This window comes from Sphaerisporangium sp. NPDC005289 (genome assembly GCF_040607455.1).
Classification (GTDB): Bacteria; Actinomycetota; Actinomycetes; order Streptosporangiales; family Streptosporangiaceae; genus Sphaerisporangium; species Sphaerisporangium rhizosphaerae.
Genome location: NZ_JBEXGS010000011.1, coordinates 162,172 through 219,071, shown reverse-complemented (window position 1 = coordinate 219,071; position 56,900 = coordinate 162,172). Strand labels below are relative to the sequence as shown.

At 71.7% G+C, this 56,900-nt stretch carries 53 protein-coding genes and 2 riboswitches (1 of these 55 running past the window's edge); of the genes, 17 read left to right on the top strand and 36 right to left on the bottom strand.

All coding sequences use genetic code 11. From position 1 onward, the window contains the following. Both ABZT47_RS21075 and betA read right to left on the bottom strand, forming a co-directional pair. Positions 1-74 carry the 5' end (the start) of a glycine betaine/L-proline ABC transporter ATP-binding protein gene (locus ABZT47_RS21075; RefSeq protein ID WP_354844420.1) on the bottom strand. Its footprint begins 979 nt before the window's first position, so only the first 74 of its 1,053 coding nucleotides appear in the window; its start codon is at positions 72-74; the stop codon falls past the left edge of the window. A gap of 264 nt (positions 75-338) precedes the next feature. Further along, entirely contained in the window at positions 339-2,006 is a 1,668-nt protein-coding gene (gene betA / locus ABZT47_RS21070; protein WP_354844417.1) for a choline dehydrogenase, read from the bottom strand. A 162-nt stretch (positions 2,007-2,168) separates the two neighbouring features. On the opposite strand from betA, the gene ABZT47_RS21065 reads away from it, so the two are divergent. Beyond that, on the top strand, positions 2,169-2,939 hold the full coding sequence (locus ABZT47_RS21065) for an IclR family transcriptional regulator (protein WP_354844414.1): 771 nt from the start codon (positions 2,169-2,171) through the stop codon (positions 2,937-2,939). 71 nt (positions 2,940-3,010) lie between these two features. On the opposite strand, the gene ABZT47_RS21060 is transcribed toward ABZT47_RS21065, so the two are convergent. Next, positions 3,011-4,138 (bottom strand): aromatic ring-hydroxylating dioxygenase subunit alpha, encoded by a 1,128-nt coding sequence (locus ABZT47_RS21060; protein ID WP_354844411.1) that lies wholly within the window; start codon positions 4,136-4,138, stop codon positions 3,011-3,013. Positions 4,139-4,524: 386 nt separating this feature from the next. On the opposite strand from ABZT47_RS21060, the gene ABZT47_RS21055 reads away from it, so the two are divergent. The 3 genes from ABZT47_RS21055 to ABZT47_RS21045 all read left to right on the top strand — a co-directional run bounded on the left by ABZT47_RS21055 (position 4,525) and on the right by ABZT47_RS21045 (position 6,471). Further along, a complete protein-coding gene (locus ABZT47_RS21055; RefSeq protein WP_354844408.1) occupies positions 4,525-5,064 on the top strand; it encodes a VanZ family protein in 540 nt (179 codons plus the stop codon). Positions 5,065-5,217: 153 nt separating this feature from the next. Further along, positions 5,218-5,967, top strand: coding sequence for a GntR family transcriptional regulator (locus tag ABZT47_RS21050; RefSeq protein WP_354844637.1), 750 nt, complete (start codon positions 5,218-5,220; stop codon positions 5,965-5,967). A gap of 126 nt (positions 5,968-6,093) precedes the next feature. Then, positions 6,094-6,471 carry a hypothetical protein gene (locus tag ABZT47_RS21045; RefSeq protein WP_354844405.1) on the top strand — a complete coding sequence of 126 codons (378 nt, stop codon included), beginning with the start codon at positions 6,094-6,096 and terminating at the stop codon, positions 6,469-6,471. A 67-nt stretch (positions 6,472-6,538) separates the two neighbouring features. Here the strand turns inward: ABZT47_RS21045 and ABZT47_RS21040 are convergent, their stop codons facing one another. After that, positions 6,539-7,918 carry a hypothetical protein gene (locus ABZT47_RS21040; protein WP_354844402.1) on the bottom strand — a complete coding sequence of 460 codons (1,380 nt, stop codon included), beginning with the start codon at positions 7,916-7,918 and terminating at the stop codon, positions 6,539-6,541. Between the two features lie 183 nt (positions 7,919-8,101). Between ABZT47_RS21040 and ABZT47_RS21035 the strand changes: the two genes are divergently transcribed. Next, a complete protein-coding gene (locus tag ABZT47_RS21035) occupies positions 8,102-8,677 on the top strand; it encodes a gamma carbonic anhydrase family protein (RefSeq protein ID WP_354844399.1) in 576 nt (191 codons plus the stop codon). A gap of 69 nt (positions 8,678-8,746) precedes the next feature. Beyond that, positions 8,747-10,099, top strand: a complete 1,353-nt coding sequence (locus ABZT47_RS21030) for a hypothetical protein (RefSeq protein ID WP_354844396.1) — start codon at positions 8,747-8,749, stop codon at positions 10,097-10,099. Positions 10,100-10,734: 635 nt separating this feature from the next. On the opposite strand, the gene ABZT47_RS21025 is transcribed toward ABZT47_RS21030, so the two are convergent. From ABZT47_RS21025 to ABZT47_RS21000, 6 genes are all read right to left on the bottom strand, one after another. Next, positions 10,735-11,016 (bottom strand): metal-sensitive transcriptional regulator, encoded by a 282-nt coding sequence (locus tag ABZT47_RS21025; protein ID WP_354844393.1) that lies wholly within the window; start codon positions 11,014-11,016, stop codon positions 10,735-10,737. A 41-nt stretch (positions 11,017-11,057) separates the two neighbouring features. Beyond that, complete coding sequence (locus ABZT47_RS21020; protein ID WP_354844390.1) at positions 11,058-12,140, bottom strand: glycosyltransferase; 1,083 nt, start codon at positions 12,138-12,140, stop codon at positions 11,058-11,060. Next, positions 12,137-12,958, bottom strand: coding sequence for a hypothetical protein (locus ABZT47_RS21015; protein WP_354844387.1), 822 nt, complete (start codon positions 12,956-12,958; stop codon positions 12,137-12,139). Before ABZT47_RS21015 ends, ABZT47_RS21020 begins: the two co-directional genes overlap by 4 nt. A 140-nt stretch (positions 12,959-13,098) precedes the next feature. Next, on the bottom strand, positions 13,099-15,246 hold the full coding sequence (locus ABZT47_RS21010) for a heterodisulfide reductase-related iron-sulfur binding cluster (RefSeq protein WP_354844384.1): 2,148 nt from the start codon (positions 15,244-15,246) through the stop codon (positions 13,099-13,101). A 178-nt stretch (positions 15,247-15,424) separates the two neighbouring features. Then, positions 15,425-16,201, bottom strand: a complete 777-nt coding sequence (locus ABZT47_RS21005; protein ID WP_354844381.1) for a TetR family transcriptional regulator — start codon at positions 16,199-16,201, stop codon at positions 15,425-15,427. A gap of 57 nt (positions 16,202-16,258) precedes the next feature. Beyond that, entirely contained in the window at positions 16,259-17,074 is an 816-nt protein-coding gene (locus ABZT47_RS21000) for a sugar phosphate isomerase/epimerase (RefSeq protein ID WP_354844378.1), read from the bottom strand. Positions 17,075-17,180: 106 nt separating this feature from the next. On the opposite strand from ABZT47_RS21000, the gene ABZT47_RS20995 reads away from it, so the two are divergent. The 5 genes from ABZT47_RS20995 to disA all read left to right on the top strand — a co-directional run bounded on the left by ABZT47_RS20995 (position 17,181) and on the right by disA (position 21,337). Further along, positions 17,181-17,879, top strand: coding sequence for a class I SAM-dependent methyltransferase (locus tag ABZT47_RS20995; RefSeq protein WP_354844375.1), 699 nt, complete (start codon positions 17,181-17,183; stop codon positions 17,877-17,879). A gap of 99 nt (positions 17,880-17,978) precedes the next feature. Beyond that, positions 17,979-18,362 carry a MerR family transcriptional regulator gene (locus tag ABZT47_RS20990; protein WP_354844372.1) on the top strand — a complete coding sequence of 128 codons (384 nt, stop codon included), beginning with the start codon at positions 17,979-17,981 and terminating at the stop codon, positions 18,360-18,362. Further along, positions 18,359-18,673: a thioredoxin gene (gene trxA / locus ABZT47_RS20985; RefSeq protein ID WP_354844369.1), complete on the top strand. Its 315-nt coding sequence runs from the start codon at positions 18,359-18,361 to the stop codon at positions 18,671-18,673. The genes ABZT47_RS20990 and trxA overlap by 4 nt, the downstream gene beginning before the upstream one ends. Before the next feature lie 88 nt (positions 18,674-18,761). Next, a complete protein-coding gene (radA, locus tag ABZT47_RS20980; RefSeq protein ID WP_354844366.1) occupies positions 18,762-20,192 on the top strand; it encodes a DNA repair protein RadA in 1,431 nt (476 codons plus the stop codon). 68 nt (positions 20,193-20,260) lie between these two features. Beyond that, on the top strand, positions 20,261-21,337 hold the full coding sequence (gene disA / locus ABZT47_RS20975; RefSeq protein ID WP_354844363.1) for a DNA integrity scanning diadenylate cyclase DisA: 1,077 nt from the start codon (positions 20,261-20,263) through the stop codon (positions 21,335-21,337). Between the two features lie 41 nt (positions 21,338-21,378). Here the strand turns inward: disA and ABZT47_RS20970 are convergent, their stop codons facing one another. Further along, positions 21,379-22,119, bottom strand: a complete 741-nt coding sequence (locus ABZT47_RS20970; protein WP_354844360.1) for a hypothetical protein — start codon at positions 22,117-22,119, stop codon at positions 21,379-21,381. A gap of 314 nt (positions 22,120-22,433) precedes the next feature. Here ABZT47_RS20970 and ABZT47_RS20965 point away from each other — a divergent pair, with 314 nt between their 5' ends. Continuing rightward, positions 22,434-23,300 carry an A/G-specific adenine glycosylase gene (locus ABZT47_RS20965; RefSeq protein ID WP_354844357.1) on the top strand — a complete coding sequence of 289 codons (867 nt, stop codon included), beginning with the start codon at positions 22,434-22,436 and terminating at the stop codon, positions 23,298-23,300. A 50-nt stretch (positions 23,301-23,350) separates the two neighbouring features. On the opposite strand, the gene ABZT47_RS20960 is transcribed toward ABZT47_RS20965, so the two are convergent. From ABZT47_RS20960 to ABZT47_RS20930, 7 genes are all read right to left on the bottom strand, one after another. Further along, complete coding sequence (locus ABZT47_RS20960) at positions 23,351-24,295, bottom strand: TIM barrel protein (RefSeq protein WP_354844354.1); 945 nt, start codon at positions 24,293-24,295, stop codon at positions 23,351-23,353. A gap of 478 nt (positions 24,296-24,773) precedes the next feature. Next, on the bottom strand, positions 24,774-27,320 hold the full coding sequence (locus ABZT47_RS20955) for an ATP-dependent Clp protease ATP-binding subunit (protein WP_354844351.1): 2,547 nt from the start codon (positions 27,318-27,320) through the stop codon (positions 24,774-24,776). A 312-nt stretch (positions 27,321-27,632) separates the two neighbouring features. Beyond that, the gene (locus ABZT47_RS20950) at positions 27,633-27,965 is read right to left on the bottom strand and encodes an Lsr2 family protein (RefSeq protein ID WP_354844348.1); all 333 of its coding nucleotides are present in this window, start codon (positions 27,963-27,965) and stop codon (positions 27,633-27,635) included. A gap of 138 nt (positions 27,966-28,103) precedes the next feature. Next, positions 28,104-28,262 carry a hypothetical protein gene (locus ABZT47_RS20945; RefSeq protein ID WP_354844345.1) on the bottom strand — a complete coding sequence of 53 codons (159 nt, stop codon included), beginning with the start codon at positions 28,260-28,262 and terminating at the stop codon, positions 28,104-28,106. Positions 28,263-28,551: 289 nt separating this feature from the next. After that, a complete protein-coding gene (locus ABZT47_RS20940) occupies positions 28,552-29,277 on the bottom strand; it encodes an RDD family protein (protein WP_354844342.1) in 726 nt (241 codons plus the stop codon). Positions 29,278-29,446: 169 nt separating this feature from the next. Beyond that, entirely contained in the window at positions 29,447-30,805 is a 1,359-nt protein-coding gene (locus tag ABZT47_RS20935; protein WP_354844339.1) for an RDD family protein, read from the bottom strand. Positions 30,806-30,920: 115 nt separating this feature from the next. Further along, entirely contained in the window at positions 30,921-31,466 is a 546-nt protein-coding gene (locus ABZT47_RS20930) for an amino-acid N-acetyltransferase (RefSeq protein ID WP_354844336.1), read from the bottom strand. A gap of 381 nt (positions 31,467-31,847) precedes the next feature. Then, positions 31,848-32,043, top strand: a riboswitch (cyclic di-AMP (ydaO/yuaA leader). A 131-nt stretch (positions 32,044-32,174) separates the two neighbouring features. On the opposite strand from ABZT47_RS20930, the gene ABZT47_RS20925 reads away from it, so the two are divergent. Beyond that, positions 32,175-33,125 carry an NlpC/P60 family protein gene (locus tag ABZT47_RS20925; protein WP_354844333.1) on the top strand — a complete coding sequence of 317 codons (951 nt, stop codon included), beginning with the start codon at positions 32,175-32,177 and terminating at the stop codon, positions 33,123-33,125. Between the two features lie 92 nt (positions 33,126-33,217). Here ABZT47_RS20925 and ABZT47_RS20920 read toward each other — a convergent pair whose 3' ends face one another. From ABZT47_RS20920 to ABZT47_RS20900, 5 genes are all read right to left on the bottom strand, one after another. Beyond that, complete coding sequence (locus tag ABZT47_RS20920; protein WP_307837838.1) at positions 33,218-33,382, bottom strand: LuxR C-terminal-related transcriptional regulator; 165 nt, start codon at positions 33,380-33,382, stop codon at positions 33,218-33,220. A gap of 590 nt (positions 33,383-33,972) precedes the next feature. Further along, positions 33,973-34,755, bottom strand: a complete 783-nt coding sequence (locus tag ABZT47_RS20915; RefSeq protein ID WP_354844329.1) for a type III pantothenate kinase — start codon at positions 34,753-34,755, stop codon at positions 33,973-33,975. Continuing rightward, positions 34,755-37,307: an L-aspartate oxidase gene (locus ABZT47_RS20910; protein WP_354844326.1), complete on the bottom strand. Its 2,553-nt coding sequence runs from the start codon at positions 37,305-37,307 to the stop codon at positions 34,755-34,757. The genes ABZT47_RS20915 and ABZT47_RS20910 overlap by 1 nt, the downstream gene beginning before the upstream one ends. 64 nt (positions 37,308-37,371) lie before the next feature. Further along, the gene (panC, locus tag ABZT47_RS20905) at positions 37,372-38,262 is read right to left on the bottom strand and encodes a pantoate--beta-alanine ligase (protein ID WP_354844323.1); all 891 of its coding nucleotides are present in this window, start codon (positions 38,260-38,262) and stop codon (positions 37,372-37,374) included. Next, complete coding sequence (locus tag ABZT47_RS20900; RefSeq protein WP_354844320.1) at positions 38,253-39,143, bottom strand: DUF2520 domain-containing protein; 891 nt, start codon at positions 39,141-39,143, stop codon at positions 38,253-38,255. The genes panC and ABZT47_RS20900 overlap by 10 nt, the downstream gene beginning before the upstream one ends. Before the next feature lie 150 nt (positions 39,144-39,293). Between ABZT47_RS20900 and ABZT47_RS20895 the strand changes: the two genes are divergently transcribed. Further along, positions 39,294-40,259, top strand: coding sequence for an SAM-dependent methyltransferase (locus ABZT47_RS20895; RefSeq protein ID WP_354844317.1), 966 nt, complete (start codon positions 39,294-39,296; stop codon positions 40,257-40,259). Positions 40,260-40,446: 187 nt separating this feature from the next. Here the strand turns inward: ABZT47_RS20895 and ABZT47_RS20890 are convergent, their stop codons facing one another. Together ABZT47_RS20890 and ABZT47_RS20885 are read right to left on the bottom strand one after the other, a co-directional pair. After that, positions 40,447-41,649, bottom strand: coding sequence for a cytochrome P450 (locus tag ABZT47_RS20890; RefSeq protein ID WP_354844314.1), 1,203 nt, complete (start codon positions 41,647-41,649; stop codon positions 40,447-40,449). 130 nt (positions 41,650-41,779) lie between these two features. Continuing rightward, positions 41,780-42,571 (bottom strand): TerC family protein, encoded by a 792-nt coding sequence (locus ABZT47_RS20885; protein WP_354844311.1) that lies wholly within the window; start codon positions 42,569-42,571, stop codon positions 41,780-41,782. A gap of 164 nt (positions 42,572-42,735) precedes the next feature. Further along, positions 42,736-42,851, top strand: a riboswitch (SAM riboswitch). A gap of 232 nt (positions 42,852-43,083) precedes the next feature. On the opposite strand from ABZT47_RS20885, the gene ABZT47_RS20880 reads away from it, so the two are divergent. Further along, positions 43,084-44,364, top strand: coding sequence for an aminotransferase class V-fold PLP-dependent enzyme (locus tag ABZT47_RS20880; protein WP_354844634.1), 1,281 nt, complete (start codon positions 43,084-43,086; stop codon positions 44,362-44,364). Between the two features lie 129 nt (positions 44,365-44,493). Then, the gene (locus ABZT47_RS20875; protein WP_354844631.1) at positions 44,494-45,582 is read left to right on the top strand and encodes an NADH-quinone oxidoreductase subunit D; all 1,089 of its coding nucleotides are present in this window, start codon (positions 44,494-44,496) and stop codon (positions 45,580-45,582) included. 245 nt (positions 45,583-45,827) lie between these two features. Here the strand turns inward: ABZT47_RS20875 and ABZT47_RS20870 are convergent, their stop codons facing one another. From ABZT47_RS20870 to dacB, 11 genes are all read right to left on the bottom strand, one after another. Further along, entirely contained in the window at positions 45,828-46,283 is a 456-nt protein-coding gene (locus ABZT47_RS20870) for a DUF3180 domain-containing protein (protein ID WP_354844308.1), read from the bottom strand. Between the two features lie 205 nt (positions 46,284-46,488). Then, a complete protein-coding gene (gene folK / locus ABZT47_RS20865) occupies positions 46,489-46,995 on the bottom strand; it encodes a 2-amino-4-hydroxy-6-hydroxymethyldihydropteridine diphosphokinase (protein ID WP_354844305.1) in 507 nt (168 codons plus the stop codon). Next, positions 46,995-47,351: a dihydroneopterin aldolase gene (folB, locus tag ABZT47_RS20860; RefSeq protein WP_354844302.1), complete on the bottom strand. Its 357-nt coding sequence runs from the start codon at positions 47,349-47,351 to the stop codon at positions 46,995-46,997. Before folB ends, folK begins: the two co-directional genes overlap by 1 nt. Before the next feature lie 216 nt (positions 47,352-47,567). After that, complete coding sequence (locus ABZT47_RS20855) at positions 47,568-48,011, bottom strand: nuclear transport factor 2 family protein (RefSeq protein ID WP_354844300.1); 444 nt, start codon at positions 48,009-48,011, stop codon at positions 47,568-47,570. Continuing rightward, complete coding sequence (gene folP, locus ABZT47_RS20850; RefSeq protein ID WP_354844297.1) at positions 48,008-48,865, bottom strand: dihydropteroate synthase; 858 nt, start codon at positions 48,863-48,865, stop codon at positions 48,008-48,010. The genes ABZT47_RS20855 and folP overlap by 4 nt, the downstream gene beginning before the upstream one ends. 225 nt (positions 48,866-49,090) lie before the next feature. After that, positions 49,091-49,678 (bottom strand): GTP cyclohydrolase I FolE, encoded by a 588-nt coding sequence (gene folE, locus ABZT47_RS20845; RefSeq protein WP_354844294.1) that lies wholly within the window; start codon positions 49,676-49,678, stop codon positions 49,091-49,093. A 3-nt stretch (positions 49,679-49,681) separates the two neighbouring features. After that, positions 49,682-51,700 carry an ATP-dependent zinc metalloprotease FtsH gene (gene ftsH, locus ABZT47_RS20840; RefSeq protein WP_354844291.1) on the bottom strand — a complete coding sequence of 673 codons (2,019 nt, stop codon included), beginning with the start codon at positions 51,698-51,700 and terminating at the stop codon, positions 49,682-49,684. 282 nt (positions 51,701-51,982) lie between these two features. Next, on the bottom strand, positions 51,983-52,540 hold the full coding sequence (gene hpt / locus ABZT47_RS20835) for a hypoxanthine phosphoribosyltransferase (protein WP_354844288.1): 558 nt from the start codon (positions 52,538-52,540) through the stop codon (positions 51,983-51,985). Between the two features lie 13 nt (positions 52,541-52,553). Beyond that, positions 52,554-53,531, bottom strand: coding sequence for a tRNA lysidine(34) synthetase TilS (gene tilS, locus ABZT47_RS20830; RefSeq protein ID WP_354844285.1), 978 nt, complete (start codon positions 53,529-53,531; stop codon positions 52,554-52,556). A gap of 62 nt (positions 53,532-53,593) precedes the next feature. Further along, positions 53,594-54,685 (bottom strand): zinc-dependent metalloprotease, encoded by a 1,092-nt coding sequence (locus tag ABZT47_RS20825; RefSeq protein WP_354844282.1) that lies wholly within the window; start codon positions 54,683-54,685, stop codon positions 53,594-53,596. A 28-nt stretch (positions 54,686-54,713) separates the two neighbouring features. Continuing rightward, a complete protein-coding gene (gene dacB / locus ABZT47_RS20820) occupies positions 54,714-56,117 on the bottom strand; it encodes a D-alanyl-D-alanine carboxypeptidase/D-alanyl-D-alanine-endopeptidase (protein WP_354844279.1) in 1,404 nt (467 codons plus the stop codon). A gap of 99 nt (positions 56,118-56,216) precedes the next feature. On the opposite strand from dacB, the gene ABZT47_RS20815 reads away from it, so the two are divergent. Beyond that, positions 56,217-56,741 carry an inorganic diphosphatase gene (locus ABZT47_RS20815; protein ID WP_354844277.1) on the top strand — a complete coding sequence of 175 codons (525 nt, stop codon included), beginning with the start codon at positions 56,217-56,219 and terminating at the stop codon, positions 56,739-56,741. Positions 56,742-56,900: the final 159 nt, after the last annotated feature.

Below are 56,900 nucleotides of genomic sequence, written 5' to 3'. Positions count from 1 at the left end.
TTCCACAGGCCGCGCACGTCGAGGGTCACCGCCTCCGGGGGCGGGGAGGGCTCGGCCTGCGACGTCGCGGTCATGGTCACCTCGCGGTTCGAGGGGCGAGGGCCGGCTTCCGGGGACGGACGACGGAACAGGGCTCCGGCACGGACCTCTCCGTTCGCGTATCTGGTTGCGTATCGCGCATCAGAATGCTCAACGAGGAACAGATCGTCCCTCCCGCACGCCCCCCCGGTCAAGGCTTGCCGCGTTTCGCTTGGCGACCGGAAAACGCACCTCCACCCGGCCGCGCGCGTGAGTTCCGGCCCGGCCCTGGTCACCCGGCCCTGGTCATCGGGCCCTGGTCATCCGGACGGAGCGGGCGCGGGGCCGGGCGGCGCGCCGGCGCGGCCGGGGTGCCGGTAGAACTCCACCCGCTCCGGCGGCAGGGGCGTGTTGCCGAGCACGAGGTCGGCGGCCTTCTCGGCGACCATCATGACCGGCGCGTAGATGTTGCCGTTGGTCACGTACGGCATCACCGAGGCGTCCACGACCCGCAGTCCTTCAAGGCCGTGCACCCGCATGCTCAGCGGGTCCACCACGGCGCCCTCCCCGACGCCCATGCGGGCGGTGCAGGAGGGGTGCAGAGCGGTCTCGGCGTCGCGCGCGACCCAGTCGAGGATCTCCTGGTCGGTGCGCACGGACGGCCCCGGCGACAGCTCGCCCGCGTTGAACTCCTCCATGGCCGGCTGGTTGAGGATGTCCCTGGCCACCCGGACGGCCTCGACCCACTCACGGCGGTCCTGGCCGGTGGACAGGTAGTTGAAGCGCAGCGCCGGCCGCACCCGAGGGTCGGGGCTCTTGATCTTCACCGAGCCGCGCGCGTCGGAGTACATGGGCCCGATGTGCACCTGGTAGCCGTGGCCGCCGGCCGGGGCCGAGCCGTCGTAGCGCACCGCGACCGGCAGGAAGTGGAACATCAGGTTGGGGTAGGCCACCTCGTCGTTGCCCCGGACGAAGCCGCCCGCCTCGAAGTGGTTGGTGGCGCCCGGTCCGCTGCGCAGGAACAGCCACCGCGCGCCGATCCACGGCCGGTTGCGCCACTTCATCGCCGGCTGCATCGACACCGGCCGCCGGCAGCCGTACTGGACGTAGACCTCCAGGTGGTCCTGGAGGTTCTCCCCCACGCCGGGCAGGTCGTGGACGGGCCGCACGCCCGCGGCCCGCAGTTCGCCGGCGTCGCCCACGCCGGAGAGCTGGAGCAACTGGGGGGTGTTGATGGCGCCGCCGCACAGGATCACCTCGCCGGCCCGCACGGTGCGCCCGTCGCATTCCACGCCGACCGCGCGCCCGCCCTCGAACAGCACGCGGGTGACCAGCGCCCGGGTCCTGACCGTCAGGTTGGGGCGCCGTTTCACCGGGTGCAGGTACGCCCGCGCGGCCGACAGGCGGCGCCCGCGGCGGATGTTCCGGTCGAACGGCGCGAAGCCCTCCTGGCGGTAGCCGTTCACGTCGTCGGTGAGCGGGTACCCGGCCTGCCGCACGGCCTCGAAGAAGGCGGTGAACAGCGGGCCGTCCGCCGGGCCGCGCTCCAGCGCCAACGGCCCGTCATGGCCGCGGAAGGCCGTGCCGGGGTCGGCGGTGCAGTTCTCCATGCGCTTGAAGTAGGGCAGGCAGTGGGCGTGGTCCCAGGTCTCCATGCCGGGGTCGGCCGCCCAGCGCTCGTAGTCCAGGGGGTTGCCGCGCTGGAAGATCATGCCGTTGATGCTGCTCGACCCGCCCAGCACCTTGCCGCGCGCGTGGTAGACGCGGCGGCCGTTCAGGTGGGGCTCGGGCTCGGACTCGTACTTCCAGTCGTAGAACCGGCTGCCGATGGGGAACATCAGCGCGGCGGGCATGTGGATGAAGACGTCCCAGGGGAAGTCGGAGCGTCCGGCTTCCAGGACCAGCACCCGGACGGACGGGTCGGCGGACAGCCGGTTCGCGAGAACGCATCCGGCCGAGCCACCACCGACGATGACGAAGTCGTACATGTAAGCCCTCGTCTCGCTCTCAGCGCCAATATCCCGGCATATGCGGAGAAATGGCGCGCGTTGCGTTGTAGCGATTGACGCACAAGGTTGCGGCCTGCGCAACCATCGTCGGGCGGCGGCGTAAATGGACGGCGGTACGCCGACCCCCTACAGTCCGGGGCTATGGGCAACGAATCCTCGGCCGGCGTGCAGTCGGTCGACCGGGCCATCAGCGTGCTGGAGATCCTCTCCCAGCGCGGCGAGGCCGGCGTCAGCGAGATCGCCGCCGAGATCGGTGTCCACAAGTCCACCGCCTTCCGGCTGCTCGGCGCCCTGGAGGCCAGGAACCTCGTCGAACAGGCCGAGGATCGCGGCAAGTACCGCCTGAGCTTCGGCGTCATCCGCCTGGCCGGCGGCGTCGCCTCCCGGCTCGACCTCACCCAGCAGGGACGCCCGGTCTGCCGCCGCCTGGCCGAGGAGATCGGCGAGACCGTCAACATCGCCGTCGTGCGCTCCCACTACGCGGTCAACCTCGACCAGGTGCGCGGCCCGTCGGCGGTCACCGCCTACAACTGGGTCGGGCAGCTCACCCCCCTGCACGCCACCTCCAGCGGCAAGATGCTGCTCGCGCACCTCGACCAGCGCCACCGCGACCGGCTGCTGGCGGCCGCGGGCCTGGCCCGCTACACCCCCGCCACCATCACCTCGGCCGACGAGCTCCTGCCCCAGCTCGCCGAGGCCAGGACGCGCGGGTACGCCGTCACCGTGGAGGAGTACGAGATCGGGCTGAACGCCATGGCCGCCGCCGTCCGCTCCTATGACGGGGAGGTCGTGGCGGCGGTCAGCGCGTCCGGGCCCGCCTACCGGTTCAGCGAGGAGCGCATGCACGAGGTGGCCCCGGTGCTGGTCGGCGGCGCGGCCGACATCAGCCACCGGCTCGGCTTCTCCGGCTGACCCGGGCCGGCCCCGCTCGGCTCGTCCGGCGACGCGGCCAGATCGGCATCTTCAGGCGCCCCGGGCCGGGCCTACCCGGCGGGCCGGCCCGGCGGCTCGAGGCGCCCGGCGACCCACTGGTGGAACTCGGCGATGTGGTGCTCGCTCGGCACCAGGACGCCGCCGAGCGCGTAGGCCCGCGAGCCCATCGCCGGCTGGCAGCGCTCGCACGCGTCGAAGTCCTGCACGTTGACCTTGTGGAACAGCTCGACCGACGGCCCGATGTCCCGGCCGCCGGCCACGACCTCCGGCAGGAACAGCCAGTCGCACTCCACCACCGTGCGGTCGGCGGCCAGCGGGAACATGCGGTGCACGATGGCGTGGTCGGGGACGAGGTTGACGAACACCTGCGGCCTGATGGTGATCGCGTAGTAGCGGCGGTCCTGCTCCCGGCTCACCGTCGGGATGCGGTCGACCCCCGGCGAGCCGTCCACCGTGAACCCCTCGACGCCGCCGCCGAACGCCGCGCCGTGGCCCACGAAGTACTGGGCGGCGTACCCGTCGGCGAACTCCGGCAGCACCGCGGTCAGCTCGGGGTGGATGGTCGCGCAGTGGTAGCACTCCATGAAGTTCTCGACGATGAGCTTCCAGTTGGCCCGGACGTCGTAGACGATCCTGCGGCCGACCTTCAGCTTCTCCACCCCATAGTTCTCGATCGAGGCCAGGTCGCCGAGCCGGGTCACCACCGCGCCGAGGACGTCCTGCTCGAAGGAGGGCGGCTCGTCGGCCAGGCACACCCACACGTATCCGAGCCATTCGCGCACATGCGCCGTGACCAGGCCGTACTCGACGCGGTCGATGTCGGGCATCGTGCTGAGGTTCGGGGCGGCGATCAGCGTGCCGTCCAGGTCGTAGGCCCAGGCGTGGTAGGGGCACTGGAAGGCCCGGCGGACCCGGCCGGACTCCTCGGTGCACAGCCGGGCGCCGCGGTGCCGGCAGACGTTCAGGAACGCGCGCGCCGATCCGTCCTCGGCGCGGCTGACGATGACGCTCTCGCGCCCCACCTGCACTGTGCGGAAGGCCCCGGGCCCGTCCAGGTCGTCGGCGCGGGCCGCGCAGAACCACATCGTCTCGAAGATCCGGCGCTGCTCCAGGGCGAAGACGTCCTGGTCGGTGTAGAAGCGGCCGGGCAGGGTGGCCAGCAGGCTGGGGGTGGTCACGCGCCGCTCCCCGTCCGCCGGGCCGCTGCCGGTGCGCCGATGTCGAGCCGGTGGGCCTCGCCCCGCGACGGTGCCGCGAGGGGGCAGGCGGGAATCACCGCGGTCACCCCTGAAGTTGATGATGACGGAACGGAACTCACTATGCGCAACAGACTGCGTCCCAGGTGGGCCGCTGTCAATACGCCCCGGCGACGCCTCCGCCTTGCCGCGTCTCACCTTGGGTGACCCCCGGCGGGTCACCCTGTGTGACGCCCGGCGGGCCTCGCACGGCTGGAGTGCGGGCGCGCGCTCCTTGCTCCGGAGCCACCTTCCTGTTACTCAGGCCCACCCGCCGCGCCCGTCGATCAGGCGCCCGCCGCGGCGCGCGATCCGGGAAAATGGCTCTCATGCGGCTCGAATGGCAGCTCTGGAGATATGTCGTAGTAGCCACACTTGTATTGCTGCCTGCCGCCGTCGCCGCGGCTCACCTGCTCGCCCGCCGGCGGGCGCGTCAGGGGCATCCCCACCCCGCGCGGACGGCCCGCGCCGATGTGTTCATCGTCGCCGGGACCCTCCCCTGGGTGTGGATGATCCTCACCCCAGGCACCGCTCCGGGCGTCAGCCTGGTGCCGCTGCGCGATCTCGCCGAGCTGGCGCGCGGGCCGTTCGGAGCGATGTTCGCGCAGGTCGGCGGCAATCTGCTGGTGTTCGCCGCGCTCGGCGCCCTGCTGCCGATCCGCTCGGCGCGCTTCGCCCCCCTCTGGCGGATCGGCCTGCTCGCCGCCGCGCTGTCGCTCACCGTCGAGGCGCTGCAGTACGGCCTGCGCCTCGGCCGAGTCTCCTCCGCCGACGACGTCCTGCTCAACACCGCGGGCGCCGTGCTGGCCGCGCTGGCGACGCGGCCGTGGCGGGCCGGCCGGACGGCGGCCGGGACCGGTCCACGGTAAACGAGGCACGAAAGACCCCGAAGATCACCACACGGGCACGATCCGCTCAAAAGAAGCACGGGACCAACCTGAGTATCTGTGCGATCGTGGACAAGGCGGGGCAAGTTCTCTGGAGACGCGGACCGCGTTGGTGACTGAGGGTGATAGAGCGTGATGCAATCCCCGGTACCTCACGACCCCCCGATCTATCGCCGCATCGCCGATCGCCTGCGCCAGGCGATCCAGGCGGGCGAGTTGCGCGATGGGGATCGCCTACCGGGCGAGAACGCCCTCATGGCCGAGTACGGCATCGCCCGCGCGACGGCACGGCAGGCGCTGTCGGTGCTCATCAACGAGGGCATGGCCGTGCCGCGCCGGGGCTCGGGGGTGTACGTGCGGCAGTTCCGGCCGATCCGCAGGCACGGCTCGCGCCGGCTGTCCCGCGAGCAGTGGGGGACGGGCCGGGCCATCTGGGACGGCGACGCCGGCGGCCGGCCGTACGCGGTGGACGATCTGACGGTCGCCCGTGAGACGGCGGACGAGGACGCCGCGCGGGCGCTCGGCTGCGACGAGGTCTGGGTGCGGCGACGGCGCTACTCCGTCGACGGCCGGCCGGTGCAGCTCGCGGCCTCCTGCTTTCCGGCCGAACTGGTCGCCGGGTCGGCGATCACGGAGCCGGACACCGGCCCGGGCGGGGTCTACGCGCGGCTGCGCGACCTCGGGCACGCGCCGGTGCACTTCACCGAGGAGGTGCGCGCCCGGATGCCCGCGCCGGAGGAGGCGGCCCGCCTCTCCCTGTCCGCCGGGACGCCGGTGATCGTCGTCTGCCGGACCGCGTACGCCGCCGGAGGCGCAGCGGTGGAGCTCAACACCATGATCATGGACGCCGCGTCGTACGTACTTCAGTACGACTTCGACGCCTGAGTCAAGGTGAAATGTCAAGCGTTAGGTTGACCTGTCCCACCCGAACATTGATTTCTCTAGAGATGTCCCGCAACGTGAAGGGGAAAGGTACCGACCTGGCCCCTCGCCGCGGGAAGGGTGGACGGGATGTCGTTCGACCGGCACCTCGCCGAAATCGCCCGGGAGTTCCCCGACTGGACGATCTGGAGGAGCGACGCGGGAAGGTGGTGGGCCACCCGGCACCACCTGCTCACCGAACATGAACGCGACGCGGGTGGCGCGATGACCATCGACGCCGACGACCCCGCCGGCCTGCGCGAGCGCCTGCTCGAACAGCGCCGGCTCATCCCCGGCCTCGACCAGCGGTCCGGCCTCACCGGCGAGGCGGGACCGACGCGGGCCTCCACCGGCCAGGGAGGGACCGGCGAGCCGGGCGCCTCCCCGGCGTGGGGATCAGGACCGCCCGGGGCCCCCGGCGAAGGGGACCCGGGCACGGCCGCCGGCGCCGCCGACCAGGAGAGCTGATCGGCGGGCGCCGGCATGAGGGAAGCGGAAACCTCCGACCCGATCGGGGGCGGAGGTTTCCGCCACCTCAGCGCTGGTGACCGCCGCCGGAGTGGACGTCGGAGTCCTCGAAGAAGCCGCGGATGCGGCCCTTCGAGGTCTCGTGGTCGTTGCCGCGCCGGGCGTCGTGCGCGTCATCGTCCCCCGCCACGACCTGAACGCTCTGCTGAGCGTCCCGGACGCCGCCGTCGGCGTCGAAGACCGGGCGCCCGAACACGGCGTCCTCCGGCTGATCGTCGCCATGGTGCCCGACGAGGCCGCCACGCGAGCCGCCGCGCGGAGCGAAGGCGTCCTGCGGGCCCGAGTGCGACGCGAAGACGTCCCGCGAGCCCTGCTCGGCCGGCGGGCCCTGCTCGGCGCCCAGGCCGTCCTCGTCGCGCCCGTGACGCTCGTCGCCCTTGTCATGCTCGCCGGCGCCCTCGGAGCCGTCCTGCGCGCTCTTGTGGCCCGCTTGGGCGTCCTCACCCTCGGCGGCGCCTCCCGGCCGCGCGGGGCCGTCGGGGCCGTCGGCGTCGTCCAGGACGACGCGGACCGCGTCGATCTCCTCGGCGGCCGGGGCCCCGCTCTGGTGAAGGTCCTCGGCCGAACCCACCGGCGGCGCGGGCGGCAGCACGGCGGCCTCGTCGATCAGCGCCCCCGCGTTCGCCTCGCGCCGCAGCAGGTCGGTCAGCACCGAGCCCATCTCGTTGAGCCGGCGCATGACCTCGGTGTGGGTGTCGGTGAGGAAGGTCACCCTCGTGCCGGTGTGCTCGTCCAGCGACGCCGCCCGCTGGCGCGCGGCCTTCAGCGTGGCCTCGGACTCGGCCTTGGCCGAGCCGAGCGTGGCCTCGGCCTGGGCATTGGCCTCCGACACCAGCCGCTCGGCCTCGTGCTGCGCGGCGGTGAGCGCGCGGTCGGCCTCGGCCCGCGCGTTGCGCAGCGTCTCGTCGGACTCGGCGCGCGCGGCCCCCAGGGTCTCCTCGGCGTCCGACCCGGCCTGGGCCAGCAGCCGCTCGGCGGCGTTGGTGGCCTCGGCCACCCGGCGCTCGGCCTCGGCCTGGGCGGCGGTGAGGATGCGCTCGGCCTCGGCCGCGGCCTCCTCGCGCACCTTGGCGGCCTCGGTGTCGGCCGTCTCGCGCTTGGAGATCGCCTCCTCCTCGGCGAGCTTGAGGATCTGGCTCAGCCGCTGGCCGAGCTCGTCGTAGTCCTGCGGGGCCTCGGCCAGGCGGCGGCGGGCCTCGGCGAGCTCGACGCGGCCCTGCTCGGCCTGATCGATGGCGCGTGCCAGCCGTTCCTCCAGGTCACGAATCTGGTTGCGCGTTCGGACCATGTGATCGTGCACCTGGCGGCGGCTGTATCCACGCATCACCACCTCGAAGCCGAGGTCCTCGTGCATCATGTCGGGGAAGCTGTCGTGCTGGTTCGTCATGGCTGAGCCCTGGGGGTCTTGAATCGAGTGGGGGTCGTGCTTCGGTCACGTCACGTCAGGACACGACTTTCCTGCCATCTGCCCAAGTCCGCAACCCGAACGCCTGACCTGTTGCGGTCTGATGAGCGCCTGTCGCCGGTAAGGCGGGAAACCGGCCGAGCCGCACGTGAGATCATCGATGACATGAGCGAGCGGCCCCTCTCCGGTCCGGGCACCTCCCGGGCCGCGCCCTACATCGCGGCGCTCGGCGAGGCCGTGCCCGCCGTCCACCCCGAGGCCTACATCGCCCCGACGGCCGTGGTGGTCGGCCGCGTCCGGCTCGGGCGGGGCACCAGCGTCTGGTACGGCTCGGTGCTGCGCGGCGACGCCGAGGCCATCGAGGTCGGCGACGAGTGCAACATCCAAGATCTGTGCTGCCTGCACGCCGACCCCGGCCTGCCCGCCGTGCTGGAGGACCGCGTGAGCCTCGGCCACCGCGCCGTCGTGCACGGCGCCCGCGTCGAGAGGGGCGCGCTGGTCGGCATCGGCGCGGTCGTGCTGAACGGCGCGACGATCGGCGCGGGCTCGCTGGTCGCGGCGGGCTGCGTGGTCACCCCCGGCAAGAAGATCCCCGCCGGGGTGCTGGTCGCCGGGGTGCCGGGGAAGATCGTGCGCGAGCTGACCGACGACGACCGGGCGGGCTTCGCCCGCACGCCCGACACCTACATGGCCAAGGCCGCCCGCCACCGCGCCGCCTCTCCTCTGCCCCCCGGAGCCTGAGCCGGCCTCGTCGCGCCGGGGGCGGACCGGGGTGCGACACCCGGGTCCCCGTGACCTGCCCCCAGTAGCATGGCGGCCGTGCAGTGGGACCCTTTCGAGGCGATCGAGCGGGATGTCCGCGCCATGGTCGCCGACCCGCGGTGGGCGGACGTCCCCGCACCCACGCAGGCGCAGGCGATGGCCGCGCGCCTGCTGCGCACCCCCGACGGCGCCTGCTGGCTGTTCGGGACGCACGCCCGCTGGCACCGCCACGACGCCCAGGACGGGCTGTGGCACCTGTCGGCCCCGCCCGCCGCCCCGCGCGTCCGTGCCGCCGCGACCCCGGCCCACCCGGCGCCGCCCGTTCCGCAGGACCTGCTGCCCTCCGCCGCCGACCTGGCCTTCGACCGCGGCTCCACGCAGGCGTTCGTCGGCCCCGACGTGCCGCGCGACATGACCGAGCGCATACGGGCTCTGCTGGACGTCGCCCGCGCGGCCAGGGAGGAGGAGGCCCCCTTCTCCACGGGGCCGCTGCGCGAGGTGTTCCACCCCGACGTCACGGCCCCGGTCGCCGCGATGTGGGGGACGATCATGTGGTGCGCGTACGCCCCCGCGTTCGACGGCAACGAGGTGCTGCTGTCGATGTTCGGGGAGTTCCTCTCCCGCCCCCTGCCGGGCGACGACTGGGTGCGCTGGCTGCCCGCGATGCCGCTCTCGGCGCTGACCGCCCTCTACATCGAGCGGCTGGCGCGCGGGGCGGGCGCGGCGGTGCGCGTGGCCGGGCAGCTCGCGGGCACCGCCCGCGTGCTGCTCGCCGACCCCCGCTTCGCACCCCGCGCGGCCGCGCTGCTGGCGATGGTGGAGCCGCTGCGGGCGCGGCCGTGGCTGGACCACCCGGCAGGCGACGCCGAGGCGGCGCGGCGGGCGTGGCTCGCGCGCTGCCCGCCGCATCTCGGGGGCGCCCTTGAGGCGGAGTCCTCGCCCGGCCGGCACCTGCGCCACATGCTCTACGACCTGGTGGAGGCGCTGTCGTTCGTGGAGGTCCACGGCGCCGACCCGCGGGCGGTGGCCGCCTCGCTGCTCGCCGCGGACGTCCAGGCCGTGGCGCCGGGCGTGGCGCCACAGCTCTATCCGTGGCTGGATCCGGAGTTGCGGCGCGCCTTCCACGCGGCGCTCACCGATCCGGGTCACCCGTTGCGGGGCTGCTGGCCGCGGGACGGCGAGCCGCCCGCCCCGCTTCGTCCGCCCGACCGGGCCTCGGCCGCGGCTCTGCTGGGAGCCGGTTACGCCGCGGGGCTCGCCTGGTGCCGTGTCACCGGAACGGCCCCGCCGCCGCGCGGCTTCCCCACGTCCTCGGCCACGGTGACCTGCCTGATCCACGAGCGGGACGACCCGGCGCCCTCCGTCCCAGCGACCTCAGCGGAATGGATACGCCACTCCTGATCCCGCGGGCCAGATCTAAACGGTTTATAGGGTTATTTCCTGCTTACCTCGCGTATATCATTCCCCGCCCCCTGATCTGCGGATTTGACGGAATTGTGATCTCGGAACGGGGAAATGGTTCCACGGGGACACGGGCGGGTGTGACGAATGGTCCCGATGGGCCATGTCGTGGAAAGCCACCCGGCCGTAACCTCGAAGAGGGTGTGGGCTGCGGAAGGAAGGACGACGCGGTGGGGCACGATTATCTGGACTCAAGGGTCCATGACCGTGTCGCGTTGGACGAGATCGCGCTCTACGCGGAGGTGCTCAGCGCCGTCGCTGTCAGCGAGCGAGAGCTGACGTTGGATGAGCTCGACAACGCGCTCGGGTTGCGGACTTCGGTGAGCCACTGAAGTAGCTCTCAGAACTGGTCCCGGACTCCCCCGGAGTTCGGGACGGTTTTGTGAGCGGGCCCCTCGAGCCCCCCTCACGCGTCCCCTGCGGACTAGTCCACCCGGGCCGTGCGCCCACCCGCCGCACTAGCCTCACCCGTCCCGCGGACGGCCGCGTGGACGACGCGCGGCGCCTCCGGCCGGGCTCCCCCACCCTGGACCGGGCGGCCCTTGCGCGGCGGCGCGTGCCGGTCGCCGGCCCGGCTAGGAGCGCACCAGCCGGGCGATGGCCGCCGACGCCTCCTTGACCTTCTCGTCGGCCTCCGGCCCCCCGGCGTCGATGGCGTCCCGCACGCAGTGCCCGATGTGGTCCTCCAGCAGCCCCAGCGCCACCGCCTGCAGAGCGCGCGTGGCCGCCGACACCTGGGTGAGGACGTCGATGCAGTAGGAGTCCTCCTCGACCATGCGCTGCAACCCGCGGATCTGGCCTTCGATGCGCCGGAGCCTGGTCAGATAGGCCTGCTTGTCACCGCTGTACCCATGCATACCGTCCACGATACCTGTTCGGGGTATGGCTCCCGCGCTGCTCAGACGCGGGCTCTCAGGCCCTCCACCAGCGACTCCCAGCGGGCGGCGATGGCCGGCGCGGCGTGCTCCGCGGCCGACTCGCGCGCCCCCGCCGCCAGCACCATGCGCCGGCGCTCGTCGTCGATCAGCGCCAGCAGCGCCGAGGCGTACGCGCCGATCTCGCCCTCGCCCGAGGGCACCAGCACGCTGTCGCGGCCGGGGGTCACGAACTCCCCGAACCCCCGGGCGCCCTCGAATCCCACCACCGGGACGCCGCAGGCGAGCGCCTCGATGACCGTCATGCCCGGCGTCTCGGCATGGGAGGTGACGGCCACGATGGACGCCTTGGCGAACTCCCCCTGCAGATCAGGGGTGGTGCCCATGAAGTACACGTTGTTGTGCAGGTTCAGCTCGCCGACCAGCGCCCGCAGCCGCTTCTCCTCGGGGCCGCCGCCGTACAGGCGCAGCCGCCAGTCGGGGCGCTTGTCGGCCACGATGGCGAACGCGCGGATGAGCCGGTCGAACGACTTGCCCGGCAGCCACCGCCCGCCGGCCGAGACGATGCGGTTGTCCATGCGCGAGCGCGGCCAGGGCGCCGGCGGCAGCGCGTCGGGGACGACGAGCACCGGCGGATCGCCGGCGCCGTCCAGCAGGCGGATCATCTCTTCGCCGGTCGCCTCGGTGGAGGCCACCACGGCGTCCAGCTTGGGATAGAACCGCCGCACGGGCGCGGGCACCGCGGGGCGGCTCCACTCGCGGGCGATGCGCAGGGTCTCGCGGGGGACGTGCCGGGCGGCCTGGACGCTGAGGCCGGGCCTGGTGGTCACCAGCACATCGCCGCGCAGGCCGCGCAGAGTGCGCCACAGCGCCACCTCGGTGCGCATCTGGCCGCGGGGCAGCAGATGGCGCACCCCAGGGCGCGCGTCGATCAGCCAGCGCAGCGCGATGCGCGGGTCCACCGGGAAGAACGGCGCCTCGCGCACCCTGCGGACGCTGATGATCTCGACCTCGTGGCGGCCGGCCAGCTCGGTCGCGAGGTTGAGGACCGCGCGCGTGTCGCCGCGCATGCCGTACGCGGAGGGGACCAGAAAGCAGATCTTCACCCGCCCACCTCGAGACGGAGCTCGTCGTCCACGGTGTAGCACGGCCGGACCGGCACGCCGTCGACGCTGGTGTCGGGATACTGCACGCGGCGGCGCTTGCCGTCCACATCGTCGATGCGCGCCCCGAGCGGCAGCGGCGTCTCCAGCCCGTCCACCTCCAGGGACGGGGCCCACAGCCCCTCGTACTCGGGCGTGGCCGCGATCACGTCGCACAGCGACAGCGCCGCGTGGAAACGCACGCCCTGCACGGTGGCGGCGGCGGTCACGGCCGTGTCGGGGCCGGAGGTGCTGCGCAGGGCGAGGCGGGCGGTGCGGTGGGCGTCGTCGTCGTCGAAGCCGGTGTAGGCCAGCAGCCCGGTGACCTCGAAGCGGCCCTCGCGGAACCACACCGCGCGCACGTCGGCGACCGGCTCGGCGGGGGAGATCTTCAGCGCCAGGTAGCCGTTGAGGGTGCGGTAGGCGCGGTAGGCCATGGTGCGGCGGCTCAGCGCGTAGGCGTCCAGCCGGTCTAGTGAGAAGCCCGGATCGACGCAGTGCATGCGGGTGCGCCGGGCGGGCTCGCCGTCGCCGGGGCCGCCGTCGTGCTCGAGGTAGGTGTCCCACCGGCCGGGGGCCAGGCCGAGCGGGGTCAGCGACACCGCGACCGAGGCCTCGCGCGCCTCCGCTCCCGGCGTGCCGAGCACGACCTTGGCCTCGCTTCCGGTGCCCCGCTGGCGCAGGACGAGCCGCGTGCCCTCGGGGAGGGGGTGCTCGATGGACACGCGGAGGGAGAGGACGTCGGCCAAGGTGACCTCGGCATCGGTAACGACAACGCGCACCGTAGCCCCTCCCCGTCGATTGAGCCCCGCGCGTTGAGGTTACCGTGATTTCCCCGTTATGTGGAGAAAGGTTTTCCGGCCCCGCCTACCACCGGATGGGCAGGGCCGTTTCCGCAGGTCACGTCCCGGGTCGAGCGGCGTCAGGCCGTGACCGGCCGGCCCTTCACGGAGGTGACGAGGAGCTGCGCGACGTCGACCACCTCAAGGGACTCCTTGGCCTGGCCGTTGTTCTTCTTCTCGTTGATGGCGTCGCCCAGCATGACCAGGCAGAACGGGCACGCGGTCGAGACGGTGTCGGGGTCGGTGGTCAGCGCCTCGTCCACCCGCTCGGTGTTGATGCGCTTGCCGATGCGCTCCTCCATCCACATGCGCGCCCCGCCCGCGCCGCAGCAGAAGCCGCGGTCCTTGCAGCGGTGCATCTCCTGGGTCTGGACGCCCGGCACCTTGGCCATGATGTCGCGCGGCTGGGCGTACACCTTGTTGTGGCGGCCGAGGAAGCACGGGTCGTGGTAGGTGATCTTCTCCTCGATCGGGGTGATCGGGGTGAGCCTGCCCTCCTCGACCAGCTTGGCCAGCAGCTGGGTGTGGTGCACCACCTCGAACATGCCGCCGAGCTGCGGGTATTCGTTGGCCAGGGTGTTGAAGCAGTGCGGGCAGGTGGCGACGATCTTCTTGACCCCGGCCTCGTTCAGCGTCTCGATGTTCTGCTGGGCGAGCATGTTGAACAGGAACTCCATGCCCAGGCGGCGGGCCGGGTCGCCCGTGCAGGCCTCCATCGGGCCGAGCACGCCGAACTTCACCCCGGCGATGTGCAGCAGCTCGGCGACCGCCTTGGTGGTCTTCTTCGCGCGGTCCTCAAGGGCTCCGGCGCAGCCGACCCAGAAGAGGTACTCCAGGTCGTCGGGGACCTTCTCGTCGATGACCTGGACCTCGATGGGGTCGACCTCGCGCGCGGCCAGCTCCTCGATCCACTCGGCGCGCTTCATCTCGGACACGCCCCACGGGTTGCCCTTGTTCTCGAGGTTCTTGAGCATGACGCCCGCCTCGGAGGGGAAGCTCGACTCGATCATGACCTGGTAGCGGCGCATGTCGATGATGTGGTCGATGTGCTCGATGTCCACCGGGCACTGCTCGACGCACGCGCCGCAGTTGGTGCACGACCACAGCACGTCGGGGTGGATGACGCCCTCCTCGCCGACCAGCGGCTTGCCCGCCAGGGCCAGGACGTCCTCGGGCAGGTTCGCCCGCTCCTCCTCGGTGGCGAGCAGGTACGGGGCGATGGCCATGGCGTGGTCGCGCTGGTCGAGGATCAGCATCTTGGGCGAGAGCGGCTTGTCGGTGTTCCACGCCGGGCACTGCGACTGGCAGCGGCCGCACTCGGTGCAGGTGTAGAAGTCGAGGAAGCCCTTCCACGTGGTGTCCTCGATCTTGCCCCGGCCGAAGACGTCGGTGTCGGGGTCGGCCTCCTCGAAGTCGAGCGCCTTGCCGTTGCTGCGCATCTCGGGCACCGCGCCGAGGCCGTCGGGGCGCCGGGAGAACGCCACGTTCAGCGGGGCGGTGAAGATGTGCAGGTGCTTGGAGTTCACCACGATGACCAGGAACACCAGCATGACGCCGATGTGCAGCAGCAGACCGGCCTTCTCCAGCAGCTCGTTGGCGCCCGCGCCGAGGGGGCGGAGCAGGGCGGCCGCGGCGTCGGAGGCGAAGGCCCCCGACCGGTAGGGGAAGTTGCCGGTGTTGACCGCCGCGCCGCGGAACAGGAACAGCGACCAGATCACGTTGAAGATCATGAACAGGATGAGCCACGCGCCGCCGAGGTGGGAGCCGGAGAAGCGCGACTCCCGCCCGAGCTTCTTCGGCGAGTTCCTGACGCGGATGACGGCGAAGGCGGCCAGGCCGGCCAGGCAGGCGACGGCGATGAGGTCCTGGAGGAAGCCGAGGACCGGCCAGGTGCCGACCAGCGGGATGTGGAAGTCGGGCCTGCCGGTCACCGCCCCCTGGATGAGCGCCCCGTACGCCTCCAGGTAGACCGTGGCGAGGATCACGAACGCCCAGAACACCACGAAGTGCGCGACGCCCGACGGCGTCCACTTGAGCAGCTTCCGCTGGGCGAACACCTCGACGAGCTGCGCCCTGAGCTCGGCGCCGAGGTTCTCCTTGGCGTACCGCACCCGCTCCGGCGCGGGCTGGCCGCTGGTGGCGAGGCTGTAGAGCCAGCGCACGCGGCGACCTGCGAGCGTGACCGCCACGGCGGTCATCACCAGCCCGATGATCGCTACAAGGAGCACGGGTCCTCCAAACTATGGCGTCGGCTGCCCAGCGTAGACACACCGGTCATCCACGGTGACGGCATGGCCAACCCGAATGATACTCGCCGGTAACTTACCGCCGGTACGCAGGGGCCGGACATCCTTGGTGGACCCGATGCTAGAACAATGCTCTGGATAATGCTCTGCCGATCGCCGGTCAGTCGTCGCCCAGATAGCGCTGGAGCGTCGGGGCCAGGATCTCCACCAGCTCGTCGATCTCGGCCGAGGCCAGCGGTTCCAACCGGAGGACGTACCGCATCAGCACCACGCCAAACATCTGCGCGAACCCGACCTCCATGCGCACCGGCGAGATGCCGAGCCTCTCCACGACCCGGTTGAACACCGCCATGGTCATGAACTCGCGGATGGTCACCAGCACCTGGTCGTTGGTCATCGCGCTGCGCAGGATGGCCAGGATCGGCTCGCGGTTGGCGGGGTCGGCCGTCATGGTCAGCAGAAACCGCACCAGCCGCTCGCCGATCTCCTCGCGCGGCCCTTCGAGGATGAGGGGAATGATCGTGCCCGGGTCGACCGGCAGTTGCATCGCCTCGACGAAAATGCCCTCTTTGGTGTCGAAGTAGTGGTGGACCAGGGCCGGATCGACCTCGGCCTCGCGCGCGATGCCCCTGATCGTCGCCTTGTCGTACCCCTTCTCGGCGAAGATCTTCCGCGCGGCGGCCACGATCTGGCCGCGGGTGTCCGCCGAGCCGCGCCGCCGGCCCGGCCGCCGGCCGCCGGAGGCCGCGCCCTCGGCGCCCGCCTTACGCGTGGCCTCGGCACCCGGCTTCCGCGCGCCCACGGCGCCCGGTTTGCCCGTGGCCTCGGCGCCCGGCTTGCGCGTGCCCTCGGCGCCCGGGTTCCGCGCGCTTTCGGCGCCCGGCTTGCGCGCGCCCGCGGGTTTGCCGTCCGCGCCGACCTCGCCGGCCACGCTCACCTCGGCCCCCCGCGGGGGTGACCGGACGTTCTGTGACTCATGCCCCCCATGGAACCATCACGCGTTCGAGGAGGCGGCGAAGTGGAGCCGCGCGAAGGCCAGGCCCTCGGCCAGATCGTCGATGCGCTCGGTGCGCCCGGCCGCCTTGCGCGTGTTGATCTCAAGGACGATGAGGCCGCCGTACCCGGCGGTGGCCAGGCGTTCGAGGATGCGCGCGCAGGGCTGGGCACCCCTGCCCGGCACCAGGTGCTCGTCCTTGTTGGTGGTGCCGACGCCGTCGGCCAGGTGGAGGTGCGCCAGGCGGTCGCCGAGCTTCTCGGCCATCTCCAGCGCGTCGGAACCGGAGACGGCGGTGTGCGAGAGGTCCAGCGTGACCTGCGGGTAGTCCTGGTCGATCGGGTTCCAGCCTGGAGAGTAGGGGACCACCTCGGTCCCGCGGGCGCGCAGCGGGAACATGTTCTCCACCGCGAAGACCACGTCGGTCTCCTCGCGGATGCGGGCCAGGCCCGTCTCGAAGTCGCGGGCGTAGTCGCGCTGCCACCGGAACGGCGGGTGGACCACGACGGTCTGCGCGCCGAGACGCTCGGCGGCCTTCTGTGCGCGCACGAGCTTGGCCCACGGGTCGCGGCCCCACACCCGCTGGGTGACCAGCAGGCAGGGGGCGTGCACGGCCAGCACCGGGACCTGGTAGTGGTCGACGAGCCGTTCGAGCACGTCGATGTCCTGGCTCACGGGGTCGGCGCCGACCATGACCTCGACACCGTCGTATCCCAGGCGCGCGGCCAGCTCGAAGGCGTCCGGAGTGCGCTCCGGATACACCGACGCGGTGGACAAGGCGATCTTGGCGTTCGGGACGCGGATGACGTCGGTCACAACTGCCAGCCTAAGCCGGGTCACGTCCAGGTGGCGCTCCGCAACCCGCGATGGAAGCAGGATCACAACGGTCCGGGGGACATCCTGCCTGGTCTACGGTGTCCCCATGGCGCGGATCGTCGAGGGGGCCATACCGAGCCCGAACATCTGGAACTCCCCCCGCACCTACGAACTGGAGAACCGCGCCGTCGATCCCGACGGGGCGGTCGACGCCGCCATCTCGGCCCTGCGGCCGTGGACCGGCGGCGTCGTGCTGGACATCGGCTGCGGCACCGGCTACCACCTGCCCGGCTACGCCGCCACCGCGAGCAAGGTCGTCGGCGTCGAGCCGCACTCGGGCCTGGCCGCGCTGGCCGCCGAACGCTGCCGCGACCTGGACCGCGTGTCGGTCCGCACGGCCACCGCCCAGGCCCTACCGGTGCCCGACGCCTGCGTCGACGTGGCGGTGGCGCGCTGGGCCTACTTCTTCGGGCCCGGCTGCGAGCCCGGCCTGCGCGAGCTGTCGCGGGTGGTCCGGCGCGGCGGCGCGGCGTTCGTGGTCGACCTGGACGCCACCCGCGGGGCGTTCGGCGACTGGTTCAGCCGCACGGTCCCCTCCTACTCCGCGCAGGACGTCGAGGCGTTCTGGTCGCGCCAGGGATGGCTGCGCCGCGAGCTCGACCTGCGCATGGTCTTCACCTCCCGCGCCGACCTGGAGGCGGTGCTGCGCATCGAGTTCGCCCCCGCCGTCGCCGAGGAGGCCATCGCGCGCACCCCCGGGCTGGAGCTCGACTACCCCAACGTCCTTCGCTGGCGCCTGTACTGACCCGGCCTCCGCGCCCGCGGCGACCCCTGGCCGGGACTGCCGGGCTTGACCTTGACGTTGGCGTCAAGGGTTAGCGTGAGCGCGGATCAGGGAGGGCCGATGCGCATCGGAGAACTGGCGAGGCGGGCGGGGGTCAGCACGCGGGCGCTGCGCTACTACGAGCAGCAGGGGCTGCTCGCGGCGCGGCGCGCGACCAACGGGTACCGGGAGTACGACGAGTCCGACCTGAGGCTCGTCACCGAGATCCGCTCGCTGCTGACCGTCGGGTTCACGCTGGAGGACGCCCGCCCGTTCGTGGAGTGCCTGCGGGCCGGCAACCGGTCCGGCGACGCCTGTCCCGAGTCCGTCGAGGTCTACCGGCGAAAGCTCGCCGAGATAGACGACCAGATCCGCACCCTGCTGGCGCGCCGCGCCGAGGTGGCGGCGCAGTTCGCCGAAGCGTGCCCGGGATGCGCGCTGAGAACCGGAGGAGCACGATCATGATCACATTGACCGCCGAGAACTTCGACGAGCAGGTCCTGCGCAGCGACAAGCCCGTGCTGGTGGACTTCTGGGCCGAGTGGTGCCCGCCGTGCCGCATGGTGGCCCCCATCCTGGAGGAGATCGCCGCCGAGTACGGCGACCGGCTGACCGTGGCGAAGATCAATTTCGACGACCACCCCGAGATCGCCTCCCGTTACGGGGTGCTGGGGCTTCCCACCCTGAACCTCTACCGGGACGGCGAGGTGGTGCGCCAGGTGATCGGCGCCAAGCCCAAGCGGCTCCTGCTCGCCGACCTCGAAGGCGAGTTCTGAGCCTCCACCTCGGGTGACGCGACGGGCGCCGAGGGACGGGAGGCGCGCGCGGTGAGGTTTGTCGGCCCCAGCCGATAACGTGCCCCGCATGACCAAGACGCAGAAGGCCGGCTACCGCTGCACCGAATGCGGCTGGCGCACCACCAAGTGGGTGGGCCGCTGCGGCGAGTGCCAGGCATGGGGCACGGTCGACGAAGAGGGCGCCCGCGCCGGGGTCCACGTCGTCCAGGGCGGCGCGGTCACCGCGCCCGCCGTGCCCATCGGCCAGGTCAAGGCCGAGTTCGCCCGCGCGCGCAGCACCGGCGTCGGCGAGCTCGACCGCGTGCTCGGCGGCGGCATGGTCCCGGGCGCCGTCGTCCTGCTCGCCGGCGAGCCGGGCATCGGCAAGTCCACCCTGCTGCTGGAGGCCGCGGCCAGCATCGCCCGCCACGAGACGGTGCTGTACATCACCGGCGAGGAGTCCTCGGCCCAGGTGCGCATGCGCGCCGACCGCATCGGCGCCATCCAGGACCAGCTCTACCTCGCCGCCGAGACCGATCTTTCCGCGCTGGTCAGCCATGTCGAGAAGGTCCAGCCGCGGCTGCTCATCGTCGACTCCGTGCAGACCATCGGCTCCTCCCAGGCCACCGGCGTGCCCGGCGGCGTCACCCAGGTGCGCGAGGTCACCGGCAACCTGGTCCGGCTGGCCAAAGAGCGCGGCATGTCCACGGTGCTGGTCGGCCACGTCACCAAGGACGGCTCGATCGCGGGCCCCCGCGTGCTCGAGCACCTGGTCGACGTCGTCCTGCACTTCGAGGGCGACCGCCACTCCCGGCTGCGCATGGTCAGGTGCATCAAGAACCGCTTCGGCCCCACCGACGAGGTCGGCTGCTTCGACCTCGACGAGGCCGGCATCCGCGGCCTGCCCGACCCGAGCGGCCTTTTCGTCTCGCGGCGCTCCGAGCCGGTCCCCGGCACCTGCGTCACCGTGACCGTCGAGGGCACCCGCCCGCTGCCCGCCGAGGTGCAGGCGCTCGTCGGCCCCACCGAGGCCCAGCAGCCCCGCCGCTCGTCCTCCGGCCTCGACCCCTTCCGCGTCACGATGATCCTCGCGGTGCTCGAACGCCGGCTCAACGCCAGGCTGAGCGGCTGCGACGTGTTCACCGCGACCGTCGGCGGCATCCGCCTGAACGACCCCGCGGTCGATCTTGCCGTGATGCTGGCCGTGGCCAGCGCGGCGGGCGACCGTCCGCTGCCGCCCGGCCTCGTCGTGCTGGGCGAGGTCGGCCTGGCCGGCGAGCTGCGCCCGGTCAGGGACGTCCGCCGGCGGGTCGCCGAGGCCGCCCGCCTGGGCTTCACCCGCGCCCTGATCCCCGCCGGCTCCCTCGACCAGGCCCCTTCCGCGATCGCGGCGGCCGGCAAGGAGTCCCTGCGGCCGGTGCCCGTCTCCCGCCCGCCCGTCCGCACGACCACCTTCTCCCAAGGTTTCGACGTCACCGAAGCCGAGAACGTATGGGACGCGCTCACCCACGTAACCTGAAGCGGCGTCCGGGTACGGCCGCCTCTTCGCCGGTAAACTGGGCGACGTCAGCGACCAGCGGGGGCCCTGTGGCAAACACCAACAAGGGGATCGACGAACGGCGAAGATCCACGCTTGCGATGCTCGCTCCGGGCACCGAGCTGCGCGACGGCCTGGAGCGCATCCTGCGTGGCCACACCGGCGGCCTGATCGTGCTCGGCCACGACCAGACGGTCGAGGAGGTCTGCACGGGGGGCTTCACCCTCGACGTGGAGTTCTCCGCGACGCGCCTGCGCGAGCTGGCCAAGATGGACGGCGCCATCGTGCTCGACCGCGCGGGCCGCAAGATCCTGCGGGCGGCCGTCCACCTCGTCCCCGACTCCTCGCTGCCGACCAACGAGTCCGGCACCCGCCACCGCACCGCCCAGCGGGTGGCGCGCCAGACCGGCTACCCGGTCATCACCATCAGCAAGTCCATGCGCATCATCGCCCTCTACCTCGAAGGCGTCCGCTACGTCCTTGAGGAGTCCGCGGCGATCCTGTCCAGGGCCAATCAGGCGCTCGCGACCCTAGAGCGCTACAAGATGCGCCTGGACGAGGTGTCCGGCACGCTGTCGGCCCTGGAGATCGAAGACCTCGTCACCGTGCGCGACGTGACGGCCGTCGTCCAGCGGCTGGAGATGGTGCGCCGCATCGCCGGCGAGATCGAGGGGTACGTCGTCGAACTCGGCGTCGACGGCCGGCTGCTGTCGCTCCAGCTCGCCGAGCTGGTCGCCGGGGTCGAGGAGGACCGCGACCTGATCATGCGCGACTACCTGCCCGCCGGGCCGCACCGGGTCGGCGAGTCGCTGGCGGAGCTCGACCTGCTGTCCCCCTCCGACCTGCTCGACCTCACGGCGGTCGCCCACGTGCTCGGCCACACCGGCTCCGAGGCCCTGGAAAGCCCGGTGAGCCCCCGGGGGTTCCGCCTGCTGGCCAAGGTCCCCCGGCTGCCCGCGAGCGTCGTGGACCGGCTCGTGGACCATTTCGGCGGCCTCCAGAAGCTCCTGGCGGCCAGCACCGACGACCTGCAGTCGGTGGGCGGCGTCGGCGAGTCGCGAGCGCGCAGCGTACGCGAGGGCCTCTCCCGCCTGGCCGAAGCCTCCATCCTCGAACGCTACGTCTGACCCGCGCGTGGACTCGGCGGCCGGGACGCCGAAGGGCTCACTCAGCGCAGGTGGAAGACGACCTTGCGGCTCCTGAGCGCGCCCAGCCGCGCCGCCGCCACGTAGGTGCCGTTGCCGGCGCGCGGGCGGGCCGCGCGGCAGTCGGGCCCCGAGCGGCGCCGGTCCCAGCCGACCATGCGCACGTGCGGCACCCCGCGCGACAGTCGCCGCACGTCGGCGCCCTCGCCGCTCACGCAGTCGGCGGTCGACCACACGCGGTCGGAGCCGGAGGTGACGCGCACCTCGACCTTGCGGGGCCCGACGTCCACCGTGCAGTCGAACCGGCCGATGTTGACCACGGTGAGCAGGAACCTGGGGAAGCGCCCCCCGGAGTAGACCTCCGACCGCCCGCGCAGGCTGATCACCAGGTCGGCGTCGCCGCACCGGTCGCCCGGGCGGCGGGGACGGTGCGGGCTCGGCGAAGGCGTGCGCGGCCGCGAGGCGTGCGGCGCTCCCGCCACCCGGGAGTCTCCCTCGTTCCCGCCGGCTCCGGCCGTCTTCCCCGCCGAACCCGGGACCGGCGCCGCCGTGGGCCAGGCCGTCGCGCTCGGGGACCGGCTCGGATCTCTGGACGCGGCCGTCACCGGCCGCCCGCCGGGACCCGCGCCCCCGGAGGCGCTGGAGCAGGCCCACGCGACCACGGCCACGACGACCAGCGCCCCGGTGAGCACCGACACCCGGCGGCGCCAGTAGACCTCCGGCCCCTCGACGCCGACATCGCCACGGAACGTGTCCGGATCCATACAGTCAGTATGGTGAGTTCAGACCCTCAGGTGGGTAACGACCCGCCGACGCGGGCGGCCCCCCTACCGCACCACTCCCGGCGAACCACCACAATCGCCCCGCGCTAGCGAGTGCGTTGTCCACGAACGTTCACCGGCTCGGACGCCGTGGCAGGCGCCGGCATCGCCGTACCACGACCCGCCGACCCGGCGCCGATCACTGCAGCACGTGGCCGAGGGTGGAGAGCCGCGCCCGGCGAACGTCTGTGGTCACCGCGCTAGCGGCGCAGGCTTCGCGAGCCGCCGCCCCCGGGAGGGCCGTTAGGCTCGGTCCCGTGGCCACCGGACTGCACGCCCCCATCCTCGACTGGTACGCCGAGAACGCCAGGGACCTCCCCTGGCGGCGGCCGGACGCCGGCCCGTGGGCGATCCTGGTGAGCGAGATCATGCTGCAGCAGACGCCCGTGGTGCGCGTCCTGCCGGTGTGGGACGAGTGGATGCGGCGCTGGCCCACCCCCGCGGCGCTCGCCGCCGAGCCGCCCGGCGAGGCCGTGCGCCACTGGGGACGCCTCGGATATCCGCGCCGCGCCCTCAACCTGCACGCCTGCGCCCGGGCGATCACCGCCGAGCACGGCGGGCGGGTGCCGTCGAGCTACGAGTCGCTGCGCGCTCTGCCCGGCGTCGGCGACTACACCGCCGCCGCGGTCGCCAGCTTCGCCTTCGGCGGCAGCCACGCGGTGCTGGACACCAACGTGCGGCGGGTGCTGGCCCGGGCCGTACGCGGCGAGGAGTACCCGCCGAAGGCCACCACGACCGCCGAGCGCAAACTGGCCGAGTCGCTGCTCCCCCCTCTGGACGCGCCGCGCTGGGCGGTCGCGGTCATGGAGCTCGGCGCGCTGGTCTGCACGGCGCGCGCGCCCCGGTGCGCCGACTGCCCGGTCGCCGCCCCCTGCGCCTGGCGCCTGGCGGGCCGCCCCGCCTACCAGGGCCCCGAGCGCCGCGGCCAGACCTACGCCGGCACCGACCGGCAGTGCCGGGGACGCCTGCTCGCCGTCCTGCGGGAGGCACACGGCGCCGTGCCCAAGGCCGCCCTGGACGTGGTCTGGGACGACGCCGTACAGCGCGAGCGCGCCCTCGACGGCCTGGTCGCCGACGGCCTGGCCGAGGCCCTCCCCGGCGACGCCTACCGCCTGCCCGCCTGACCGCCGGGCCGCTCGCATACCCGCCCGTGGCGGGGGCTTGGAGGTCGGGGTCAGGCGGCGAGTTTGAGGCCGAGGGCGGTGAGGTTGCGGCGGGTCCAGTCGAGCTCGTCGGCGAGGGTGGCGACCAGGGCGGCGGGGCCCTTGCCCTTCGCGGGGCTGGCCAGCCCGTGCGCCTCCACCTCGATGTGGGCGCCGGCGGCCGCCGGGCCCGACAGGATGGCGGTCAGGGTGTCGGTGAGGATCGACTCGGTGGCCGGGGCCTCGCCGGTGTGGTTGTGCACGTGCCCGAGCTTGACCACCGAGGCGCCGGCCGCCGCGACCCCGCGCAGGGCCGCGCCGGGCTCCTCGACGCCGCAGGTCAGGTGGCAGGCGTCCAGGCAGACGCCGAGGTACTCGGAGTCGATGCCGCACACCCGCTCGACCGCCTGCTCGGTGGTCTCCAGCACGCAGCCCGGCCAGGGCTGGAAGCCGACCCTGATGGTCTTGCCGGTGACGCTGTGCAGGCCGCGCAGCTCGCGGGAGAGCCGGTCCAGCCGCCGCGAGGCGATGGCGTGCAGGTCGGCGGGCCAATCGCGCCGCCAGCCGATCGGGATCGTGGAGATGCTGCCGAAGCGGACGTCCTCGGGGAGCAGGAAGGCCAGGATGCGCGCCAGGGACATCGTGTAGCGGTAGCGCTCGGGCTTGGCCCAGTCGGGCCCCGGGGTGTCCTGCCCCATGCCCCGGCCGCCCGCGCCGTTGAGGCTGACGACCTCCAGGCCGCGCTCCTCCAGCGAGCGGCGCAGCCGCACCAGCTCGATGCGGTCGGCGACGAGGTGGTCGGCCACCGCCGGGGCCAGCCACATGCCGATGCCGAGCCGGTCGACCCCGAGCCGTTTGCGCACGGGCACGGCGTACCGCGTGAGGTGGGCGATCAGGTTCTCCAGGTCCTCGGCGGGGTGTACGCCCGCGTTGTAGGACAGGTGAACGAGCGTGCCGTCCTCATGACACAGGCGCATCTCGGGTGCCTCCCAGGCGTACGTGCGTTCGCTTGTCGGGCCTCATGGCCACGGGGCGCCCGTTTCGGCGCGCGCGGCATTGCCCTCCCTGCCAGGAATCCGGCCCTGGCTCGCCCGAGTCTGCCCGGCCGGCACCCGCCGCCGCGTCCTCCCGGCAGCGGATCCCCCGCTACACCAGTGGGGGGATCTCGGCGGTGCTCACCGCACTCGGTCGATCTTGTGAGCCGTGTGGGCACGACTCTGACCCGATTCGCTCTACGGAGTGTAGTACTACTTGCGGTGGTGTCATAGCGGATACGGTCAAAGTGATCTCATGAAATACGAAGGACCCCCCGTGAGGTGGTCTCACGAGGGGTCCCGCGGCGATGTCCTGCCTGGTGGCGGAAGCCCGTCACCTGAGCCCGAAGCCGGCGCGCGACCGCGTGGCCGTCATGACCGTGGGGTCATCACGGCCGCGCGGTGCGAAGCCGAGCGATCACTAGGCCGAGCGGTCCGCCGGGCGGGCGGCGGCGCCGGCGCGGCTGCTCGCCGGCTCGGCGATGGCCGCCGCGGAGTCGGGGATCTCGGGCTGTGCCTTCTGCTCACCGACGAAGGTGAACGTGGCCTCGTCGCCCTCGCCCTCGGTCGCGATCTTGACGACCTGACCGGGACGGAGGTCGCCGTAGAGGATCTTCTCCGACAGCGTGTCCTCCAGCTCGCGCTGGATGGTGCGGCGCAGCGGCCGGGCGCCGAGCACGGGGTCGTACCCGCGGTCGGCCAGCAGCTGCTTGGCGGCGTCGGTGAGCTCCAGACCCATGTCGCGGTCCTTGAGGCGGGCGTCCACCTGGGCCAGCATCAGATCGACGATCTTGATGATCTCGGCCGGAGTGAGCTGGTGGAACACCACGACGTCATCGACGCGGTTGAGGAACTCGGGCCGGAAGTGCTGCTTGAGCTCCTCCTGGACCTTGGACTTCATCCGGTCGTAGTTGCCCTCGACGTCGTTGCTCTTGGCGAACCCGACCCCGATGCCCTTGGAGATGTCGCGGGTGCCGAGGTTGGTCGTCATGATGATGACGGTGTTCTTGAAGTCGACGACGCGGCCCTGGGCGTCGGTCAGGCGACCGTCCTCCAGGATCTGCAGCAGCGAGTTGAAGATGTCCGGGTGGGCCTTCTCGATCTCGTCGAACAGGACCACGGAGAACGGCTTGCGCCGGACCTTCTCGGTGAGCTGGCCGCCCTCCTCGTACCCGACGTAGCCGGGCGGGGAGCCGAACAGCCGCGAGACGGTGTGCTTCTCCATGAACTCGGACATGTCCAGCATGATCAGCGCGTCCTCGTCCCCGAAGAGGAACTCGGCGAGCGCCTTGGACAGCTCGGTCTTACCGACGCCGGACGGGCCGGCGAAGATGAACGAGCCACCGGGACGGCGCGGGTCCTTCAGGCCCGCACGCGTGCGGCGGATCGCCCGGGACAGGCCCTTGATGGCGTCGTCCTGGCCGATGATGCGCTTGTGGAGCTCGTCCTCCATGCGGAGCAGCCGCTGGGACTCCTCCTCGGTGAGCTTGAAGACCGGGATGCCGGTGGCCGTCGCGAGGACCTCGGCGATGAGCTCCTCGGTGACCTCGGCGACGACGTCCATGTCGCCGGCCTTCCACTCCTTCTCGCGGCGGTCGCGCTTGAGCTGGAGCTGCTTCTCCTGGTCGCGGAGGGCGGCGGCCTTCTCGAAGTCCTGCGCGTCGATCGCGGACTCCTTGTCGCGGCGCACCTGGGCGATCTTCTCGTCGAACTCGCGCAGGTCCGGCGGCGCGGTCATGCGGCGGATGCGCATGCGCGAGCCGGCCTCGTCGATGAGGTCGATCGCCTTGTCGGGCAGGAAGCGGTCGCTGATGTAGCGGTCGGCGAGCTGGGCCGCCGCCACGAGCGCCGCGTCGGTGATCGTCACGCGGTGGTGCGCCTCGTAACGGTCGCGCAGGCCCTTGAGGATCTCGATCGTGTGGCTCAGCGAGGGCTCGGCGACCTGGATGGGCTGGAAGCGGCGCTCGAGCGCGGCGTCCTTCTCCAGGTGCTTGCGGTACTCGTCGAGCGTCGTGGCGCCGATGGTCTGCAGCTCGCCGCGGGCCAGCATCGGCTTGAGGATGCTGGCGGCGTCGATCGCGCCCTCGGCGGCGCCCGCGCCGACGAGCGTGTGCAGCTCGTCGATGAACAGGATGATGTCGCCGCGCGTGCGGATCTCCTTGAGGACCTTCTTCAGGCGCTCTTCGAAGTCGCCGCGGTAGCGCGAGCCGGCCACCAGCGCGCCGAGGTCGAGCGTGTAGAGCTGCTTGTCCTTCAGCGTCTCGGGCACCTCGCCCTTGACGATCTTCTGGGACAGGCCCTCCACCACGGCGGTCTTGCCGACGCCGGGCTCGCCGACCAGAACGGGGTTGTTCTTGGTCCTGCGGGACAGGACCTGCATCACCCGCTCGATCTCCTTGTCGCGCCCGATCACCGGGTCGAGCTTGCCCTCACGCGCGGCCTGGGTCAGGTTGCGGCCGAACTGGTCCAGCACAAGAGAGGTGGAGGGGGCGGACTCCTGGGTACCTCCCGCCGCCGCCGGCTCCTTGCCCTGGTAGCCGTGGAGCAACTGGATGACCTGCTGGCGCACTCTGTTGAGATCTGCGCCAAGCTTCACCAGCACCTGAGCAGCAACGCCCTCGCCCTCGCGGATGAGGCCCAAGAGGATGTGCTCGGTGCCGATGTAGTTGTGACCCAGTTGCAAGGCCTCGCGGAGCGACAGCTCAAGGACCTTCTTGGCGCGCGGGGTGAACGGAATGTGCCCCGACGGCGCCGACTGCCCCTGGCCGATGATCTCCTCGACCTGCTGGCGCACACCTTCAAGACTGATGCCGAGGCTCTCAAGAGCCTTGGCGGCAACACCCTCACCCTCATGGATCAAGCCAAGAAGAATGTGCTCAGTGCCGATGTAGTTGTGGTTGAGCATCCGGGCCTCTTCTTGGGCCAGGACGACAACCCGCCGTGCGCGGTCAGTGAACCTTTCGAACATCTCGTCGCTCCTCACAGAGCGGTCAGGCAGCTCGGGATATCCGGGCCCGCCGCATCCGCATGCTAGCCCCGACCGGTGACCGCTCTAGACAGGAGACGTTCCCCGAGAGCAGGGCGTTCACGCTCCATCCAACTACTGTTGGGGGGTCACATGTTCCCGCTACGCCGCAAGCGAACGACGTTTAACATCGCCGTTTTACGTGTACCCCCGGGCCGCGCCCCGGACGATCACGCTCGGAAAACACGATCATGCGGCTATGGCGGCGATTCCTGACTGGTCACCGCCATAGCCGAGTGATCCACAAAGAGCTCGTCAGTGTGCCGCTTCGTACTGCTCGACCACAGAGGAGGCAATACGACCGCGCTCACTGACGGAGATCCCGTGGGCCTTCGCCCACGCCCTGATCTCCGAGCTCTTTTCCCGGGACGGACGCTGGCCGCCGCCCCGCTTGCGACCCCGGGTGGCGGCGCCCTCCGCCCGGCGGGCATTGGACACGAAAGCCGACAGCGCCTCGCGTAGCTTCTTGGCGTTGTCGCCGCTCAGGTCAATCTCGTAAGCGGAGCCATCAATCGCGAAGGTGACAGTCTCATTGGCCTCGCCACCATCGAGGTCGTCGATGAGTATCTTCTGGATCTGCGTGGCCATCTGGCAATCCTTTCGCAGAGCATTGTTCGATTCGCCAGCCAAAGATATACCCGGTAACCCCGGCTGACAATTCACGGAACCCACAGGTTCTCATGGAACCCACAGGTACAAGAGGAGCGGCGGCGCCGGGCCCTCCGGTCAGTCGGAAGAAGCCTCAGATGCCTCAGATGACTTCTCCGAGGACTCCGCCTCCTGACGCCGGCCCCCCGCTTCGGAACGGAACAGCTTGACGACCGCGATGATGACCACCGCGGCGACCACCAAGGGTGGTATCAACGCGGACAATACATCGTTCATTGATCCTCGCTCCACGCGGGGTGGGCATTCAGCGCCCCTCCCACGTTAATTGTCACACGAGACTCCCGCGCTCTGTACCACGGCCCGCTCATCCGGGAGTCACGGTCCGACTCTATCCCCACAGGAGGTCAGCGGGGGTTGCGGGGCCGGGGGCCAAAGCCGCGAAGGACCGTTCCACAGCATTCTCCGTCTCTCCAGGCGTCTTACCGGATGGCCCGGGAAAGGCGGATCCGCCGGAAAACACGGACGGGACGGCCGCGTCGCGGCCGTCCCGTCAATAAAGCTGATCTCAGCGGGGAGCCTTGACCACAACCGTGCCCGCGAGCTTGTCGTGCAGGCCCTGCTGTAGCGGCTTGTCGGTGAGGATAAGCACGCCGAGGACGAGGACGAAGATGCCCGACAGGACGCCGAGGAAGGGAATGCCGTACAGCACCAGCACGCCGGGGTAGATAGCCGAGCGCTTCATCAACGCCGACGAATCCACCGGAGCGCCGCCGACGCCGACGAGGCGGATCTTCATGACCTTCTTGCCGATGGTCTGCCCGTCCTTGGAATGCAGCACGTAGTCATAGGCGGCGTACGCGCCGTAGGCGATGATCGCCGAGACCAGGCCGGGGACGAAGGAGGAGGAGACCGCCACACCGGGGTTGGCGAGAATTTCCTCCGTCGACGGCACGAACATCGGGGAGAGGATGAGGTTCAGGATGAAGTAGACGACGCCGAAGATCAGCATGTCGATGATCCGGGCGACCCACCTCTCCCACCACTCGGCCAGCGGCGCGGGAGCGCCCGGAGGAAGCGGCGCGCCCTGGGGGCCGCCGTAGGGGGCGTTGTAGCCCTGGGGTGCGCCGTACCCGCTCTGGGGTGCACCGTAGCCCCCCTGGGGGGCGTCGTAGCCGCCCTGGGGAGCGCCATAGCCGCCCTGAGGGGCGCCATAGCCGCCACCCTGGGGGTTGCCGTATGGCTGGCCCGGGCCCTGCGGATCGTAACCGCCGGGGGGTGGTTCTGCCGTCATTTCGTCACCTTTCGCGACTGCGAAGGAAGCTGCGGTTCGTGCAAGGTCCTATCGCATGTAGGGGTATGTCCGTTACCTTTTCGCCGATTCGGCCGCCACGTGTGCGCCGGATCGGTCGCATATAGCAAACGAGGCCGGGGGATCACCCCCGGCCCCGAGCGCGCGCCGCTTACTTGATCTTCACGACGACGGTCTTGGCGACCTTGTCGTGCAGACATTGCTGCAGCGGCTTGTCCCAGAACTGCCACAGGACGTTCACCAGGTAGAACACCCACGTGACCAGGCCCACGACCGGGACCCACGCGAGGAACTCGAAGCCCCACAGGACGCCGGCGCGCTTGATCGCGACGTCCGAGGCGAGCCCGCCCTCGACGCCGCCGCCCACTGGGACGATCTTGATGCCCATGACGATCTTGCCGACCGTCTGGCCACGCTGCTTGGTCATCAGGAACTCGTAGCCGACCCAGACCAGCCCGGCCAGGATCGCCGTCAGCAGGCTGGCCAGGAACACGCCGCCGCCCGGGCTGATCGCGCCCGTCGCGGGGTCGAAGCTCGGCGCGGTGACGATGAGCGCCGCCAGCACGGCGTTGAGGATCACGTACGGGATCACGATGATGACGATGTCGATGATGCGGGCCACCAGGCGCTGCCACCACTCGGCCAGCGGGGCGGGGGCGCCCGGAGGCTGCGTGCCGGTGGCCGGGTAGCCCTGCTGGTAGCCGGCCGGGCCGTAGCCCTGCTGGCCGTACTGCTGGCCGTAGCCCTGCTGGCCGTAGGCCGCCCCGTACGGCGGCGCCTGCTGGGCGTGCTGCTGCCCGTAGCCCTGCTGGTCGTGGCCGGCCTGCTGCCCATACTGCGGCTGGCCGTACGGCTGCTGCCCGTACTGCTGCTGGCCGTACTGGGCCTGCTGGCCGTACGCCTGCTGCGCGTCCTGCTGGCCGTACTGGCCCTGCTGGCCGTAGCCCTGCTGGGCCTCCGGCTGGCCGTACTGCTGCTGGCCCTGCTGGGCCTGCTGGGCCTGCTGGCCGTACTGCTGCTGCCCGTAGCCCTGCGGCTGGGCGTAGCCGCCGGTCTGCTGGCCGTACTGCGGCTGGCCATAGGACGACGACTGGCCCTGCTGGCCGTAGCCCTGCTGGGCCTCCTGACCGTACGCCTGCTGACCGTACTGCTGGGGCTGCTGCCCGTACTGCTGCTGGCCCTGCTGGGCCTGCTGGCCGTACTGCTGCTGCCCGTAGCCCTGCCCCTGCTGGGGGTGGGAAGGCTGGCCGTAGGCTCCGGTTCCACCCTGCTGGCCGTAGGCGCCCGGCTGGCCGTAGGCTCCCGTCCCTGCCTGCTGGCCGTAGGCTCCCTGCTGGCCATAGCCCTGCTGGGGGTAGGCGGAGTGCTCCGAGGCCGGCTGGGGACGGTGGACGACGGTCACCTCCGGATCGATGCCCGGGGGGTTCTGCTGCCCATATTGCGGAGAGCCGGTTGACGAATGACCCTCGTCCGGCTCGTCGCGTGGGTACGGCGGCTGTCCGGTGCTCACCGTGTCACCTCACTTCGGCTTCGCACGTGGCCTCTGTCAGGCGCACGTGCCGTGGTGTTGCCAAGGTAGCGACAGCGGGATCAACAGTCACCTTTCCATTCCGTCACTCCGAAGGTCAGGATCGCGGATTCACATGCAGCAACATCCGCGTGTTGCCCAGGGTGTTCGGCTTGACGTGCTCCAGGTCGAGGAACTCGGCGACGCCCTCGTCGTAGGAGTCCAGGAGTTCGGCGTAGACCTCGGGGGAGACGGGCGTGCCCTGGATGGGGACGAAACCGTGCCTGCCGAAGAACTCGACCTCGAAGGTCAGGCAGAAGACCCGCTGGACCTCCAGCCGGCGGGCGGCGTCGATGAGCGCCGCGACGATCATGTGGCCGATGCCCATGCCGCGGCAGCCGGCGTCGACGGCGACCGTGCGGATCTCCGCCAGGTCCTCCCAGAGCACGTGGAGCGCGCCGCAGCCCACGACCATGCCGTCTCGCTCGGCCACCCAGAACTCCTGGACGTCCTCGTACAGGGTCACGGTCGCCTTGCGCAGCAGGCGCGGCCCGTCGCCGGAGTAGGTGTCGACCAATTTCCTGATCGTCCGCACGTCGGAGGTGCGGGCCCGCCGGACGGCGGGCGCGCCCTCGGCGGACGGGCGCTGCGCGGCCTGCCTCATGACGCGTCAGCGTATCCGCCCACCGGCGGGGCGGCGTTCGACGCCGTGCCGAGGCCCCCCGATAACGGACTGTCCGAAATACCTGCCAATTCGCGTCGCCATCACGGAGCGTGATCCGGCGCACGCGGTCGGTGCGCGCCGCGGGAAGGTCTGGGAGCGTGGCGCGCGAGATGCTCTTTGACCTGCGGCTTTTCTTCGAGCCCCTGCCCGCGGGCCGGGTAACCGCAGCTCGGAACGGGTGCGGGACTTCCACCGGCGTGATCTTTCCGTGACGCGCCGGTTGTGGAACCTCAACAGAATTCGCAGTTCTGGTTGAGCAGGAACCTGAACTGGACTAATGTCCAGCGTCAATGTCGGTCGTCGTTCCGCGGCGACCGCACCGCCTAATTCCCGCCCCATCCGAACGGCGGGAAACCGGGGACCCAAAGGTGGGTCCGGGGGAGGTCCCCCGGCGACCCGCCACCCCTGGGGTGAATCCGAGAGGGAGGCATCGCGATCCTCCATGGTCACGTGCTCGGTAGGGCTGCTCCGGCCCGAACCCGTCAGCTAACCCGGTAGGCGTCCGAGGAGAGGAGCTTTTTGGTGCAGCCTAGGCGCACGCCTGGAAAGAGCGCGGGCAGGCACGCCCGCGGGCGAGAACGCGGTGCCCATTCCCGCTTCGGGAGCGCCTCCGGTGCGTCCTCGCGCCTTCCCCGCCGCATCGCGCTGGTGACCGCCGCGCTGATGGCCGTGACCTTCGGCTCGCCTCTGGTGTCCGCGACGGCCGAGCCCAAGCCCAGCCTCAACGACCTGAAGAACCAGGTCGAGCACCTCTACAACCAGATCGAGTCGCTCACCGAGCAGTACAACGGCCAGAAGGAGCGCCTCAAGCAGGCGCAGCGTTCGGCCGAACTCGCCAAGAAGACCCTCTCCAAGAGCGAGGCCGACCTGGAGGCCAAGCGCGCCAGAGCCGGCATGTACGCCCAGGACGCCTACATGACCGGCGGTCTCGGCTCGCCGCTGACCCTCGCCATGTCCGGCGACCCCGACGCCTACCTCGACCGCGTGGCCACGACCTACGCCCTGCAGCTGCAGCAGGGCGAGGAGGTCGCCCAGATCGGCAAGGCGATGGCGACCGCCGAGCGCGCCAAGGCCGGCGCCAAGGCCCGCGAGGCCGAGGTCAAGAAGCTCGTCTCCGACCTGTCCTCCCAGCGTGACAAGATCCGCGGCCTGGTCGCCAAGACCGAGGGCAGCCTGTTCAAGCGCGCGCTGTCGCAGGCCGGCGGGTACGGCCGGGCCACCAGGATCGAGATCCCGATCCCGGGCGAGGGCAAGGCCGCCCAGGCCGCCAGGTGGGCGCTGACGCAGCAGCTCAAGCCGTACGTCTGGGGCGCCGCGGGGCCGAGCACCTTCGACTGCTCCGGTCTGGTCCTGTGGGCCTACCAGAAGGTCGGCATCAGCCTGCCGCACTACACCGGCGACCAGTGGACCGCGGGGACCCACATCTCCCGCGAGGACCTGCGCCCCGGCGACCTGGTCTTCTTCTACAGCGACCTGCACCACGTCGGCATCTACATCGGCGGCGGCATGATGGTGCACGCACCGCGCACCGGTGATGTCGTGCGGGTGGTCCCGCTCGGCAACCGCCCGTTCGCCGGCGGCGTGCGCATCGCCGACTAGCGCCACGGCGCGCACGCCGGACGAGGCGGCCGCCGGTACGGTGACGCCGCCTCGCGCCGGGACGAGGTACCCCTGCCTCGGACGGTGCGACCTCAGATGAGGCGGCGCCGCGCCGCCCAGGCCACGGCCTCGATGGCCGTGGCGACGCCTATGCGGTCGCAGATGCCGCGCAGGCGGCGTCGTACGGTGCGGCCGCTCACGTCGAGCCTGCGTCCCACTCTGTCGACGGTCACGCCCTTGGCCAGTTCGGCGAGCAAGAGAAGATCATCGTCGCTCAGTCCCACACCGTCTGATCCCGAAGGAATGTCATTCCCTCGGGAAACCAGATCCGGATACGCCATCGGGTGTCCTCCCCCACGACGAACTCGGCAACATACTGAATGCTTCGGCCCGCCCCGTCAGGAACGTTAAACGCCGCGTTGAAAGGTCGTCAAGCACTGACCTCGATACCCATGACGTTTGTGATTGACATACCAGTGCATATGTGAACTACTCGTGACATGTCCCCGCACCTCCCGGTCCGGGGGGACATCGGCGATGATCATGGCCGTGGGCCGCATGATCCGCCATGGAAGACCACCGCGGCGCTGGTGGAGGCCCGGTTCCATGCGGGACGCCTCGCGGGCGCCCCGGCTCGGAGATATACGGTCGACACGCTATACGCCGAATTCGACCCGCGAAACCAGTACGCTTTCTGACTTTCTTCCGCCGGGCACGCCCGTGGGCGTAACACTCCGGCCACCCACGATTTGCCGTGGCCGATCACCGCGCCGCGCCGTATTCGACGCGCGCGCCCCCTCCACGTCTCCGATATGGATCTCCCCCGCCGCTTGATCGCGGGGCGCGCTCAGGCGGTGTTGCGGTTGTAGATCAGGCGCAGCCCGATGAGCGTCAGCCAGGGCTCGTGGACGTCGATCGAACGGGCCTCGTTCACCACCAGCGCGGCCATCGACCCGGTGGCCACGACGGTCACGTCGTCGGGGTCGGACGCGAGCTCGGGCGCCATGCGCTCGACGATGCCGTCCACCTGGCCGGCGAAACCGTAGATGATGCCCGCCTGCAGGGCTTCGACGGTGTTCTTGGCGATGACCGAGCGTGGGCGCACCAGCTCGACCTTGTGGAGCTGGGCCCCCGCGGCGGCCAGGGCGTCCACCGAGATCTCGATGCCGGGGGCGGTGACCGCGCCGACGTACTCGCCCTTGGCCGACACCGCGTCGAAGGAGGTGGCGGTGCCGAAGTCGACGATGATGCACGGCCCCCCGTACAGCGTGACGGCGGCGAGCGCGTTGACGATGCGGTCGCTGCCGACCTCCTTGGGGTTGTCCATGCGCACCGGCACCCCGGTGCGCACGCCCGGCTCCACGATGACGGCGGTCACGTCGCCGTAGTAGCGCCGGCACATCTCGCGCATCTCGTTCAGCACGGAGGGGACCGTCGAGCAGATGGCGATGCCGCCGATGTCGGCGTCCTTGAGCAGGGGGCTCTGACCGAGCAGCCCCTGCAGGACGACCGCGATCTCGTCGGCGGTGCGCCTGGCGTCGGTGGCCAGGCGCCAGTGCTCGATGACCTCCTCGCCCTCGAAGAGGCCGAGCACCGTGTGAGTGTTGCCGACGTCGATCGTGAGCAGCATCAAGCCCCCCGAAGGTCCAAAGCGATGTCAAGTGCGGGCGCCGAATGGGTCAGCGACCCCACAGCAAGGTAGTCAACACCGGTTTCGGCCACCTCACGAGCCGATTCCAGGCGGAGTCCGCCGCTGGACTCCAGCCGGGCCCTGCCGCCCACCAGGGCCACGGCGCGGGTCAGCTCCTCCACGGTGAAGTTGTCCAGCAGGATCTCCTCCGCTCCCTCGGCCAGCACCGGCTCGATCTGGTCCAGGCGGTCGACCTCCACCTCGATCGGCAGCTCCGGATAGGCCTGCCGGACGGCGCGGAACGCCTCGGCGACCCCGCCGGCCGCCACCACGTGATTGTCCTTGATCAAGGCCGCGTCCGACAGGGACATCCGATGATTGACCCCGCCGCCGCACCGCACGGCGTACTTCTCCAGCGCCCTGAGGCCGGGAAGAGTCTTGCGGCTGTCGCGGACCCGCGTGCCGGTGCCGCTCACCGCCTCGACCCAGCGGTGGGTCAGCGTCGCGATGCCCGACAGGTGGGTGAGCAGGTTGAGCGCGGCGCGCTCGGCGGTGAGCACGTCGCGCACAGGTCCGACGACGGTCATCAGCACGTCGCCGCGCGCGACGCGCTCGCCGTCCTTGACGTGCCGCTCCACGGTCAGGCGGCCCTGGGAGGCGCCGTGGAAGACCGCCTGGGCGACCGCGAGACCGGCGACCACCCCGTCGGCCCTGGCCACCAGGTCGCCCACCGCCGCCTGGTCCGCGGGGACCGTGGCGACGGTCGTCACGTCGCCCTCCTCGGTGAGGTCCTCGGCGAGGGCGGCGCCGATCACGGCCATGACCCGCGCCGGGTCCAGGCCAGCCTCCGCCAGGTCGGCCTCCAGCTGCTGCGGCAGGCCGGCCGCCCGGTCGTCGTGGTGCTCGGCATAGCTCATGGTCAGTCCCTCCTCGGCCAGGGTCACGTCGAGATGCCCCAGCCACCAGGCGTCGTCGCGTTCGGGGAAGTCCTCCCGCCAGTGCGAGCCGCGCGTCTCCTCGCGGGCCCGGGCGGCCGCCACCACGGCGCTCGCCACGGTGAGCAGGTTCGTGGCCTCCCACGCCTCGGTGCACGGCTCGACGGCGACCGGGGTCCAGCGGGCGTCCAGCAGGCCGTGGCCCACCTCCGCCAGGCTGCGCCCGCTGCGCAGCACCCCTGCGCCGGCGCTCATACGGCTCTGCACCCGCGGCCGGACCCGGGGGTCCACCAGGCCGGCGGCGCGGCCGTCATCGACCGGCTCGCCCGGGGCCCGCCGCCGCGGGGAGGCGAGGTCGGCCGCGATGCGCTCGGCGAAGACCAGCCCTTCCAGCAGGGAGTTGGAGGCGAGCCGGTTGGCCCCGTGCACCCCTGTGCAGGCCGCCTCGCCGCAGGCGTACAGGCCGGGGACGCTGGTGCGTCCGCGCAGGTCGGTGTGGACGCCGCCGCTGGCGTAGTGCGCGGCGGGCGCGACGGGGATGGGCTCGCGGGCCGGGTCGATGCCGTGCTCCAGGCACACCGCGTAGATCGTCGGGAAGCGGGTGCGCCACTTGTCCTCGCCGAAGTGCCGGGCGTCCAGGCGCACGTGGCTCGCGCCGCTCTCCAGCATGCGGCGCATGATCGCCTTGGCGACGACGTCGCGGGGCGCCAGTTCGGCCAGCTCGTGCACGTCCACCATGAACCGCTCTCCGGCCTCGTCGAGCAGGACGGCGCCCTCGCCGCGCACCGCCTCGGAAATAAGCGGCTGCTGGCCGGTCGAGTCCTCGCCGAGCCAAAGGACGGTCGGGTGAAACTGCACGAACTCCAGGTCCCGGACGACGGCGCCGGCCCGCAACGCCAGGGCCACCCCGTCGCCGGTGGACACCAGGGGGTTGGTCGTGGCGGCGTACACCTGGCCCATGCCGCCGGTGGCCAGCACGACGGCGCCCGCGCGCACCGCGCCCACGCCGTCCCTGGCGCCCTCGCCCATGACGTGCAGCGTGACCCCGCAGGCGGCGCCGGAGGCGTCCTTGAGCAGGTCGAGCACCAGAGCGTGCTCGATGATCTCGATGCGGCCGCCCTCGGCGGCGCCGGCGCGGACCGCCTCGACCAGGGCGCGCTGCACCTCGGCGCCGGTGGCGTCCCCGCCCGCGTGGACGATGCGGTCGCGGCGGTGGCCGCCCTCCCGGGTGAGCTGGAGCCCGCCGCCGGGCTCCCGGTCGAACCGGGCCCCGTGCGCCATCAGCCGCCGCAGCGCGCCCGGTCCCTCGGTCACCAGCGCCTGGACGGCCCGGGCGTCGCACAGCCCCACACCGGCGATGAGCGTGTCGCTGAGGTGCTCGGACCAGGAGTCGGCCGGGTCCAGGACGGCGGCGATGCCGCCCTGCGCCCAGCGGGTGGAGCCGGCCGACAGCACGTCTTTGGTGACGACGAGCACGCGCGCGTCGGGGGCCAGCTCGGCGTACCGCAGCGCCACGGTCAGACCGGCGATGCCCGAGCCGACGACGACGACATCGGCGGAGACCGTCCAGCCGGGCTCGGGCGCGGTCAACCGGCGGGGAATGGGCGGATGGGTCATGGGGGCTCCCTTATTTCGTCTATATGACGATAAGGCATCCCGCCGCACCCCCGCCACGCGGGGCTCACATAACAGGGGACAGGGTGAGCACCGCGTTGTCGATGAGGCGGGTGGTGCCGACCTTCGCGGCGACCGCGAGGATCGCCTCGCCCCGGTGGTCCTCGGCCACGGCGGTGAACGTCGCCGGGTCGACCAGGCTCAGGTAGTCCAGCAGCAGCGGCGGGTCGGCGCGGGCGGCCTCGTCCAGCACCGCGTGCGCGGCGTGCAGGATGTCCTTGGGCCGGGTGTGCCGGGCGCCCTCGCGCAGCGCACGCGACAGCGCCACGGCCGTGGCCCGGTCGGCCGGCGACAGGTAGCGGTTGCGGCTGGACAGGGCCAGCCCGTCCGGCTCGCGCACGGTGGGAGCCCCGACGACCTCGACCGGGACGTTGAGATCGGCCACCATCCGGCGGATCATCGCCAGTTGCTGGGCGTCCTTCTGCCCGAAGACGGCGACGTCCGGCCGCACGAGGTTGAAGAGCTTGAGCACGACGGTGAGCACGCCGTCGAAGTGACCCGGCCGGAAGGCGCCCTCGACGATCGTGCCCATCTGCCCCGCGGAGACGCCGACCTGGCGGTCGGGAAGGTAGATCTCGTCGGCCGCCGGGGCGAACACCAGGCCGGCGCCCTCGGCGGCGCACACCTCGAGGTCGGCGTCGAACGTGCGCGGGTAGCGCGAGAAGTCCTCGTGCGGGCCGAACTGCAACGGGTTGACGAAGACGCTGACCGCCACGTGGTCGGCGCGCTCGCGGGCCAGGCGGATCAGCGAGCGGTGCCCCTCGTGCAGCGCCCCCATGGTCGGGACCAGCGCCAGCGTGCCCGCCCCGCCCGCGCGCCGGCCCGGCGCTCCGTCCAGGCCCAGGGCGGCCCGCGCGGCGAGCAGTTCTGAGCGGTCGGCGGCGACGATCACGTCCATGTGTTGCCTCCCAGGGCGTCGAGCAGGCGTTCGGCCGTCTCGGGCTTGAGCAGGCCGGCGGCCAGCGCCCGGTCGGCGGTGAGCCGGGCGAGGGCCACGTAGGCGTCCGCCGCCTCCGGCGCGGCGAGGATGAGCGCGTCCACGTGTTTGCGCACCGTGCCGGCGTCGCCGCGCACCACCGGACCGGTCAGGCCGGCCAGGCCCAGGCGCAGCGCGTTGTCCAGGGCGGCCCCGAGCAGCGGGCCGAGCATGCGGCCCGGATGCTCGACGCCGATCTTCTTCAGCAGTTCCTGCGACTCGGCGATCAGGGTGACCATGTGGTTGGCCGCCCCCGCGAGCGCCGCGTGGTACAGCGGGCGGTCCTCGTCGGCGATCCAGACCGGCTCGCCGCCCATCTCGATCACCAGGGCCTCGGCCACCGGGCGGAACGGGTCGGGCGCGGTGACGCCGAACGAGCAGCCGGTGAGGCGCCGCAGATCGTCGTCCCTGCCGGTGAAGGTCATCACCGGGTGCAGCGCGAACGGCAGCGCGCCGGCGGCCGTCGCGGGATTGAGCACACCCAGGCCGTACGCGCCGCTGGTGTGCACGAGCATCTTGCCCCGCAGGTCCACCCCGGCGGCGGCCAGGCCCGCGACCAGGTCGGGCAAGGCATCGTCGGGCACGGTGAGCAGCACCAGGTCGGCGGCGCCGATGACCTCCTCCGGCCCGGAGATGTCCACGCCGAGGCGGTCCAGAGCCCTGCGGCGCGAGGCGTCGGAGACCCCGGCGGCCGCGACGACGCCGTGCCCCGCCTGGGCGAGCGCCGCGCCGAGGACGGACCCCACTCGCCCGGCGCCGAGCACTCCGACCGCGAGGCGCCCGGGGCGGTCGCTTGTCTCCATCACTTTCCCGTTCAGCTTCGACGGATCAGACCAGCAGCCAGCGTAACGGTCGGCTCGCACCGGGCGCCCGACCGGCTCTACCGGCGCGCGTCCACAGCCTGTCATCGGGAGCGTCCCGGGGCGGCGGCGCGGTTGGTAACGTCCGGTGTCGTGTGGGTCACGTGGCGGCAGGCCATGCAGCAGGCGCTCTACGGCGACGACGGGTTCTACATCCGCGAGCGGCCCTCGGGTCATTTCCGCACGTCGGTCGCCGCCTCCCCCGCGTTCGCGCGGGCGGTGCTGCGCCTGCTCGACACCGTCGACCAGGCCGTGGGCCATCCCCGCGAGCTCGATTTGGTGGACGTCGGCTCCGGCGACGGCGCCCTGGTGGCCCAGGTCCTCGACACCGCCGCCCCTGAGCTGGCCGAGCGGCTGCGGGTCACGGCCGTCGAACTGTCGCCGCCGCCCGGCGATCTCGACAAGCGCATCACCTGGGCCTGCTCCCCGCCCTCGGGCGTCACCGGCCTGGTGATCGCCAACGAGTGGCTCGACAACGTCCCGCTGGAGGTCGCCGAGCAGACGCCCGAGGGGCCACGCCTGGTGCTGGTCGATCCCGAGACCGGCGAAGAGCGGCTCGGCGGGCCGCCGGAGGAGGCCGACGCCCGGTGGCTGGAGCGGTGGTGGCCGCTGCGCCGCACCGGGATGCGCGCCGAGATCGGCCGCCCGCGGGACGAGGCGTGGGCGTCGGTCGTCGGGCGGCTCACCCGGGGCCTGGCGGTGGCCGCCGATTATGCACACCCTGTGGATAACCGGCCGCCGTACGGCACCCTGATGGGGTACCGCGACGGGGCCTGTGTGCCCGCCATACCCGACGGGTCCTGCGATATCACCGCACACGTGGCGTTGGACGCCTGTGCGGCGGCGGGCGAGCGGGCCGGGGCGATATCCACAACCTTGACCACACAACGACAGGCGTTGCGCGATCTCGGGGTCAGCGGCGCACGCCCCGCGCTGGCGCTGGCGAGCACCGACCCGGCGGGTTACCTCCGCGCGCTCGCCCGCGCCTCCGAGGAGGCCGAGCTGATCGACCCCGCCGGCCTCGGCGGCTTCGGCTGGCTCGCCCAGTGGAGACGTTGACGGTGCCCCCGCGCCGGCTCGGCCGGTGGACACCACGCCGGCATCCCATGGAATGCAGCCGGTCGATACCCCCTGGGGGACGCCCGCATCCTGCGGAGTTCAGCCGGTGGAGACCTTCGCGGAGACGCCGGCATCCTGGGGAGAGCCGCCGGGAGACCTTCGCGGGGACGCCGGCATCCCCGGGTGCTCAGCCGATGGAGACGTTCAGGGCCTCGAGGCCACGGATGACGTAGTTCGGCTTCCAGACCGGCTCCTCGACCAGCTCGATCTTCGGGGCCGCCTTCAGCAGCGCGCCGAACGACTCGGCCAGCTCCACCCGCGCCAAGGGGGCGCCCAGGCAGAAGTGGATGCCCGCCCCGAACGAGATGTGCGGGTTGTCCCTGCGGCCGATGTCCAGCCGTCCCGGGTCGGCGAAGACCTCGGGGTCGTGGTTGGCCGAGCCGTACAGCAGGGCCACCTCGACGCCCTTCGGGATGTCCACCCCGCCGATGGTGACGTCCTCCAGCACCCAGCGCTCGAACAGCTGCAGCGGGGTGTCGTAGCGCATCAGCTCCTCGATCGCGGTGGGCAGCAGCGAGAGATCGCCCCGCAGCCGCTCCAGCTCGCCGGGATTGCGCAGCAGCGCCCACCAGCCGTTTCCTGTGACGTTCACGGTGGCCTCGTGCCCCGCGTTGAGCAGCAGGACGCACGTGCCGACGAGCTCGTCCTCGGTGAGCCGATCACCCTCGTCCACCACCTGCGCGAGCGCGCTGATCAGGTCGTCGCCCGGACGGGCTCGGCGCTCGGCGGCCAGCGCGCGCAGATAGGCGGCGAACTCCGACGCCGCGCGCACCGCCGTGTGCTGCGCCTCGACCGACGGCGCGAGCTCGTACATGCCGCACATGCCGGCCGACCACGGGCGCAGCAGGTGCCGGTCGGCCTCGGGAACGCCGAGCATCTCGGCGATCACCGTCACCGGCAGCGGCTCGGCCACCTCGGCGATCAGGTCGCCGCCGCCGCGCTCGACGAAGCCGTCCACCAACTCCCCGGCGATGCGGCGCACCCTCGGGCGCAGCTCCTCGACCATGCGCGGCGTGAACGCCTTGGAGACCAGCCGGCGCAGCCGGGTGTGCACCGGCGGCTCGACGTCCAGCATCCCGCCGCGGGTCACCCGCCAGAACGGCTCCTGGAAGTCCGGCTCCGGCCGCCTGCCGAACTCCTCGTGCGAGGCGACGTGCAGGTACGAACGGCCGAGCCTGCGGTCGCGCAGCGCCGCGTTGACGTCCTGGTGCCGGGCCACGAGCCACTGGCCGGTCGGCTCGAAGAAGCTGACCGGCCGGCTGTCGCGGAGCTCCCCGTAGGCGTCATAGGGATGGGCGACGAAGGCCGGATTCCACGGGTCGAAGCGCACGACGTCATGGTAATCGGGATATCCCGCCACGTCTCACCTGGCCATCCAGGGATGAGCATCGCCACCGGCCAAGGGAGTGGCCGGCGCACCGCCCGGAACAGCCCTCGAGCCGCACGGAGCGCCGCCGGGGTCAGCGGGCTTCGGCGGGCGGCGCCGGGGCGGCGCCGGGCGCGCCGGTCTCCCCGTAGCGCTCGTGCAGCTCCACCGGCCGCTGGGCGCCCGCCTTCTTGCGCGCACGGATGTTGAGCAGCTCGACCACCAGCGAGAACGCCATCGCGAAGTAGATGTAACCCTTGGAGATGTGCTGATCGAAGCCCTCGGCGATCAGCACGACCCCGATGAGCAGCAGGAACGACAGCGCCAGCATCTTGATGCTCGGGTACTTCTCCACGAACGCGCTGATCGGGCCGGACGCGAACAGCATGATCACCACCGACACGATCACCGCGGCGACCATGACGCCGATCTCGTCGACCATGCCCACGGCCGTGATCACCGAGTCCAGCGAGAAGACCACGTCCAGCAGCATGATCTGGATGATCACCGAGGTGAACGAGGCCGCCACCCGGCCGCCGGAGTGGCCCGAGGCGCCCTCCAGGCTGTCGCCGATCTCGAAGGCGCTCTTGCCGAGCAGGAACAGCCCGCCCAGGATCAGGATCAGATCGCGCCCGGATATGTCGTGCCCGAACACCGCGAACAGCGGCTCGGTCAGCCGCACGACCCACGACAGCGCGAGCAGCAGCGCCAGCCGGCTCACCATCGCCAGCCCCAGGCCGACCTTGCGGGCCAGGTCACGGCGCTCCGGCGGCAGCTTCCCCGCCAGGATGGAGATGAAGATGATGTTGTCGATGCCCAGGACGATCTCCAGGGCGACGAGGGTCAGGAACCCGATCCATATCTCCGGATTGAGCAGCCAGTCCATCGCGCCTCCTCGGGCCGGGCGTCGGTCACGTCACGGCCCCCGTCCCGGGGAGCCCGTCCCCTGTCAACGCGCGAAGGACGGTCAAAGTTCGCGATTCGTGAAACGTGTCACCCCTGCCTCATGAGGTTGCGGACAGGCGGGGGAGCCGGGTTATAGTCCCGGTAGGTCATGAGTGCCAGCGTCAAGCCCCGGCTCGCTGGCCGGCAACCCTCGCGCTCGCGGCGGGGTGCCCCGGGTGAGGACCAGGTCCGGCACGAGGTGTGCCGGGCAAGCGCGGGCTCCGTCACACCAACGCCGTGACCGGGTCCCATGACCTTAGGAGGCCGGCGTTGACCGCTCTCACCATCCTGCAGAGCTCCTCCCCCGCCGTTCACGACACCACCCCGCCGCCCCCCGGCACGTCCCCACTGCCCTCCGGCACGTCCCCACTGCCCTCCGGCACGTTGTCTCCGACCTCCGGCACGTTCTCGCCGGCCGCCGATGCTTTCTCCTCGGTCCCCGGCACGTCCTCACTGGTCCCCGGGGCGAGCGCGCGTCCGGACGCGCCCGCCGTGCTCGGCGCCGACCTGGAGGTGCCGGTCAAGGGCGGGCGCCTGCTGCCGTACGCCAACCTGGACTACGCGGCCAGCGCGCCGTGTCTGGCGCCGGTGAGCGCCGCCGTCGCCGCCGCGCTTCCGGCCTACTCCAGCGTGCACCGGGGCGCCGGGTACGCCTCCCAGCTGACCACCGCCCGCTACGAGCAGGCCCGCCACACGGTGCGCGCCTTCGTCGGCGCCCGCCCCGGGGACGCCGTGGTGTTCACCCGCAACACCACGGACGCCTCGAACCTGCTGGCCCGCTGCCTGCCCGGCGGCACCACCGTCGTGGTCTTCGAGACCGAGCACCACGCCTCGCTGCTCCCCTGGCCCGACGCCGTGCGGCTCGCGCCGCCCGCCTTCGCCGGCGAGGCCGTGCGCGCGGCCGACGAGGCCCTCGCGGCCATCGACGGGCCCGCGCTGCTGGTGGTCACCGCGGCCTCCAACGTCACCGGCGAGCTGTGGCCGATCGCGGCGCTCGCGCACATCGCCCACCGGCACGGCGCGCGCATCCTGGTGGACGCCGCCCAGCTCGTCCCGCACCGCCGGCTCAACCTGACCGCGCTCGACCTTGACTACGTGAGCTTCTCCGGGCACAAGCTGTACGCGCCCTTCGGCGCCGGCGCCCTGGTGGGACGGGCCGACTGGCTCGCCGAGGCCGAACCGTACCTGCGGGGCGGCGGCGCCTCCAAGGCCGTCACCGGAGGCGCGGGCCAGGGCGCGCCGCTGTCCACCGAGTGGAGCGCCGACCCCGAGCAGCGGCACGAGGCCGGCACGCCGAACGTCCTGGGCGCCATCGCGCTGGCCGCCGCCTGCGACGCTCTGTCGGCCACCGGCTGGACGCCCCTGGTCAAGCAGGAGGAACGCCTTCTCACGCTGCTGCGCGACGGCATCGCCGCCATCGACGGCGTCCACGAGCTGTCGCTGTGGGGGCCCGGCCACCCGCGCGTCGGCATCGTCTCCTTCGTCGTGGACGGCTGGACGGCGCGCGAGGTCGCCGAGGCGCTGTCCGCGGAGTACGGCATCGGCGTGCGCGACGGGAAGTTCTGCGCCCACCCCTTCGTCCGGCACCTGCTGGACGCCGTGGGCCGCTCCGCCGACGGTGACTGCGCGGACGGCACCACCGGCGCCGTCCGGGCGTCCATCGGCATCGGCACGACCGAGGAGCACGTGCTTCGCCTGGTCGCCGCCCTCTCAGATCTTGTCTCCCGCCGCTGACGTGACAGCATGGGGTTCATGACCGAACCTCGCGGAACCCGCGGAGGTCCCGGAGCCGGCGGCGCCGCCACGGGCGTCGAGCGGGTCGTCGCGGTCGGGACCGGCGCCAAGGAGCTCGCCACCGAGGACATGATCCTCAACATCGGGCCCCAGCACCCCTCGACCCACGGCGTCCTGCGCCTGCGGCTGACCGTGGACGGCGAGCGCATCGCCTCCGCCGAGCCGATCATCGGATACATGCACCGGGGCGCCGAGAAGCTCTTCGAGGTGCGCGACTACCGGCAGATCATCGTGCTGGCCAACCGGCACGACTGGCTCTCGGCGTTCGCCAACGAGCTCGGCGTGGTGCTCGCGGTCGAGCGCATGCTGGGCATGGAGGTCCCGGTGCGGGCGGTGTGGGCCCGCACGCTGCTCGCCGAGCTGAACCGCGTGCTCAACCACCTGATGTTCCTCGGCTCCTATCCGCTGGAGCTCGGCGCGATCACGCCGGTGTTCTACGCCTTCCGCGAGCGCGAGACGTTGCAGGCGGTCATGGAGGAGATCTCCGGCGGGCGCATGCACTACATGTTCAACCGGGTCGGCGGCCTGAAGGAGGACCTGCCGTACGGCTGGCTGGACCGCGTGAGGCGGGCGGTCGCCGAGGTGCGCGGGCGGCTGCCCGACATCGAGCGCCTCATCCACGGCAACGAGATCTTCATCGCGCGCACGCGCGGCGTCGGGGTGCTCGACCGCGAGACGATCATGCAGTACGGCGTCAGCGGCCCCATCGCGCGCGCGTCGGGGGTCGACCTCGACCTGCGCCGCGACGAGCCGTACCTGGCCTACGGCGAGCTGCCGGTCAAGGTCGTCACCCGCACGGCCGGCGACTGCCACGCCCGGTTCGAGGTGCTGCTCGACCAGGTGAAGGCCTCGCTCGACCTGGCCGACGCCTGTGTGGAGCGGCTGCGCTCGCTGCCGCCGGGCCCGGTCAACCAGCGGCTGCCCAAGGTGCTCAAGGTGCCCGAGGGGCACACCTACGCCTGGACCGAGAACCCCCTCGGCCTCAACGGCTACTACCTGGTCTCGCGGGGCGAGAAGACCCCGTGGCGGCTCAAGCTGCGCAGCGCGTCCTACAACAACGTCCAGGTGCTCAGGGAGATGCTGCCCGGGCAACTGATCGCCGACATGGTGGCCATCCTCGGCTCGATGTTCTTCGTCGTCGGCGACATCGACAAGTAGAAATCACGGCGCTGACCTGCGCATTCGACGCGGGTTTCCGGCCGGGTGGTTTAACGGGCCTCCCTCTGCGCAGAAGGAGGGTGCGTTAAGGGACAGGGATTCAGGGGTGGCTCCGTGCGAGGCGGGGCCCGGCCGCAGGCCGGGCCCCGCCTCGTGCGTCCGGCCCCGCCTCGTGCGTCCCGGCCCGGTCGCGGGCGTCTGGATCCGTTCCGGACGGAGGGCGCCGCTTCGCAGCGGGCTCCTGATCAGGCTCGGGTGTCCTCGCCGGGCTGCTTCGGCACCTTGCAGCAGTGCTCCAGGTACAGGGCCGCGCAGATGAGGATCACGCAGGCGAGCAGCGAGCCGCCCGCCAGGAAGAAGTCGCGCCGCGGCGTGTCCTGGTCCAGCATCTGCAGGACGTGGAGGACGACCCCGGCGAACATCCCGGCGAAGGCGGCCCCGACATAGGCCGACGCCTTGGCCAGGGCCGCCAGCCGGGCCACCGCGAGCGGTTCCACCGGCTTGGTGTCGGGCTTTCGCTCGATGCGCGCCCGGGTCATCCACCCGCTGTAGGCCTCGCCGACCGCGAGCAGCAGCACGGTGGGGATCGCCGTCCACGGGACGGTCGGCAGGTCGGAGTAGACCTTCTGCAGCAGAGCCCACGTCACGACCGCGAAAGCGACCAGCAGCAGGACGAGCACGCCGGGACGGCTCGGTTTCACACGATCCTCCTCGTTCGCCGGCGGCGGACCGGTCTCGGCCCCGCCGGTCGGTCCGCCGTCATCGCCGGCCGGCCCGCAACCGGGACACGACCCTGCCCACAACAACCCCGCACCATGGGGAAAACGTTCCGGCGCGCCCCTGGCGGTGTCGCCACCGAGCTCAGGCGGGCGCCCGCCCACCCTGGGAGAGGCGCGTGCACCACGCTCAGTCGGGCGGCTGGAGCGCCAGATCGGGGCGAAGCCGGACGCCCTTCTGGTCGAGGTCGGCGAGCAGGCCGGCGACCGACCCCCGGCCCGGGAGCACCGCTCCGGGGTCGGCCTGCGACCACGGGACGAGCACGAACGCGCGCTCGTGCGCCAGAGGGTGCGGAAGCGTGAGCTCGGGATCGTCCGACAGCAGCTCACCCACCATGATCAGATCGACGTCGAGGGTGCGCGGCCCCCACGGCTCGGTGCGCACCCGGCCGAACGCGGTCTCCACGCCGAGCGCGCGCTCGAGGATGGCACGGGGCCCGAGCGTCATGGTGCTCCCGATCACGACCGCATTCAGATAGGGCCGCTGATCGGGCGGGCCGCCGACCGGGTCGGTCTCGTACACCGGGGACACCGCCACGAAGTCGAGCCCGGGCGCGTCGAACAGCGCGTCCACGGCGCCTTGCAGCGTCTCGAAACGGCGGCCGATGTTGCTGCCGAGCGCCAGAACGACCTTCATTACCGCCTCCTCCTGACTGTCACCACCACGTCGTCGAACGGAACGGGGATGGGCGCGGCGGGCTTGTGCACCCTGACCTCGGCCTCCTCGACCAGCTCGGCGGCCAGGCAGGCGTCCGCCAGGCGATGCGCCAGCGTCTCGATGAGGTTGACCGGCTCACCCTCGACGATGGCGGCCAGCCGCAGCGCCAGCTCGCCGTAGTCGACCGTCTTGGTCAGGTCGTCGCCCGCGGCGGCCGGGGCCGTGTCGAGGTGGAGCGTGACGTCCACCACGAACTCCTGGCCCAGCTCGCGCTCGGCGGGCAGGCACCCGTGCCTGCCACGTGCCCGCAGGCCGACCAGGCTCACGCTGTCCATGGTGCTCATCCCCCTGACCGATCGCCCATCACTATCCCCGCCACCCGGCCGCGGAACCGGCCCCGCGCGCGCCCGCCCGTGCACGACGGGACCCACGGGCGGAAGAACCCGGCAGAGCATAACGACACCCGCGCGCCACGGAGCCCGCCCGGACGCTCTCCCCGCGGCCCGCAGGCCCCCGCGGGGCCGCGAGGAGGGGGGAGAGCCGCGGGAAGGTCACTCGTCGCTCTCTTCTTCGTCGTCGTCGCCGTCGGCCTGCAGGACCGGGGACCCGTGGTGGAACCACAGCCGCCAGCCGCCGGTGGTGCGGACGAAGGTGTTGGTCGCCACCACCCGGCCCGCCGCGAAGGTGGCGTCCTCGGTGTCGGCGGCGGTCAGGATGTTCTCGGCGCAGGTCAGCACCGCCACATCGCCGATCACCGTCGTGCGCACGTCGGTCAGCACGAACTGGATGTAGGGGGTGTTGGCCATGATGAGCGCCCACGAGCGCAGCACCTCGGCGCGCCCGGTGAGCATGGGCCAGCCCGGATGGACGCACATCGCCACCCGGCCCTCGCCGTCCTCGGCCCAGATCTCGGTCATGCGGTCGAGGTCGCCGCCCTCGATGGCGGTGTAGAACGCCTCGTTGAGCTTCTCGATCTCAGCGTGGGTCGTGCTCATCGAACCCCCTCCGCGCCCCGCCAGGCCGCCGCGACGCGGACGGCGTCGGCGTTGGGCCGCACCTGGTGGACCCGGACGCACCAGGCGCCGGCGTGGGCCGCCAGCGCCGTGACGGCGAGCGTGGCGTCGTCTGACCGGTCGAACGGCCTCGGCGTGCCGTCGGGACCGGCGAGCAGGCGGCCGAGGAACCGTTTGCGCGAAGCGCCGATGATGACCGGGTATCCGAGCTCGCCGAGCCTGCCGACGGCGGCGAGCAGCGGCCAGTTGTGCTCGGCCCGCTTGGCGAAGCCGAGCCCGGGATCGACGACGATCTGCCGCTCGTCGACGCCCTCGGCCAGCACGGAGTCGACGCGCTTGCGAAGCTCTTCGGTGACCTCGGTCACCACGTCGGAGTAGACGGCCCTGGCCTCCATCTCGTGGCTGTGGCCGCGCCAGTGCATCACGACGTAGGGCACCCCGGCGGCGGCGACCACGCGGGGCATCGCCGGGTCGGCCAGGCCGCCGCTGACGTCGTTGACCAGGGCGGCGCCGGCCCGCACGGCCGCCTCGGCGACCTCGGCGCGCATGGTGTCGACGCTGACCGTCACCCCGTGCTCGGCGAGCGTGCGGATGACCGGCTCGACCCGGCGCAGCTCCTCGGCCAGGGGGACGCGCGCGGCGCCGGGGCGGGTGGACTCGCCGCCCACGTCGACGATGTCGGCGCCCTGCTCGACCAGGTCGAGGCCGTGTCGCACCGCGACGTCGGGATCGAACCACTCGCCGCCGTCGGAGAAGGAGTCAGGAGTGACGTTGACCACGCCCATGACCAGACAGCGCCCCTCGTGGGGCAACCCCGGCACCCTCCATGCGGTCATGGCGTCAAGCCTAGGTGCTCCCCGATGACGATCTGTGCCATGGGTCCGGCTTGTGGATAACGAATCGACCCGACACGGACCCGCCCGGGATGTCCCCATCGCCACCTGTGCGCCGGGCGGCGCCGCCAAGGCGCGGACGGCGACCCCAAGTGCCCCGCCTCGCCTGACGCGCCCGACCGGCCCGGCGGGCGTCACGCGGAAGCCTGGGTGGGCCGGAGGAAGCGATCAGTGACGGCCGAGAATGAGGGCCATGGCCTCGGCGCGGGTCTTGTCGCTCTCGCGGAAGTCGCCCCGCACCGCCGAGGTGATGGTCTTGGCGCCCGGCTTGCGCACGCCGCGCATCGTCATGCACAGGTGCTCGGCCTCGATCACGACGATGACGCCGCGCGGCGCGAGCACGCCCATCAGCGCGTCGGCGATCTGCGAGGTCATGCGCTCTTGCACCTGGGGGCGCCGGGCGTAGACGTCGACGAGCCTGGCGAGCTTGGACAGACCGGTGATCTGCCCCTTCTCGTTCGGGATGTAGCCGACGTGGGCGACCCCGTGGAAGGGCACCAGGTGGTGCTCGCAGGTGGAGAAGACCTCGATGTCCTTGACCAGGACCATCTCGTCGTGGTCGGCGTCGAAGACGGTGGTCAGGACCTCTTCGGGACTCTGCCCCAGCCCGGCGAACTGCTCGGCGTACGCGCGGGCGACCCGGGCCGGGGTGTCGAGCAGGCCGTCTCGGTCCGGATCTTCACCGATCGCGAGCAGGATCTCGCGAACGGCCTTCTCGATCCGGTCCGAGTCGACCTTGAGCGGCTTCACGGACACCCGTCAGGCCTCGTCCTGGGGCGCCGGGTGGTGGTCGTTGGTCAGGCCCGTGCCCGGGACGGCCGGGGAGCCGGCCGGGAGCGCGGCCCCGTTGCCGTTGCCCGCGATCTCCTTGGGCGTCAGGATGGGCGGGCGGTCGGAGGGGAGCCGCTTGCCGTAACCCGAGTAGGACGGCCGCTTCTCGCGCACGACCACGGAGGCGAAGATCTGCAGCACCTGCTCGCGGGAGAGGGTCTCCTTCTCCATGAGCTCGAGCACCAGATTGTCCAGCACGTCGCGGTACTGGACGAGGATCTCCCACGCCTGGTCGTGCCCGGCCTCGATGAGGCGCCGGACCTCCTCGTCGATCGTGGAGGCGATCTTCTCGGAGTAGTCGCGCTCGTGGCCCATGTCGCGGCCGAGGAAGACCTCGCTGTTGCCGGTGCCGAACTTGCGGGCGCCGAGGTGCTCGCTCATGCCGTACTCGGTGACCATGCGCCGGGCGATCGTGGTGGCCTTCTCGATGTCGTTGGCCGCGCCGGTCGTCGGCTCGTGGAAGACGAGCTCCTCGGCCGTGCGCCCGCCGAGCAGCATGGCGAGCTGGTCGAGCATCTCGGACCGGGTGGCGAGGAACTTGTCCTCCATGGGGAGGGTCATCGTGTAGCCCAGCGCCCGGCCCCGAGACAGGATGGTGATCTTGTGCACCGGGTCGGAGTTCGGCAGGGCGTGCGCCACCAGGGCGTGGCCGCCCTCGTGGTAGGCGATGATCTTCTTCTCCTGGTCGGACATGACCCGGCTCTTGCGCTCCGGACCCGCCATCACGCGGTCGATGGACTCCTCGAGGGTGTTCATCGTGATGAGCTTCTGGTCCTGGCGGGCGGTCAGCAGCGCCGCCTCGTTGATCACGTTGGCCAGGTCGGCGCCGGTGAACCCGGGCGTGCGCCGCGCGATGACGTCGAGGTCGACGTCCTGCGCGAACGGCTTGCCGCGCCCGTGGACCCGCAGGATGCCCTTGCGGCCCTCGAGGTCGGGACGGTCGATGACGACCTGGCGGTCGAACCGGCCGGGACGCAGCAGGGCCGGGTCGAGGATGTCGGGCCGGTTGGTGGCCGCGATGAGGATCACGCCGCCCTTGACGTCGAAGCCGTCCATCTCGACGAGGAGCTGGTTGAGGGTCTGCTCGCGCTCGTCGTGGCCGCCGCCGAGGCCCGCGCCGCGGTGCCGGCCGACGGCGTCGATCTCGTCGATGAAGATGATCGCGGGGGCGTTGGCCTTGGCCTGCTCGAACAGGTCACGGACCCGGGAGGCGCCGACGCCGACGAACATCTCGACGAAGTCGGAGCCGGAGATGGAGTAGAACGGCACGCCCGCCTCGCCCGCGACGGCGCGGGCCAGCAGGGTCTTGCCGGTGCCGGGCGGGCCGTAGAGCAGCACACCCTTGGGGATCTTGGCGCCGATCGCCTGGAACTTGGCCGGGGCCTGCAGGAACTCCTTGATCTCCTGGAGCTCCTCGATGGCCTCGTCCGCGCCGGCGACGTCGGCGAAGGTGGTCTTGGGGGTGTCCTTGGTGATGAGCTTGGCCCGGGACTTCCCGAAGTTCATCACCCGGGAACCGCCGCCCTGCATCTGGTTCATGATGAACAGGAAGATCAGGACGATGATGACGATCGGCAGGAAGCTGATCAGCAGGCCGACGAGGAAGTTCTCGGTCGGCACCGTGATCTTGTAGCCGTTCGGCAGCTTCTTGGCGTCGACCTGGGCCTGGAGCTGCCGCTGCAGCTCGACGCCCTGACCCTGGACCCAGTACGCGTAGAAGCGGTCCTCTCCGTTGACCTTCTGGAGAGTCTTGATCTCTATGCGCTGGTCCTTGTCGACGATCACCGCGTTGTCGACATTGCCACTCTGGATCTGGCTGATGACGAACGAGGTGTCCTTCTGGGCATAGTTGCTGTTGCCGCTCCAGAATGTGGAGGCGAGCAGGAGCAGCACGACGATGCCCAGGATCCACAGCAGTGGCCCACGTGTAAATCGCTTGAGATCCATCCGATGCGGAACCCCTGCGGGCCCGTCCCTTCCTGAACACGGCCTGACGCCCCGGGCGAACCCGGGGTTAGCGGCATCCCGAACCGCTCCTGCAAATGACCACCCGGAGGCGATCACACCTCCGGAGACCTCCGAAGGTACACCGGGCCGCCGCGCAGGGTCACTGCTCCGGCGACACCGGCTTTGTCCTACCAACGTACGTCAGGCGGTCCCGTGTTCCCCACGGCGAGACCGATTGACGGTGTATTACAGCACTTGGCGAGTTGGAACTTCGCTCAGGGCTTACTCGGCCCCGTAGACGTGGCGGGCGAGGGTGCCGATGAAGGGGAGATTGCGGAAGCGCTCGGCATAGTCCAGCCCATACCCGATCACGAATTCGTTGGGGATGTCGAAACCGACATATTTCACATCGATCGGCACCTTCACCGCGTCGGGCTTGCGGAGCAGGGTGCAGATCTCCACCGACGCCGGGTTGCGCGACTGCAGGTTGTGCACCAGCCACGACAGGGTCAGCCCCGAGTCGATGATGTCCTCCACCACCAGCACGTGCCGCCCGGCGATGTCGGTGTCGAGGTCCTTGAGGGTGCGGACCACGCCCGACGACTTGGTGCCCGCCCCGTACGACGAGACGGCCATCCAGTCCATCTGCACCTCGACGTGCAGGGCGCGCGCCAGATCGGCCATGATCATGACCGCGCCCTTGAGCACCCCCACGATCAACAGGTTCTTGCCCGCGTAGTCCGCGTCGATCTGTCCGGCGAGCTCCTTGATCTTCGCCTGAAGTTCTTCCTCGGGAATGAGGACCTTCTCCAGGTCCATGCCCATGTCGGCTGCGTCCACCTGCGGTTTTCCTTCATGTGAGGGTGCTGGCGAATATCAGGGTGCCATACCGCCGCACCACGCCCACCCCCCCGGGTAGCTCCACCATCCGCTGGCCCCGCCAGGCGGTGATCAGGCGGTCCACCTGCTCGATGTGCACGGCCGCCAGCGCCGAGCCCGCCGCGCCCGCCGCCAGGGCCGCCCGCTGGATCACCCGGCGGCGCACGGCGGCCGGCAGACCGGTCAGCTCGTCGACGGCCAGCCCGGCGCCGGTGTCGCCGAGCCGCGCGCAGACCTCGTCGGCCCAGGCGTCCAGCGCGTCGGCGTCGTCCCTGCAGAGCCCTGCGGTGCGCGCCAGCGCCTCGGTGACGCCCGGCCCGAGCGCCCGTTCGAGCACCGGCAGCACGTCGTGGCGGACCCGAACCCGCGTGTAGGCGGGATCGGCGTTGTGCGGGTCCTCCCAGGGCACCAGGCCCAGCGCCTCGCACGCGGCGCGGGTGGCGCGCCGGGCGACGCCGAGCAGCGGCCTGCGGTACAGCCCCGCGGCCGCCGGCATCCCCGCCAGCGACCGGGTGCCGCTTCCCCGCGCGAGCCGCAGCAGCACGGTCTCGGCCTGGTCCTCACGCGTGTGCCCCAGCAGCACGGCCGACGCGCCGAGCCGCTCCGCCGCCGACGACAGCGCCCCGTACCTGGCCTCCCGCGCGGCGGCCTCCGGGCCGCCCGCCGTGCCCACCGTCACCGTGAGCGCCTCGGCCGGTTCCAGCCCGAGCCCGGCCGCCAGGCGGGCGACCTCCTCGGCCCGCTCGCGGGAACCCTCCTGCAACCCGTGGTCGACCGTCAGCAGCCCGGCGCGCAGGCCCAGGCGCGGCGCGGCGAACCCCAGGCAGGCCGCGAGCGCCAGCGAGTCGGCGCCCCCGCTGCACGCCGCCAGCACCAGGGCTCCCCTCGGCAGGCCGGCCAGCGACAGGCGCAGCTCACGGCGGATCTGGGCGACGGCGGGATGAGGTCCCATGCGTCCTAGTGTGGTGCGCCCGGCCGGCGGCGCCGACCACCGGCCGGGTCAGGACGCCGTGGTCAGGCGTGCCCGTTGGCGGAGGGCAGCTCGGGGGCGCGCACGACGCGCGCGATCCACGCCTCGGGGTTGCGGATCTCGCTGTGGTCGGGCAGCGTCGTGGGCGATCCCCACACGCGGTTGAACCCGTCGACGCCGACCTCGTCGACGACCTTGCGCACGAAGGCCGACCCCTCGGCGTACTGCTTGAGCTTGAGGTCGACGCCGAGCAGCCGCCTGACCGTCCTGTCGAACCGCGAGCCGCCGTGCCTGCGGTGCTGGAACTTGGCGCGGATGTCGGCCACCGAGGGCACCACGGCCGGCCCGACGGCGTCCATCACGTAGTCGCCGTGGCCCTCGACCAGGGTCATCACGGCCGTCAGCCGGTCGAGGATCTCCTTCTGCTCGGGGGTCTGGATGGCGTCGATGAGGTTGCCCTCGCCGCCCTTGATGGCGTCGGCGACGGCGTCGGAGGCCGCGCGCAGGCGCTCGAGCATGGTGCCGAGGTCGATGTCGGAGGCGAGCAGGAACTCGGTCATCTGGGCGCGCACGTACTCGCGCAGCCACGACACGCCGGTGAACTGCACCCGGTGGGTCTCCTCGTGCAGGCAGACCCACAGCCGGAAGTCACGGGGGTCGACGCCGAGCTCGCGCTCGGTGTGGACGATGTTGGGCGCGACCAGCGTGAGCCGGCCGGTGGGCGCCTGTCCGCTCGGGTCGGGCGGCAGGAACAGCTCGTACTGCCCGAGGACGCGCGTCGCCAGGAACGCCAGCACCGCGCCGACCTCGACGCCGGTGACCCGCGAGCCCACCGCGCCCACCAGGGCGGGGATCTGCGTGCGCCGGGCGTTCATGCGCTCGGTCAGGGGCTCCAGGACGACCCGGAACCCTTCCACGTTGGCGCGGATCCAGCCCGGCCGGTCGACGACCGTCGCCTCCTCGGGCTCTGCCGCGCCGTTGATGCGCGCGAATTCCTGTACGTGCCCCTCGGCCTCGCGCGAGAGCCGCCGGAGCTCGGTGACGGCGTGGCGGGCCTCCTCTCGGCTCACCTGCGGCCCGGGGCGCACAAGACGGACACCGGTCGAGACGGCCAGATCCCAGTCGATCACCTGCATGTTCACCACCGTACGTCGTGCGGTGCGATTATGGGCAACCGCATCCGCTGACGAGCGCGGCCAGCCGGTCGAGCGCCGCCACGGCCCCGTCGGGATCGCTCACCTTGTCGGCCATGAACGCGAAGGCCACCAGCCGGCCGTCGGCGGTCCTGGAGAGACCGGTCAGGGTGTTCACCCCGTTCAACGTGCCCGTTTTGGCCCGTACCACTCCCGCAGCCGACTTGCTGTCCTTTTTGTCGTACCGGTGGCCGAGCGTGCCGGTGAACCCGGCGATGGGCAACCCGCTGATGACGGCGTGCAGACGGGGATTGGCCGGGGAGGCCGACAGGGCGATCAGGCGGGCGAGCGCGGCGGGGGTGATGCGGTTGCGGGTGGACAGCCCGCTGCCGTCGAAGACCGTGACGCCTCCGGCGACGCCCAGCCGCTTCAGCGTCCCGGTGACGGCCCGGGCGACGCCCGTGAACGTGCCGGGCGCGCCCTCCTTGACCGCCACCAGGTGGGCGAGCCCCTCGGCCAGGTCGTTGTCGCTCTGGGTCAGCATGTGCTCGACCAGCTCGTACACCGGCGGCGACTCCACCCTGGCGACCTCGCGGGCGGCGGCCGGGGCGCCTGACCGCCCGGGCGACTTGGCGACCTTGATGCCGCCGCGGCGCAGCAGGGACGCGAACGCCTCGGTCGCCGAGCGCGGCGGGTCGGCGTACCGCGCCGAGCCCCGCGGGTCCTGGCGGCCCTCGTCGATGGTCAGCGCCGTCACTGGCGCGACGCTGCCCTCCGGCACGTACCCGGGCTTCCACCCCGGCGCGGTGCGGGGCCCGCTGAACAGGGAGTCGTCGTAGGACAGGCGCACGGAGGACACGCCCGCGGCCTTCAGCGCCTGCGCGGTGCGGGAGGCCAGCATGGCCAGCGAGGCGAAGCGGGGATAGGAGGCGGACAGGTTCGCCCTCGGCCCGGCGAGCGTGGGGTCGCCGCCGCCGACCAGGACGATCTCGCCGGGCTTGCGCTGGACGACGCGGGTGGCCACGCGGGTGTCGGGGCCGAGGGAGGTCAGCGCCGCGACGGCGGTCGCGACCTTGGTCGTGGAGGCCGGGGTGAGGCCGGTGTCGGCCCTGCTTCCGTACAGGGTGCCCCCGCCGGCGACGTCGACCACGACCGCGCCCACGCTGCCGCCGAGCGCGGAGTCGCCGAGGGCACGGGACAGGCGGGAGGCCAAAGTACCCTTCGCGGGGAGAGGCCCGTCGGGGGCGGCGGCCAGCACCGGGCCCGCCGTCACGATGGCGGCGGGCGGGGAGGTGCGTGGCGAACCCGCGACCGGTGGCTTCGCCCGAGGGGAGCCCGGCTCGCCGCGGGTGAGGAAGTACGCGCCCGCCGCGCACACGAAGATCTGGAGCAGGGCGAGGGTCGTCACCGCGACCAAGCGCTCGCGCCGCACCACCTCACCGACCTCTTTCCCGAATGCGTCATCCTGGATATACGCCTACGAGACATTAACGCCGCCCCGGACCATCCGGGAGGCTTGAGCGGAGGAACCGCAGTGGAGTTCGACGTTGTCGTTGAGATCCCCAAGGGACAACGCAACAAGTACGAGGTCGATCACAAGACGGGCCGCATCCGGCTGGACCGCCTTCTTTTCACCTCCACGCAGTACCCCGCCGACTACGGCTTCATCGAGAACACCCTCGGCGAGGACGGCGACCCGCTCGACGCGCTGGTGCTCCTCCAGGAGCCGACGTTCCCCGGCTGCCTGATCAGCTGCCGGGCCGTGGGCATGTTCCGGATGACCGACGAGAAGGGCGGCGACGACAAGGTGCTGTGCGTCCCCGCCACCGACCCTCGCATGGAGCACATCCGCGACATCCACCACGTCCCGGAGTTCGACCGGCTGGAGATCCAGCACTTCTTCGAGGTCTACAAGGACCTCGAACCCGGCAAGTCGGTCGAGGGCGCCAACTGGGTCGGCCGCACGGAGGCCGAGATCGAGATCCAGCGCTCGATCAAGCGCCACCTCGACCACGAGGCCGCCTTCGGGAGCGAGCACCCCGGCGCCGACGGGCACTGACCGTCCCGGCACATGGCCCGGCACATCGCCCGGCACACGTCCCGGCGTAGGTCGCGGCACATGGCCCGGCACACGTCCCGGCGTAGGTCGCGGCACATGGCCCGGCACACGTCCCGGCGTAGGTCGCGGCACATGGCCCGGCACACGTCCCGGCGTAGG

Bases quoted from the DNA above. Each gene is read 5' to 3' on its own strand.
- ABZT47_RS20900 (WP_354844320.1), bottom strand. From the start codon at position 39,143: ATGGAGACAAGCGACCGCCCCGGGCGCCTCGCGGTCGGAGTGCTCGGC.
- ftsH (WP_354844291.1), bottom strand. From the start codon at position 51,700: ATGGATCTCAAGCGATTTACACGTGGGCCACTGCTGTGGATCCTGGGC.
- ABZT47_RS20995 (WP_354844375.1), top strand. From the start codon at position 17,181: ATGGCGCGGATCGTCGAGGGGGCCATACCGAGCCCGAACATCTGGAAC.
- ABZT47_RS20885 (WP_354844311.1), bottom strand. From the start codon at position 42,571: ATGGACTGGCTGCTCAATCCGGAGATATGGATCGGGTTCCTGACCCTC.
- ABZT47_RS21050 (WP_354844637.1), top strand. From the start codon at position 5,218: ATGCAATCCCCGGTACCTCACGACCCCCCGATCTATCGCCGCATCGCC.
- ABZT47_RS20955 (WP_354844351.1), bottom strand. From the start codon at position 27,320: ATGTTCGAAAGGTTCACTGACCGCGCACGGCGGGTTGTCGTCCTGGCC.
- ABZT47_RS20970 (WP_354844360.1), bottom strand. From the start codon at position 22,119: ATGGATCCGGACACGTTCCGTGGCGATGTCGGCGTCGAGGGGCCGGAG.
- ABZT47_RS20940 (WP_354844342.1), bottom strand. From the start codon at position 29,277: ATGACGGCAGAACCACCCCCCGGCGGTTACGATCCGCAGGGCCCGGGC.
- ABZT47_RS21055 (WP_354844408.1), top strand. From the start codon at position 4,525: ATGCGGCTCGAATGGCAGCTCTGGAGATATGTCGTAGTAGCCACACTT.
- radA (WP_354844366.1), top strand. From the start codon at position 18,762: ATGACCAAGACGCAGAAGGCCGGCTACCGCTGCACCGAATGCGGCTGG.
- folB (WP_354844302.1), bottom strand. From the start codon at position 47,351: ATGGACAGCGTGAGCCTGGTCGGCCTGCGGGCACGTGGCAGGCACGGG.
- ABZT47_RS21045 (WP_354844405.1), top strand. From the start codon at position 6,094: ATGTCGTTCGACCGGCACCTCGCCGAAATCGCCCGGGAGTTCCCCGAC.
- ABZT47_RS21025 (WP_354844393.1), bottom strand. From the start codon at position 11,016: ATGCATGGGTACAGCGGTGACAAGCAGGCCTATCTGACCAGGCTCCGG.
- ABZT47_RS21035 (WP_354844399.1), top strand. From the start codon at position 8,102: ATGAGCGAGCGGCCCCTCTCCGGTCCGGGCACCTCCCGGGCCGCGCCC.
- folP (WP_354844297.1), bottom strand. From the start codon at position 48,865: ATGACCGCATGGAGGGTGCCGGGGTTGCCCCACGAGGGGCGCTGTCTG.
- folK (WP_354844305.1), bottom strand. From the start codon at position 46,995: ATGAAGGTCGTTCTGGCGCTCGGCAGCAACATCGGCCGCCGTTTCGAG.
- ABZT47_RS20875 (WP_354844631.1), top strand. From the start codon at position 44,494: ATGATCCTCAACATCGGGCCCCAGCACCCCTCGACCCACGGCGTCCTG.
- ABZT47_RS21030 (WP_354844396.1), top strand. From the start codon at position 8,747: ATGGCGGCCGTGCAGTGGGACCCTTTCGAGGCGATCGAGCGGGATGTC.
- ABZT47_RS20950 (WP_354844348.1), bottom strand. From the start codon at position 27,965: ATGGCCACGCAGATCCAGAAGATACTCATCGACGACCTCGATGGTGGC.
- trxA (WP_354844369.1), top strand. From the start codon at position 18,359: ATGATCACATTGACCGCCGAGAACTTCGACGAGCAGGTCCTGCGCAGC.
- ABZT47_RS20855 (WP_354844300.1), bottom strand. From the start codon at position 48,011: ATGAGCACGACCCACGCTGAGATCGAGAAGCTCAACGAGGCGTTCTAC.
- ABZT47_RS20910 (WP_354844326.1), bottom strand. From the start codon at position 37,307: ATGACCCATCCGCCCATTCCCCGCCGGTTGACCGCGCCCGAGCCCGGC.
- ABZT47_RS20825 (WP_354844282.1), bottom strand. From the start codon at position 54,685: ATGCAGGTGATCGACTGGGATCTGGCCGTCTCGACCGGTGTCCGTCTT.
- ABZT47_RS20915 (WP_354844329.1), bottom strand. From the start codon at position 34,755: ATGCTGCTCACGATCGACGTCGGCAACACTCACACGGTGCTCGGCCTC.
- ABZT47_RS20990 (WP_354844372.1), top strand. From the start codon at position 17,979: ATGCGCATCGGAGAACTGGCGAGGCGGGCGGGGGTCAGCACGCGGGCG.
- ABZT47_RS20945 (WP_354844345.1), bottom strand. From the start codon at position 28,262: ATGAACGATGTATTGTCCGCGTTGATACCACCCTTGGTGGTCGCCGCG.
- ABZT47_RS20930 (WP_354844336.1), bottom strand. From the start codon at position 31,466: ATGAGGCAGGCCGCGCAGCGCCCGTCCGCCGAGGGCGCGCCCGCCGTC.
- panC (WP_354844323.1), bottom strand. From the start codon at position 38,262: ATGGACGTGATCGTCGCCGCCGACCGCTCAGAACTGCTCGCCGCGCGG.
- ABZT47_RS21040 (WP_354844402.1), bottom strand. From the start codon at position 7,918: ATGACGAACCAGCACGACAGCTTCCCCGACATGATGCACGAGGACCTC.
- betA (WP_354844417.1), bottom strand. From the start codon at position 2,006: ATGTACGACTTCGTCATCGTCGGTGGTGGCTCGGCCGGATGCGTTCTC.
- tilS (WP_354844285.1), bottom strand. From the start codon at position 53,531: ATGGGACCTCATCCCGCCGTCGCCCAGATCCGCCGTGAGCTGCGCCTG.
- ABZT47_RS21065 (WP_354844414.1), top strand. From the start codon at position 2,169: ATGGGCAACGAATCCTCGGCCGGCGTGCAGTCGGTCGACCGGGCCATC.
- ABZT47_RS20960 (WP_354844354.1), bottom strand. From the start codon at position 24,295: ATGCGCCTGTGTCATGAGGACGGCACGCTCGTTCACCTGTCCTACAAC.